The sequence below is a fragment of the Blastomonas sp. AAP53 genome (genome assembly GCF_000331245.1).
Lineage (GTDB): Bacteria > Pseudomonadota > Alphaproteobacteria > Sphingomonadales > Sphingomonadaceae > Blastomonas.
Map to the genome: position 1 here is coordinate 565,280 of NZ_ANFZ01000006.1, position 56,329 is coordinate 621,608.

Annotated in this window: 54 protein-coding genes and 1 tRNA gene (2 of these 55 cut by a window edge); 25 read left to right on the forward strand and 30 right to left on the reverse strand. The window is 63.2% G+C overall.

The window, feature by feature from the left end:
* Together xrtA and D618_RS0105690 are read left to right on the forward strand one after the other, a co-directional pair.
* On the forward strand, positions 1-643 hold the 3' end of the coding sequence (xrtA, locus tag D618_RS17755) for an exosortase A (protein ID WP_017670533.1). It extends 905 nt beyond the left edge of the window; only the last 643 of its 1,548 coding nucleotides appear in the window; its start codon lies off the left edge, out of view; its stop codon occupies positions 641-643.
* Between the two features lie 6 nt (positions 644-649).
* Entirely contained in the window at positions 650-2,539 is a 1,890-nt protein-coding gene (locus tag D618_RS0105690) for an XrtA/PEP-CTERM system amidotransferase (protein WP_017670534.1), read from the forward strand.
* Positions 2,540-2,546: 7 nt separating this feature from the next.
* On the opposite strand, the gene D618_RS0105695 is transcribed toward D618_RS0105690, so the two are convergent.
* Positions 2,547-3,923 carry an alginate export family protein gene (locus tag D618_RS0105695; protein ID WP_026091345.1) on the reverse strand — a complete coding sequence of 459 codons (1,377 nt, stop codon included), beginning with the start codon at positions 3,921-3,923 and terminating at the stop codon, positions 2,547-2,549.
* A gap of 20 nt (positions 3,924-3,943) precedes the next feature.
* Positions 3,944-5,080, reverse strand: a complete 1,137-nt coding sequence (mnmA, locus tag D618_RS0105700; protein ID WP_017670536.1) for a tRNA 2-thiouridine(34) synthase MnmA — start codon at positions 5,078-5,080, stop codon at positions 3,944-3,946.
* A 138-nt stretch (positions 5,081-5,218) separates the two neighbouring features.
* On the opposite strand from mnmA, the gene D618_RS0105705 reads away from it, so the two are divergent.
* Positions 5,219-5,638 (forward strand): hypothetical protein, encoded by a 420-nt coding sequence (locus D618_RS0105705; RefSeq protein WP_152414541.1) that lies wholly within the window; start codon positions 5,219-5,221, stop codon positions 5,636-5,638.
* A gap of 7 nt (positions 5,639-5,645) precedes the next feature.
* A complete protein-coding gene (locus tag D618_RS0105710; RefSeq protein WP_017670538.1) occupies positions 5,646-5,945 on the forward strand; it encodes a DUF1153 domain-containing protein in 300 nt (99 codons plus the stop codon).
* 141 nt (positions 5,946-6,086) lie between these two features.
* Here the strand turns inward: D618_RS0105710 and D618_RS0105715 are convergent, their stop codons facing one another.
* From D618_RS0105715 to hisS, 4 genes are all read right to left on the reverse strand, one after another.
* Positions 6,087-7,019 carry a DUF4167 domain-containing protein gene (locus tag D618_RS0105715; protein WP_026091346.1) on the reverse strand — a complete coding sequence of 311 codons (933 nt, stop codon included), beginning with the start codon at positions 7,017-7,019 and terminating at the stop codon, positions 6,087-6,089.
* Positions 7,020-7,252: 233 nt separating this feature from the next.
* Complete coding sequence (gene prmC, locus D618_RS0105720; RefSeq protein ID WP_017670540.1) at positions 7,253-8,098, reverse strand: peptide chain release factor N(5)-glutamine methyltransferase; 846 nt, start codon at positions 8,096-8,098, stop codon at positions 7,253-7,255.
* A gap of 55 nt (positions 8,099-8,153) precedes the next feature.
* Complete coding sequence (gene prfA, locus D618_RS0105725; protein WP_017670541.1) at positions 8,154-9,242, reverse strand: peptide chain release factor 1; 1,089 nt, start codon at positions 9,240-9,242, stop codon at positions 8,154-8,156.
* A gap of 67 nt (positions 9,243-9,309) precedes the next feature.
* Positions 9,310-10,557: a histidine--tRNA ligase gene (hisS, locus tag D618_RS0105730; RefSeq protein ID WP_017670542.1), complete on the reverse strand. Its 1,248-nt coding sequence runs from the start codon at positions 10,555-10,557 to the stop codon at positions 9,310-9,312.
* Positions 10,558-10,667: 110 nt separating this feature from the next.
* On the opposite strand from hisS, the gene D618_RS0105735 reads away from it, so the two are divergent.
* The 8 genes from D618_RS0105735 to D618_RS18950 all read left to right on the forward strand — a co-directional run bounded on the left by D618_RS0105735 (position 10,668) and on the right by D618_RS18950 (position 18,285).
* A complete protein-coding gene (locus D618_RS0105735) occupies positions 10,668-12,596 on the forward strand; it encodes a PDZ domain-containing protein (RefSeq protein ID WP_040370315.1) in 1,929 nt (642 codons plus the stop codon).
* A 57-nt stretch (positions 12,597-12,653) separates the two neighbouring features.
* The gene (gene ppa / locus D618_RS0105740; protein WP_017670544.1) at positions 12,654-13,196 is read left to right on the forward strand and encodes an inorganic diphosphatase; all 543 of its coding nucleotides are present in this window, start codon (positions 12,654-12,656) and stop codon (positions 13,194-13,196) included.
* Positions 13,196-13,534 carry a hypothetical protein gene (locus tag D618_RS0105745; protein ID WP_017670545.1) on the forward strand — a complete coding sequence of 113 codons (339 nt, stop codon included), beginning with the start codon at positions 13,196-13,198 and terminating at the stop codon, positions 13,532-13,534. The genes ppa and D618_RS0105745 overlap by 1 nt, the downstream gene beginning before the upstream one ends.
* Before the next feature lie 160 nt (positions 13,535-13,694).
* On the forward strand, positions 13,695-14,894 hold the full coding sequence (sucC, locus tag D618_RS0105750) for an ADP-forming succinate--CoA ligase subunit beta (protein WP_026091349.1): 1,200 nt from the start codon (positions 13,695-13,697) through the stop codon (positions 14,892-14,894).
* A 288-nt stretch (positions 14,895-15,182) separates the two neighbouring features.
* Positions 15,183-15,932 (forward strand): electron transfer flavoprotein subunit beta/FixA family protein, encoded by a 750-nt coding sequence (locus tag D618_RS0105755; protein ID WP_017670547.1) that lies wholly within the window; start codon positions 15,183-15,185, stop codon positions 15,930-15,932.
* Entirely contained in the window at positions 15,929-16,858 is a 930-nt protein-coding gene (locus D618_RS0105760; protein WP_017670548.1) for an electron transfer flavoprotein subunit alpha/FixB family protein, read from the forward strand. Before D618_RS0105755 ends, D618_RS0105760 begins: the two co-directional genes overlap by 4 nt.
* A 251-nt stretch (positions 16,859-17,109) precedes the next feature.
* Positions 17,110-17,487, forward strand: coding sequence for a hypothetical protein (locus tag D618_RS17760; RefSeq protein WP_152414542.1), 378 nt, complete (start codon positions 17,110-17,112; stop codon positions 17,485-17,487).
* A gap of 117 nt (positions 17,488-17,604) precedes the next feature.
* Positions 17,605-18,285 carry a hypothetical protein gene (locus D618_RS18950; protein ID WP_017670550.1) on the forward strand — a complete coding sequence of 227 codons (681 nt, stop codon included), beginning with the start codon at positions 17,605-17,607 and terminating at the stop codon, positions 18,283-18,285.
* Between the two features lie 32 nt (positions 18,286-18,317).
* On the opposite strand, the gene D618_RS0105775 is transcribed toward D618_RS18950, so the two are convergent.
* The 8 genes from D618_RS0105775 to mdh all read right to left on the reverse strand — a co-directional run bounded on the left by D618_RS0105775 (position 18,318) and on the right by mdh (position 27,993).
* Positions 18,318-19,034 carry a PepSY domain-containing protein gene (locus D618_RS0105775; RefSeq protein ID WP_040370224.1) on the reverse strand — a complete coding sequence of 239 codons (717 nt, stop codon included), beginning with the start codon at positions 19,032-19,034 and terminating at the stop codon, positions 18,318-18,320.
* Between the two features lie 4 nt (positions 19,035-19,038).
* Positions 19,039-19,686: a trimeric intracellular cation channel family protein gene (locus tag D618_RS0105780; RefSeq protein WP_017670552.1), complete on the reverse strand. Its 648-nt coding sequence runs from the start codon at positions 19,684-19,686 to the stop codon at positions 19,039-19,041.
* 80 nt (positions 19,687-19,766) lie between these two features.
* Positions 19,767-21,179 carry a dihydrolipoyl dehydrogenase gene (gene lpdA, locus D618_RS0105785; protein WP_017670553.1) on the reverse strand — a complete coding sequence of 471 codons (1,413 nt, stop codon included), beginning with the start codon at positions 21,177-21,179 and terminating at the stop codon, positions 19,767-19,769.
* A 40-nt stretch (positions 21,180-21,219) separates the two neighbouring features.
* Complete coding sequence (odhB, locus tag D618_RS0105790) at positions 21,220-22,467, reverse strand: 2-oxoglutarate dehydrogenase complex dihydrolipoyllysine-residue succinyltransferase (RefSeq protein WP_017670554.1); 1,248 nt, start codon at positions 22,465-22,467, stop codon at positions 21,220-21,222.
* Positions 22,468-22,530: 63 nt separating this feature from the next.
* Positions 22,531-25,356 carry a 2-oxoglutarate dehydrogenase E1 component gene (locus tag D618_RS0105795; RefSeq protein ID WP_017670555.1) on the reverse strand — a complete coding sequence of 942 codons (2,826 nt, stop codon included), beginning with the start codon at positions 25,354-25,356 and terminating at the stop codon, positions 22,531-22,533.
* A gap of 182 nt (positions 25,357-25,538) precedes the next feature.
* Entirely contained in the window at positions 25,539-26,426 is an 888-nt protein-coding gene (sucD, locus tag D618_RS0105800) for a succinate--CoA ligase subunit alpha (RefSeq protein ID WP_017670556.1), read from the reverse strand.
* Complete coding sequence (locus D618_RS0105805) at positions 26,423-27,031, reverse strand: hypothetical protein (RefSeq protein WP_017670557.1); 609 nt, start codon at positions 27,029-27,031, stop codon at positions 26,423-26,425. Before D618_RS0105805 ends, sucD begins: the two co-directional genes overlap by 4 nt.
* A complete protein-coding gene (mdh, locus tag D618_RS0105810; RefSeq protein ID WP_017670558.1) occupies positions 27,031-27,993 on the reverse strand; it encodes a malate dehydrogenase in 963 nt (320 codons plus the stop codon). Before mdh ends, D618_RS0105805 begins: the two co-directional genes overlap by 1 nt.
* A gap of 439 nt (positions 27,994-28,432) precedes the next feature.
* Here mdh and D618_RS17770 point away from each other — a divergent pair, with 439 nt between their 5' ends.
* Positions 28,433-29,449, forward strand: a complete 1,017-nt coding sequence (locus D618_RS17770) for a hypothetical protein (RefSeq protein ID WP_017670559.1) — start codon at positions 28,433-28,435, stop codon at positions 29,447-29,449.
* Positions 29,450-29,461: 12 nt separating this feature from the next.
* Here D618_RS17770 and D618_RS0105820 read toward each other — a convergent pair whose 3' ends face one another.
* Positions 29,462-30,376: a GNAT family N-acetyltransferase gene (locus D618_RS0105820; RefSeq protein ID WP_017670560.1), complete on the reverse strand. Its 915-nt coding sequence runs from the start codon at positions 30,374-30,376 to the stop codon at positions 29,462-29,464.
* A gap of 184 nt (positions 30,377-30,560) precedes the next feature.
* Between D618_RS0105820 and D618_RS18955 the strand changes: the two genes are divergently transcribed.
* The gene (locus D618_RS18955) at positions 30,561-31,439 is read left to right on the forward strand and encodes a class I SAM-dependent methyltransferase (RefSeq protein WP_017670561.1); all 879 of its coding nucleotides are present in this window, start codon (positions 30,561-30,563) and stop codon (positions 31,437-31,439) included.
* 3 nt (positions 31,440-31,442) lie between these two features.
* Here the strand turns inward: D618_RS18955 and D618_RS0105830 are convergent, their stop codons facing one another.
* From D618_RS0105830 to infA, 11 genes are all read right to left on the reverse strand, one after another.
* Positions 31,443-32,027, reverse strand: coding sequence for an urea carboxylase-associated family protein (locus D618_RS0105830; protein ID WP_017670562.1), 585 nt, complete (start codon positions 32,025-32,027; stop codon positions 31,443-31,445).
* On the reverse strand, positions 32,017-32,712 hold the full coding sequence (gene gntA / locus D618_RS0105835) for a guanitoxin biosynthesis heme-dependent pre-guanitoxin N-hydroxylase GntA (RefSeq protein ID WP_017670563.1): 696 nt from the start codon (positions 32,710-32,712) through the stop codon (positions 32,017-32,019). The genes D618_RS0105830 and gntA overlap by 11 nt, the downstream gene beginning before the upstream one ends.
* Before the next feature lie 7 nt (positions 32,713-32,719).
* Positions 32,720-34,195 carry a UdgX family uracil-DNA binding protein gene (locus tag D618_RS0105840; protein WP_017670564.1) on the reverse strand — a complete coding sequence of 492 codons (1,476 nt, stop codon included), beginning with the start codon at positions 34,193-34,195 and terminating at the stop codon, positions 32,720-32,722.
* 10 nt (positions 34,196-34,205) lie between these two features.
* Positions 34,206-35,456: a putative DNA modification/repair radical SAM protein gene (locus D618_RS0105845; RefSeq protein WP_026091350.1), complete on the reverse strand. Its 1,251-nt coding sequence runs from the start codon at positions 35,454-35,456 to the stop codon at positions 34,206-34,208.
* Positions 35,457-35,560: 104 nt separating this feature from the next.
* The gene (locus tag D618_RS0105850; RefSeq protein ID WP_017670566.1) at positions 35,561-36,397 is read right to left on the reverse strand and encodes an alpha/beta hydrolase; all 837 of its coding nucleotides are present in this window, start codon (positions 36,395-36,397) and stop codon (positions 35,561-35,563) included.
* A gap of 196 nt (positions 36,398-36,593) precedes the next feature.
* Positions 36,594-37,163, reverse strand: a complete 570-nt coding sequence (locus tag D618_RS0105855; protein ID WP_017670567.1) for a DUF1993 domain-containing protein — start codon at positions 37,161-37,163, stop codon at positions 36,594-36,596.
* A gap of 90 nt (positions 37,164-37,253) precedes the next feature.
* A tRNA-Phe gene (locus D618_RS0105860) sits at positions 37,254-37,329 on the reverse strand.
* A 129-nt stretch (positions 37,330-37,458) separates the two neighbouring features.
* Positions 37,459-37,623: a DNA gyrase inhibitor YacG gene (gene yacG, locus D618_RS0105865; protein WP_017670568.1), complete on the reverse strand. Its 165-nt coding sequence runs from the start codon at positions 37,621-37,623 to the stop codon at positions 37,459-37,461.
* Positions 37,624-37,632: 9 nt separating this feature from the next.
* Positions 37,633-38,613, reverse strand: a complete 981-nt coding sequence (locus D618_RS0105870) for a ribonuclease E/G (RefSeq protein WP_017670569.1) — start codon at positions 38,611-38,613, stop codon at positions 37,633-37,635.
* Entirely contained in the window at positions 38,610-39,191 is a 582-nt protein-coding gene (locus D618_RS0105875; protein WP_017670570.1) for a nucleoside triphosphate pyrophosphatase, read from the reverse strand. Before D618_RS0105875 ends, D618_RS0105870 begins: the two co-directional genes overlap by 4 nt.
* Positions 39,191-39,409: a translation initiation factor IF-1 gene (infA, locus tag D618_RS0105880; protein ID WP_010162480.1), complete on the reverse strand. Its 219-nt coding sequence runs from the start codon at positions 39,407-39,409 to the stop codon at positions 39,191-39,193. The genes D618_RS0105875 and infA overlap by 1 nt, the downstream gene beginning before the upstream one ends.
* A gap of 338 nt (positions 39,410-39,747) precedes the next feature.
* Here infA and D618_RS17780 point away from each other — a divergent pair, with 338 nt between their 5' ends.
* From D618_RS17780 to rmuC, 7 genes are all read left to right on the forward strand, one after another.
* The gene (locus D618_RS17780) at positions 39,748-42,582 is read left to right on the forward strand and encodes a TonB-dependent receptor (protein ID WP_152414544.1); all 2,835 of its coding nucleotides are present in this window, start codon (positions 39,748-39,750) and stop codon (positions 42,580-42,582) included.
* Positions 42,583-42,700: 118 nt separating this feature from the next.
* Entirely contained in the window at positions 42,701-43,468 is a 768-nt protein-coding gene (locus D618_RS17785) for a tetratricopeptide repeat protein (protein WP_017670572.1), read from the forward strand.
* Positions 43,469-43,533: 65 nt separating this feature from the next.
* Positions 43,534-44,862 carry a PQQ-binding-like beta-propeller repeat protein gene (locus D618_RS0105895; RefSeq protein ID WP_017670573.1) on the forward strand — a complete coding sequence of 443 codons (1,329 nt, stop codon included), beginning with the start codon at positions 43,534-43,536 and terminating at the stop codon, positions 44,860-44,862.
* A gap of 68 nt (positions 44,863-44,930) precedes the next feature.
* The gene (der, locus tag D618_RS0105900) at positions 44,931-46,337 is read left to right on the forward strand and encodes a ribosome biogenesis GTPase Der (RefSeq protein WP_017670574.1); all 1,407 of its coding nucleotides are present in this window, start codon (positions 44,931-44,933) and stop codon (positions 46,335-46,337) included.
* A gap of 142 nt (positions 46,338-46,479) precedes the next feature.
* Complete coding sequence (locus D618_RS0105905; RefSeq protein WP_017670575.1) at positions 46,480-46,929, forward strand: Hpt domain-containing protein; 450 nt, start codon at positions 46,480-46,482, stop codon at positions 46,927-46,929.
* A 53-nt stretch (positions 46,930-46,982) separates the two neighbouring features.
* Positions 46,983-47,507 (forward strand): peptide deformylase, encoded by a 525-nt coding sequence (gene def / locus D618_RS0105910; RefSeq protein WP_026091351.1) that lies wholly within the window; start codon positions 46,983-46,985, stop codon positions 47,505-47,507.
* Between the two features lie 221 nt (positions 47,508-47,728).
* Positions 47,729-49,237 (forward strand): DNA recombination protein RmuC, encoded by a 1,509-nt coding sequence (gene rmuC / locus D618_RS0105920; RefSeq protein ID WP_017670577.1) that lies wholly within the window; start codon positions 47,729-47,731, stop codon positions 49,235-49,237.
* Between the two features lie 87 nt (positions 49,238-49,324).
* Here the strand turns inward: rmuC and D618_RS0105925 are convergent, their stop codons facing one another.
* The 4 genes from D618_RS0105925 to D618_RS0105940 all read right to left on the reverse strand — a co-directional run bounded on the left by D618_RS0105925 (position 49,325) and on the right by D618_RS0105940 (position 52,551).
* Positions 49,325-50,020: a hypothetical protein gene (locus D618_RS0105925; RefSeq protein WP_152414545.1), complete on the reverse strand. Its 696-nt coding sequence runs from the start codon at positions 50,018-50,020 to the stop codon at positions 49,325-49,327.
* A gap of 41 nt (positions 50,021-50,061) precedes the next feature.
* Positions 50,062-50,379 carry a hypothetical protein gene (locus D618_RS0105930; RefSeq protein ID WP_017670579.1) on the reverse strand — a complete coding sequence of 106 codons (318 nt, stop codon included), beginning with the start codon at positions 50,377-50,379 and terminating at the stop codon, positions 50,062-50,064.
* 70 nt (positions 50,380-50,449) lie between these two features.
* Complete coding sequence (locus D618_RS0105935) at positions 50,450-50,917, reverse strand: hypothetical protein (RefSeq protein WP_017670580.1); 468 nt, start codon at positions 50,915-50,917, stop codon at positions 50,450-50,452.
* Positions 50,918-50,943: 26 nt separating this feature from the next.
* A complete protein-coding gene (locus D618_RS0105940; protein WP_017670581.1) occupies positions 50,944-52,551 on the reverse strand; it encodes a phosphoenolpyruvate carboxykinase in 1,608 nt (535 codons plus the stop codon).
* 287 nt (positions 52,552-52,838) lie between these two features.
* Between D618_RS0105940 and D618_RS0105945 the strand changes: the two genes are divergently transcribed.
* The 4 genes in view from D618_RS0105945 to rapZ are tightly spaced (at most 49 nt apart) and all read left to right on the forward strand, a layout consistent with a single transcriptional unit that may run on beyond the window.
* Complete coding sequence (locus D618_RS0105945) at positions 52,839-53,546, forward strand: response regulator transcription factor (RefSeq protein WP_017670582.1); 708 nt, start codon at positions 52,839-52,841, stop codon at positions 53,544-53,546.
* Positions 53,515-55,113 (forward strand): stimulus-sensing domain-containing protein, encoded by a 1,599-nt coding sequence (locus tag D618_RS0105950; RefSeq protein WP_026091353.1) that lies wholly within the window; start codon positions 53,515-53,517, stop codon positions 55,111-55,113. Before D618_RS0105945 ends, D618_RS0105950 begins: the two co-directional genes overlap by 32 nt.
* Positions 55,114-55,157: 44 nt before the next feature.
* Positions 55,158-55,592: an HPr kinase/phosphatase C-terminal domain-containing protein gene (locus D618_RS0105955; protein WP_017670584.1), complete on the forward strand. Its 435-nt coding sequence runs from the start codon at positions 55,158-55,160 to the stop codon at positions 55,590-55,592.
* Positions 55,593-55,641: 49 nt separating this feature from the next.
* On the forward strand, positions 55,642-56,329 hold the 5' portion of the coding sequence (rapZ, locus tag D618_RS0105960) for an RNase adapter RapZ (protein ID WP_017670585.1). Its footprint extends 263 nt past the window's final position; 688 of the gene's 951 nt are visible here — the first part of the coding sequence; it begins with the start codon at positions 55,642-55,644; the stop codon falls past the right edge of the window.

The window sequence follows — 56,329 nt, forward strand, 5'->3', positions numbered from 1 at the left end:
CATCGCATCGCGCAACGTTTCCGGCAACGCCCGCGTGGTGATCGCTGCAATGGGTCTGCTGCTTGCCGTCCCCATCGGCTGGGCTTTGCTGGGGTTGCCCGCACCCGCCGCCCTGCCTCAGCGCGATGGCCTGCCACAGATCGCTGGCTGGCAGCGCGAGACCTTTTCTCCCGTCAGCCCCTGGATGCCGCGCGCTGATGGCAGCAACCGTACCATGATCGCCAGCTATGTGCGCGGTGGCCAGCGTGTCGATGTGTATGCCGCACTGTACGATGGCCAGTCCGAAGGGCGCGAAATCACCGCCTACGGCCAGGGCGCGCTGGACCCGCTGGCCGCATGGTCATGGGTCGAGAGTGGACCGTCCGTTGGCGATGGCAAGGCTGACGTCATTACCGGCCCGGGCAGGGCGGTCCGTGATGTCGCCACCTTCTACCGCGTCGGCGATATCGTGACCGGCAGCAATCTGGCGATCCGCCTGGAATCGCTGAAAGCACGGCTGCTGCGCCGCAGCCAGAGCGCGATGATCCTGATCGTCAGTGCCGAGCGGGGCGGGGACGGATCGGCACGCCCGGCCATCGACGCGTTGCTGCGAGACGCAGGCGGGGCGAGGGCGCTGTCCGATACTGTGCTGGCGGGGGGCTGAACGGTCATGTGCGGCATCGCCGGTATCTTCCACCTCGAAACGGCCAAGCCGGTCGATCCTGCGCGCATCCGGCTGATGACCGATGCGATGCTGCATCGCGGACCGGACGGCAACGGCTGCTGGACCGCGCCTGGCGTCGGGCTGGGGCACTTGCGGCTGTCGATCATCGATCTGGAAGGCAGCGCGCAGCCGATGCTGAGCGAGGACGAAGCCTGTGTCCTGACCTTCAACGGCGAGATCTACAATTTCCAGGAGGTCCGCGCCGAGCTCGCCGCACTCGGCCACCGCTTTCGCACCTCGGGCGATACCGAGGTGATCCTGGCCGCGTGGCGGCAATGGGGCGAGCGTTGCCTTGATCGGTTGAACGGCATGTTCGCCTTTGCGCTCTACGACCAGCGTCAGCAAAGGCTGTTCATGGCGCGCGACCGGCTGGGCGTGAAGCCGCTGCATTATGCCAGCCTGCCAGATGGCAGCGTGATCTTTGCCTCGGAACTGAAGGGGCTACTCGCGCACCCGGCGCTGCGCCGCGCGCCCGACCCGCAGGCGGTCGATGACTATCTGGCGTTCGGCTATGTCCCCGATCATCGCTGCTTCGTCGCGGGGGTGAAGAAGCTACCCGCCGGGCACTATCTGATGCTCGAGCGGGGCAAGCCGCTGCCCGAGCCGGTTCAGTACTGGGACGTCGATTTTTCAGCCCGCACGCGTGTGTCGGTCGCCGATCTCCAGGCCGAGCTGCTGCACCATATGCGCGAGGCGGTGGCATCGCGGATGGTCGCCGACGTGCCGTTGGGAGCATTTCTTTCGGGCGGCGTGGACAGCTCGACCGTGGTCGCGCTGATGGCCGAGCGCAGCACCCAGGCGGTCAAGACCTGCAGCATCGGATTCGATGTCGCCGAACTTGACGAGAGCGACTATGCGCGCCGCATCGCCGAGCGCTTCGCGACCGATCATCGCAGCCGCACTGTCTCGCCCGATGACATCGCGATCATCGACCAGGTTGCCGCGCAGTTCGACGAGCCCTTTGCCGACGCCTCGATGCTGCCGACCTTCCGCGTGTGCCAGTTGGCGCGCGAGAGCGTGACCGTGGCCCTTTCGGGAGATGGCGCGGACGAGGCGTTTGCAGGCTATCGCCGTCATGTCTTCCATCACGGCGAAGAGCGGGTGCGGGGCATGCTGCCTCAGGGTTTGCGCGGGCCTCTGTTCGGCGGACTGGGCGCATTGTACCCCAAGGCGGACTGGGCGCCGCGCCCGTTGCGCGCCAAATCGACTTTGCTCTCGCTCGCGCGGACGGGGGCCGAAGGCTATACCGATGCGGTTGGCGTGACCGGCTATGACCAGCGCCAGTCGCTCTATTCGGACAGCCAGCGTTCCGCGCTGGGCGGCTATCGCGGCGAGGATCACATGATCGCGCTGATGGCAGGTGCACCGGCGCGCTCGGGCCTGGATGCTGCGCAATATGCCGACATGAAGCTGTGGTTGCCCGGCGACATCCTGACCAAGGTCGATCGCACCAGCATGGCGGTCAGCCTGGAGGCGCGCGAGCCGCTTCTCGACTACCGGCTGATCGAATTTGCCGCAACGCTGCCCGAGGCGATGCGCGTGCGCGGCGGACAGGGCAAATGGCTGATGAAACGCGCGATGCGCGGCACTCTGCCCGACGATATCCTCTACCGTCCCAAGATGGGTTTCGTCAGCCCGATCGCGCAGTGGTTTCGCGGGCCGCTGGCCGATCAGGCGCGCGCCATCGCAAGCGGATCGGCGCTGGCGCGCAGCGGCTGGTTCAACACCGCGCGACTGAGCGATATCGCAGAGGCGCACATTTCAGGACGCAGCGACAATGCGCGGCTGCTGTGGCAATTGTGGATGCTCGACAAGGCGCTTGACCGGGTGTTCTGACCCGCCGTCAGAAATTCACCGTCATCTGCCCATAGGCATAGCGCGTGTCGCCGAAGCCTGTGGCATTGGGTGCATCGTCGAGCAGACGATCGCCGGTCATGATCGCGGTGCCAGCTTCCAGCCGCAGCCGTTTTTCGATCAACCAGTGGCCCAGCCGGACCTCCAGCAGATGCCCGGCAAAGCGGCCCGATTGTCCTTGCGGATCAACCGGGCCCGCGTTGCCGAAACGGTCGCGGCGATCGTGGACCCATGCGGGCCGCCACAAGGCCATCGCATCCCAGCGCGGGGCGGGGCGAACTTCGGCGCGCACCCCGGGCGATATGATGTTGGTCCGCGCGAGGGCACCGAAGAGTCCGCTGGGGCCGAACTCCCATCGGCGCGCGCCGAACAGCGTATCGAACCGGGTAAAGCTGGCGCTGCGCGGATCATCGCCACTGGCGATATCGAACAGCACGGACAGGCGCGGCTTGCCCGGCAGGTCGGGGCTGTAGCCGAGTTCGGCATGGCCGAAAAACGCCCGGACATCCTGACGTGCTGCACCTGGCGCGACGGACTGCCGAATGGTGCCTGTCTGCACCGCGCCCTCCATGTCGATATCCCAGCGTCCGAGTGCTGGCGCGCGATGGAGCCTGGCACCCCAGGTGATCAGGCGCCGGTTGCGGGTCGGACCGTTGTCGCCATCGCGCTCGTTCAGCCCGAACACATTGGTCTGCAGCGTGATGCCGTCGAACAGATCGGGCCGCGTGTAATGCGCGCCCCAGAACGTCAGGTCGAAGCTTTCACGATCCCAGCGCACGCGGTTGTCGACAAGATCGGCACGCGCGCTGGGAAGCCGGGTGTGCGGCAGGACATAGAACGCTGTGAGCGTGTCTTCGGCTTGACCATGCCAGTCGACCCTGACCCCGGTGAAGCTGTTGATGGTGTTGCGAAACGCATTGCGCGCCGCCAGCCGGCGCGAGCCGAGATTGAGATGCAGCCGTCCGGCGGTCAGTTCGAAAGGGCCATGGCGGTAGCTTATCGACGCACGGCTGAGCTCGAACGCATTGACCTCGCCGGTGCTTGCTGCGCCTGGCGCATCGATCAGGTAACCGCGCGCATCGACGAGCTCGGCCGACAAATGCCACGGACCACTGCGATAATCCGCGACGATCAAAGTCTGCAGGGTGATCGCGTCGTCGCGCGGTGGCAGGCCGGGGCGGTACTGGGCTTCCAGCATTTCATAACGCAGCCGATAGCTCCCGGAGAGTGTGAGACCGTTATCCGCTTCGGACTGCGCGTGCGCTGGCGCTGGCGCTGCAATCAGCGCCGCTGCTGTTGCCATTCCGCTTAACGCTGCTGTGCGCACGAACATTCCCCCGAAGATCATGCGGCGGGAAGCGACCATGGGACCGAAGCGCCGACAGATCAGGCCGCGAGTGCAGGCTCGACCGGTTCGGTGCTGGCGATCCATCCGCCGCCCAGCACCCGGCTACCGGCGTACAGAACGGCGGCCTGTCCGGGCGCGACGCCATATTCGGGCTGAAGGAAAACCAGACGGCGGTTTGCACCGGTGCCCTCGATCCGCGCCGCGGCGGGCTTGGCCAGCGACCGGACCTTGACCTCCATCGGGCCTTCATAGTCATCGCCGATCCAGTTCATGTCGACAATCTCGGCTGCACCGATGGCCAGTGCGGCGCGGGGTCCGACGATCACACGGCGCGTGGCAGCATCGATCTTCACGACATACAGCGGCTCAGGCTGGCCGCCGATCTCCAGCCCCTTGCGCTGGCCGATGGTGAAATGGATCAGGCCCTTGTGCTCACCCAGCGTGCGGCCATCGACATGCACGATGGCCCCGCCGGTATCGGCATCAGGGCGTACCTTGCGCACCACGGCGGCATAGTCGCCATCGGGGACGAAGCAGATATCCTGGCTATCGGGTTTCGCCGCGACCACCAGGCCCATTTCCTGCGCCAGCGCGCGGACTTGCGGCTTGGGGAGGTCGCCCAGCGGAAAGCGCAGGAAATCCATCTGGTCGTCGGTGGTGGCGAACAGGAAATAGCTCTGGTCGCGCGCAGGGTCATGCGCGCGGTGGAGTTCTGCCCGGCCCGTGCTGCCGATCATGCGGCGGACGTAATGACCGGTGGCCAGGCAATCGGCCCCCAGATCGCGCGCCATCTGCAGCAGATCGGTGAACTTCACGCCCATGTTGCACTGGATGCAGGGAATGGGGGTGCGTCCGGCCATATATTCGTCGGCGAAACGATCGACCACGGACTCGCGGAACCGGCTTTCGTGGTCGAAGACATAATGCGCGATGCCAAGGCGATCGGCGACCGCGCGAGCATCGCGAATGTCCTGCCCGGCACAGCACGAGCCCGCGCGTTTGACCGCTGCGCCATGATCGTAAAGCTGCAGCGTGATGCCGATCGTCTCGGCACCCGTTGCGGCGGCAAGCCCGGCAACGACAGACGAGTCGACACCGCCCGACATGGCCACGACGATTCGTCGCGTCTTCATGTCGCCATCGAGTTGAAAACCGGAGAAGGGCTGTGCCTGCATGGCGTGCATGTAGCGCTGGCGGCACCTTTCTGCCAGCCCGATGCGGCAATTTTTTGCAGCAGCCCAAAGCCGCAAAACACCCGAAATCCTTGGGTTTAGACCGCAGTGTTATCAGCAATTAACCAAGTCTAATCAGCGATGAAGGGCACTTTTACCTGCTCTTACGGTTTGGCTGGTACACCGTTGGCCATGGATATGAACTTTCCTCATGACGCGGTCGGTCAGGCTCGCAGCGGCGCGGCAAGGCTGCGCACGCTCGATATGGATATCCTGCGTGCGCTGGCCTCTACGCCCATGATGGCGTGCATGGGGCGCAGACCCCTGGTGGTCGAATCGCTCGATCCGGATCAGGCGATGACCAGCTGGATGGCGGGGCTGGCGCGCGCCGATGGCGTGACGCCGGGAAGCTTCAACAGGCACTTTGTCGATGCCCTGAACCAGCTCGCCCCAGCGGAACAGATTTGTGAAAGTGGTGTTTACCATTGTGCTTCAGGCAATCGAAAAGCGGCCGGGTTAGACAGTCCCCACGCGCATTTGTGCACGAACCAGGCCTTTTGAGGACGTGATGATCGAAAATCAGAAAATCAAACCGGCACAGGTCATTGGTCCGCTAGGCGAACCCTTGACGCTGGATAACCTGCCGGCGCCGGGCACCAAGCGGTGGGTGGTACGCCGCAAGGCGGAAGTGGTGGCGGCCGTCAATGGCGGTCTGCTGACCATCGACGAAGTTTGCGAACGCTATGACCTCACGCTCGAGGAGTTCGCTTCGTGGCAGCGCGCCGTTGACCGATCGGGCATGCCCGGTCTGCGCGTCACGCGCATCCAGCATTATCGCGACCTCTACGAACGCCAGCAGCGATATTGAACGACCCGCTTCGGCGAACGAAAAAGGGGTGCGATCCGGTTGTGGATCGCACCCCTTTTTCGTTTGGGTGGTCAGTCGAGCGCCAGAACGGCGCTGCAGCTGGTTTCTTCTCCCGCGCAACCTGCACGGGAGAAGCGGAATTCATTCAGCGGCGGCAGCCTCGACGTCGCCCGATTCTGCGGCCTTGCGACGCGGAGCGGCCCGGCGCTTGGGCTTGGGAGCCTCCGCATCGGTCTTGTCTTCGGCAGGCACGCCAATTGCCGGCGGCAGGATCATCGGATCAAGGCCATTGCTGGCTTCAGCCTCGACCGCACGGGGCGGACGTCCGCGGCCGCGCAAGATGCGGCGGGGCGCGCCAGACTGATCCTCGGTTTCTGTTGCAGGCGTTGCAGCGGGGGCCGGGCTGGGGGCAGGGGCCGGAGCAGCGGCACGCGGTGCCTGCTCCTGGCGATCGCTGCGCGGACGGCCCTGGCGTTCCTGGCCCTGGCGTTCCTGGTTCTGGCGATCCTGACCCTGACGTTCCTGGCCCTGGCGTTCCTGATTGTCTTCGCGGGGACGACGCTCGCGCCGTCCTTCATTCTGACGACCCTCGCTCTGGCGACCTTCGTTGCGCTGGTTGCCGTTGCCGCGATTGCCGCGGTTGTCGTCCTGATCGTCGCCGTCATCGTCCTGGCCGCTGCGGGCCGAAGCTTCGTCCGACTGATCCTGCGAATAATTGCGCGGGCTGGGGCTCGAGTTGAAGCCCATATCGTCATCGTCATCGGCATAATCGCTGCCATTGTCGCGATTCTGCTCTTCACGCGGACGACGGTATTCGTCCTGACGGGCACGGTTGTCGGCGAGCACGCGGAAATAATGATCGGCAAATTGCAGATAATATTCGGTGGCCACACGGTCACCGTTCATCTGCGCATCGTGCGCCATTTTCTTGTATTTCTCGAGCATCTGCGTCGCATTGCCACGCGCGCGGCTATCGATCCGGTTGCCCTGATCCATGCCGCCGCTGCGGCCACTGGGCTGCGGACGATTATTGCCACGGCCGCGACGACGGCTCGTTCCACGATTGTTGTTCAACGTTGACGCTTCCTTATCAGTCGCAAGTTGCCTGCGTGTCCTCTGCGCGTCCGTGCGGCCCGTCGCCAAAAGGCGCGCCGCGCGTCCCAAGCCTTTCATCCGCTTTGAGTGGCTGTGATAAGCTGCCCGAAATAGATGATTGGGGTCAGCAAGCGTGATGGGCCTAGTGCCTAGCATCACCTCTCCTGCTTCTGCGGTGGTAGCGGCTCGCCAAGGGCTTGCCAAGCGAAATATCAGGCAGCGCGCTGCGGGCGCAATATCAATGCGCGATCGTGTCCGGCGAGATCCTTGCAGCATTGTGCATCAAAGCCCGATGCCTCTGCCAGCGCGACAACGGCGGCGGACTGGGTCGATCCGATCTCGAACACCGCCACGCCGCCCGGCGCCAACAAGCCGGGCAGGGCAGGGATGAGGATGCGATAATCGTCCAGCCCGTCTGGCCCGGCGAACAGTGCGCTGTGCGGTTCGTGCTGCGCGACCTGCGGCGCCAGCGCCGCGTGGGTCTCGACATAGGGTGGATTGGCAAGGATCAGGTCGAACGGCGCCTGCAGCGCTTCGATCCAGCCTGTGGTACGCCAGTCCGCCAGTTGCAGCTGTGCGCGGTCGGCCAGACCGGTGGCGACCGCATTGCTGCTGGCGATCGCAAGCGCTGCTGCACTCGCGTCAATTCCGGTGCCGCGTGCCAGTGGCCAGTGCGAAAGTGCCGCCAGCAGCAGCGCGCCAGAGCCAGTGCCCAGGTCGAGGATCCGGGCAGGCGGATGGTCCTGAAACGCTGCGATCGCCGCCTCGATCAGCGTTTCGCTATCCGCGCGCGGGATCAGCACGCCGGGCGATACGGCCAGCGTCAAAGTCCAGAAATCCTGCCGCCCCAGAATGTAGGCGACCGGTTCATGGCCGAGGCGGCGTTGCAGGAGCGCATCGAAATGCGGCGGTGCATCATCGCGCATCCGCCCCAGCAGCATCGCGCTGCGGGTGATGCCGAGTGCCTCGGACATCAGCAGTTCCGCATCCAGCCTTGGGGTGTCGGACACCGCCGCCAACGCCTCTGCGGCCTGGCGCAGCGCCTCGTTGACGATCATCGCTGCAGATGCGGGGATCCCGCGGTCGTTGTATCTCGCCTAACGTGCGTTGGGTTCACCCCAATGTTTCCATATTCGCAAGGCGGTCCGCCTGATCCTGCGCGGTCAGCGCATCGATCAGTTCATAAAGCCCTTCCCCTGCCAAAATCTCGTCCAGCCGGTGCAGCGTGAGGTTGATGCGGTGATCAGTCACTCGACCTTGCGGGAAATTGTAGGTGCGGATGCGTTCCGACCGGTCGCCGGAGCCGACCATCGACTTGCGCGCGTCTGCCTCGGTCGCTGCGACCTTGCTGCGTTCCAGTTCATACAGCCGCGCGCCCAGAACCTTGAGCGCCTTGGCCTTGTTCTTGTGCTGGGACTTTTCGTCCTGCTGCGTCACCACGAGACCCGAGGGCAGGTGGGTGATGCGCACCGCGCTGTCGGTGGTGTTGACATGCTGCCCACCCGATCCCGACGCGCGGTAGACATCGATGCGCAGATCGTTGTCGTTGATCTGGATGTCGACCGCCTCGGGTTCGGGCAGCACGGCCACGGTGGCGGCAGAGGTGTGGATCCGTCCGCCGCTCTCGGTTTCGGGAACGCGCTGGACGCGGTGCACGCCGCTTTCGTACTTCAGCTTGGCGAACACGCCCGCGCCGTTGACCGACGCGATCACTTCCTTGAAACCACCGACATCGGACGGGCTGGCAGAAATGATCTCGATCTTCCAGCCGCGATCTTCGGCGAAACGGCTGTACATCCGCAGCAGGTCACCTGCGAACAGCGCGGCTTCGTCGCCGCCGGTGCCGGCGCGGATTTCGAGCATGGCGGGCCGCATGTCGGCGCTGTCACGCGGCAGGAGCTTGAGCGCCAGAGTCTGCTCGGCAACGGGAAGCCGCTCGCGAATACCGACCGATTCGCCTGCCGCCAACGCCACGATGTCGGGGTCGGACGCGGTATCCGCGATCAGGCCTTCGAGCACCTCAAGCTCGGCGCGCAGGCGGCGCACCTCGGCGGCAGCCCGTGCGACCGGCTCGAGTTCGGCATAGTCCTTGGCCATCTGCACGAATTCTTCGCCATCCAGCGTGCCGGACGACATCCGCGCCTGGATCTTGCCGAATCGTGCCTCGATCTGCGCAATGCGTTCACCGGAAATCCGGGTCATTATTGTTCTCCCCCCAACCTGCTGCACGGTGAGGGCGAGCAGGCGACTTTCGGCGTTCTCAATGGCATCATTTGGTTGCAGAAACGTTCAGCACGTCTGCAACTTTGGCATGCAGGTCGCTTTCCGGAGCAGACCGGATATTGGCCTTGGCCAGTTCACCATCATGCTGGAAGGAAATCAAGACTTTGGCGTTGCTCTTGGCGGCCTTGTCGTAACGTTTGCGGGGGGAACCGGTGGCGATCATGTCGCACGAGATGCCGCTGTTGCGCAGGCTTGCCTGTGCAGCCGTTGCCTCAGCCAATGCCCGATCGTCCTCCAGCGCGATGATCACATCCAGACCGCCGCCGAGCGCCGCGTCATCGCACAGCATGGCCAGCCGCTCGATCCCCGCTGCCCAGCCGACTGCAGGTGTCGAAGGCCCACCCAGGCTTTCTATCAGCCCGTCATAGCGCCCGCCGGCCAGCACCGTGCCCTGCGCACCCAGCCGGTCGGTGACGAATTCGAACGCGGTGTGGCGGTAATAGTCCAGCCCCCGCACCAGCCGGGCATTGCGGGTCCAGGCGACGCCTGCCGCGTCGAGGCCGCCAGTCACGCTGTCAAAGAACGCGCGCGCCTCATCGGTGAGAAAGGCGTCGATGTCGGGGGCGGAGTCCGCCACCGGACGATCCTGCGCCTCCTTGCTGTCGAGGATCCGCAACGGATTGCGCTCCAGGCGGTCCTGCGAATCCTTGGACAGTTGGTCCTTGTGCGCCTGAAAATGCTCGATCAATGCCGCGCGCCAGGCGTCCCGGCTGGCGGCATCGCCCAAGGTGTTGAGTTGCAGCGTCACGCCTTCGGTGATTCCCAGTTCGCGCAGGACATGATCGGCCATCACCAGCAGTTCGACATCGGCCTGCGGGTCGCCCGATCCGATCATTTCGGCATCGATCTGGTGGAATTGGCGGTAGCGCCCCTTTTGCGGGCGTTCATAGCGGAACAGCGGCCCGTGCGTGGCGATCTTGAGCGGAGCATATTGCTGCCAGCCGTTGGTGAGATACGCGCGCGCCAGCCCGGCGGTGAATTCTGGCCGAAGGGTCAGCGAGTCGCCGCTGCGGTCCTCGAACGAGTACATCTCCTTCGACACCACATCGGTGGTCTCGCCCAGCGAGCGGGCGAATACCGCCGTGGCTTCGAACACCGGCATTTCGACGCGGCGAAAGTTGTACAGACGGCGCACCCGATCGAACGTGTCGACGACATGGCCGAACCGCTCCTGATCTTGCCCAAAGATGTCCTGCGTTCCGCGGATCGCGCCCGGTGTTGTAATCTTGCCCATATTCCGCCGCCATTAGCGAGTTTTTGAGCGGACGCCAAACAGGCGGGTGCTTTTTTTTGCGGTCGGCGTTTATGATGTTCGACCACGCGAATTCAAAAGGGTCTGAAACTTTGCGCCACCTGATCTCCACCGCCTGCCTTGCCATCGCTCTTGCGGCGTTTCCGGCCACCGCTCAGAACAGCGAACCCCAGCCTCAGCCGGTGGTCGACATCGTGCCGCCAGCGCGCGATATCGAATTTCCCGGCGTGATGACGCTGGAGGTTGACGCAACCGATGTCGGGCGGGCGATCTTCGCGATGAAGCAGACGATCCCGGTGCCCGAAGATGCGCGCGCCAATGGGCGGTTCACGGTGCTGTATCCGCAATGGCTGCCGGGCAATCACGCCCCGCGCGGGGAGATCGAAAAGCTGGTAGGGCTGACCTTCAGCGCGGCAGGCAAAGCGCTTGCCTGGCAACGTGATTCGCTCGACATCAACGCCTTCCATATCACCGTTCCGCAGGGCGTGCGCGAGGTCGTGGCGAATTTCCAGTTCGTCAGCCCGACCGCCTCGAATCAGGGGCGCGTCGTCGTCGCACCCAGCATGATGAACCTGCGCTGGAACAACGTTGCGCTGTATCCGGCAGGTTATTTCGCTCGCAACATCGCGGTAGACGCCACGGTCACCTGGCCGACCGGCTGGCAGGCGGGCAGCGCGATGCGGGCGAAGCGCACGACCGGCAGCAAGGTCGCTTACGAGCGCGTCGACTTCGACACTCTGGTCGACAGCCCGATGTTCGCCGGCGCGCATTTCAGGAGCTGGCCGCTGTCTGACAAGGTGACGCTCAACGTCGTTGCCGACGAGGCCGAATTCCTGGCCGCCACGCCCGAGCAGATCGATGCGCACAAGAAGCTGGTGGCCGAGGCCGAGCACCTGTTTGGCGTGCGCCATTACGATCGCTACGACTTTCTGCTGGCATTGTCGGACGAGATGACCGGCATCGGCATCGAGCATCATCGCAGCAGCGAAAACGGCGTCGGCACCGGCTATTTCACCGATTGGGCCAAGGGGCCGGGCTCGCGCAACCTGCTGCCGCACGAGATGACGCACAGCTGGAATGGCAAGCATCGCCGTCCGCAAGGCATCTGGGCGCCCGATTTCCGCGTGCCCAGTCGCGATGACCTGCTGTGGGTGTACGAGGGCCAGACCCAGTTCTGGGGCTATGTGCTGGGCGCACGTTCTGGATTGTTCACCTATCAGGAAACGCTGGATGCCTTTGCCAATATCGCTGCCGGGCTGGATGCGCGCGCCGGACGCAACTGGCGGCCGCTGATCGATACCGCGCACGATCCCATCATCTCCGCGCGCCGGCCCAAGGCGTGGGCGAGCTATCAGCGCAGCGAGGACTATTATAACGAGGGCATGCTGGTGTGGCTGGAGGCCGACCAGATCATTCGCCGCGAATCGGGCAACACGAAATCCCTGCAGGACTTTGCCCGCAGCTTCTTCGGTGGGCGCGATGGCGACTGGGGTGTGGTGACCTATGAGCTGCCCGATGTCGTGGCCGCGCTGAACGCGGTGCTGCCCTATGACTGGCAGGGCTTTTTGCAGCGCCGGGTGTACGAGATCAACGTCGAGGCACCCAAGCAGGGCTTTGCGCTGGGCGGCTATGAACTGGTCTATGCCGCCGAACCCAGCGCCTTCATCAAATCGGGAGAGGCAGCGTCCGGGACCACGGATCTGAGCCATTCCGTCGGACTGATCGTCGCCAAGGATGGCAAGGTCAGCCAGGTGATGTGGGGCAGTCCTGCCTTCGAGGCCGGCATGACCGTGGGCGACCAGATCACCGGCGTCGATGGACGCGATTATTCCGGCGAAGCGCTGAAGACGGCTGTCGCTGCCACGACCGCCACCGGCAAGGTTGGACTGCTGGTCAAGCGCGGCAAAAGATACCGTGAAACCGCACTTTCCTATAAGGGCGGGTTGCGCTATCCGGCGCTCCGCAAGACGGGGCAGGGCGAAACCGGCCTTGACCGGCTGCTTGCGCCGCAAACCCGCTGAACGCTGAAGAACGGGCAGGCCGTTCGGCGGCAAACCATAACAAGGGCCTTCTTCCTTATGCTTATCAAAGAGATTTCGATCGGCAAGAATCCGCCGAACAACGTGAACGTCATCATCGAAGTGCCCACTGGCGGTGAACCGGTGAAGTACGAGTTCGACAAGGCCTCAGGTGCACTGTTCGTCGATCGCATCCTGCACACGCCGATGCGCTATCCTGCCAATTACGGCTTCATCCCGCACACGCTGTCGCCCGATGGCGATCCGCTCGATGCACTGGTGATCGCGCGTTCGCCGTTCATGCCCGGCTCTGTCGTGCGCGTCCGCCCGATTGCGGTGCTGAACCTGGAAGACGAGCATGGCGGTGATGAAAAGGTCATCTGCGTGCCCGACACTGCGACCTTCCCCTATTACACCGACGTGCGCGAAAAGGCGGACATGCCCGACATCGTGTTTGCGCAGATCGAGCATTTCTTTACCCACTACAAGGACCTGGAAGCTGAAAAGTGGGTCCGCGTCGGCAAGTGGGGCGATGCTGCCGAAGCACGGCAGATCATCATCGAGGCGATCGAGCGGGCGCAGGCCGACAAGGCTGAAGACTGATGACACGCGTGACCGCAGCGCTGGCAGCATGGCGGCGCTCTGCTGCGCTGATGCTGGCCGGCGCTGTGGTCGCCGCTGTGTCGGGCTGTGCAACTCCAGAGGCGCGGACCCGCGCTGCGCTTGAAAAGACCGGGCTCAGTCGGCCCGTATCCGCCTGCATGGCCGAACGCATGGTAGACCGCCTGTCGCTGGCGCAATTGCAGCGGCTCGGGCGTATCGGGCAGTTGCAGCAGGCGAACGATTTCGACGAATTTCTGCGCCGGACGCGCGCGTTGCGCGATCCTGAAATCCTCGCAGTGGTCAGTTCTTCCGGACTGGTTTGCGTGGTGCGCAACTAAGTTGCGAAAAAGCGTGGTGCCCTGCGCGATTGCAGGGTTTCATTTGCACCGCGTCTATGCTTTAGCGCCCCTCACAACCGTTCATCGACCGCTTAATGGCCTGGTGTCGACCGCTTGTGAGTCGCACGCCCGGCCCGCTCAGAAAGGCATGGGATCCTTCATGAACATCCACGAATATCAGGCCAAGGAACTGCTCGCGAAATACGGTATCGGCATCCCGACCGGACACGCCGCGCTGACCGTCGAAGAGGCCGTTGCAGGCGCTGAAAAGCTCCCCGGACCGCTCTATGTCGTCAAGGCGCAGATCCACGCCGGTGGACGCGGCAAGGGCAAGTTCAAGGAACTGGGCGCTGAAGCCAAGGGCGGTGTCCGTCTCGCCAAGTCGATCGACGACGTTCGCAATGATGCAGGCGAAATGCTGGGCAACACGCTCGTCACCGTGCAGACCGGCGATGCCGGCAAGCAGGTCAACCGCCTGTACGTGACCGATGGCGTCGATATCGCTGCCGAATATTACCTCTCGATGCTGGTCGATCGCAAGACCGGCCGCGTCGCGATGATCGTGTCGACCGAAGGCGGCATGGACATCGAAACCGTGGCGCATGACACGCCCGAGCGCATCACCACGATCACCATCGACCCCGCGCAGGGCTTCATGCCGCACCATGGCCGCGCCGTGGCGTTTGCGCTCAAGCTGACCGGTGATCTCAACAAGCAGGCCGCCAAGCTGGCGAGCCAGCTCTACACCGCGTTCATGGATCTCGACTGCGCGATGCTCGAGATCAACCCGCTGGTCGAAACCAAGGATGGCAAGCTGCTGGTGCTCGACACCAAGATGAGCTTCGATTCGAACGCGCTCTATCGTCATCCCGATGTCGAAAAGCTGCGCGACGAGACCGAAGAAGACCCGATGGAAGTCGAAGCCTCCAAGTATGACCTCGCCTATATCAAGCTCGACGGCGACATCGGCTGCATGGTCAACGGCGCGGGCCTTGCCATGGCGACGATGGACATCATCAAGCTGAACGGCATGTTCCCTGCCAACTTCCTCGACGTCGGCGGCGGCGCGAGCAAGGAAAAGGTGACCGCAGCGTTCAAGATCATCCTGTCCGATCCGGCGGTGAAGGGCATCCTGGTCAACATCTTCGGCGGCATCATGAAGTGCGACATCATTGCCGAGGGCATTGTCGCAGCCGCCAAGGAAGTGAACCTCTCGGTTCCTCTGGTCGTGCGCCTGGAAGGCACCAACGTGCAGCAGGGCAAGGACATCCTGGCCAATAGCGGCCTGCCGATCGTCAGCGCCGACAATCTGGGCGATGCGGCTGAAAAGATCGTCGCGCAGGTCAAGCAGGCGGCTTGATGCGCTTTACCCCTCTCCCTTGACGGGAGAGGGTTGCGAAGACTTGGCGCTACAAGCGCCTAGTCGAAGCTGGGAGAGGGTGACGCAGCGGTGGCTTTGTGTCGCAACCGCAGGCCCTCTCCAATTCCGACTAGGCAGTCCTTCGACAAGCTCAGGACTGCCGAGTCTCCATATCCTCTCCCGTAAAGGGAGAGGAGGGGAGCAACGCCTAAGGTCGGCGACTGCACCACTTGACGTTTACGTGAACGGAAACTAAATAGCGTTCACGATCATTAGGAAGGAAGCGCCATGAAGATCCTTGTGCCCGTAAAACGGGTCATCGACTATAACGTGAAGCCGCGCGTCAAGGCGGATGGCACCGGGGTTGACCTGGCCAACGTCAAGATGAGCATGAACCCGTTCGACGAGATCGCAGTGGAAGAAGCGCTGCGGATCAAGGAAGCGGGCAAGGCTGAAGAAGTCATCGCCGTTTCGGTTGGACCTGCAAAGGCCCAGGAAACGCTGCGCACCGCGCTCGCCATGGGTGCCGATCGCGCGATCCTCATCGAAACCGACGAAACCGTCGAGCCGCTGGCCGTCGCCAAGCTGCTTGCCAAGGTGGCAGCCGAGGAAAACCCCGGCCTGATCCTGCTGGGCAAGCAGGCGATCGACGACGACAGCAACCAGACCGGCCAGATGCTCGCAGCTTTGCTCGGCTGGGGCCAGGCCACGTTCGCCAACACCGTGACCGTCGAAGCCGACAGCATCACCGTTGCTCGCGATGTCGATGGCGGTCTGCAGACGGTCAAGCTCAACACGCCTGCGATCGTCACCACCGACCTTCGCCTCAACGAGCCGCGTTATGCTTCGCTGCCCAACATCATGAAGGCGAAGAAGAAGCCGCTCGATGTGAAGACCCCGGGTGATTACGGCGTGGACATCACGCCGCGCCTGACCACGCTCAAGGTCGCTGAACCGCCGGTGCGCAGCGCCGGAATCAAGGTGGCAGATGTCGACGCACTGGTCGGCAAGCTCAAGGAAATGGGAGTTGGCGCATGAAGACGCTCGTATGGGTTGAACATGACAATGCTGTCATGAAGGATGCGACGCTGGCGGTGGTCACCGCTGCCGGCAAGCTGGGTGAAGTGCACGCATTGGTCGCGGGCAAGGGTTGCGCGGCTGTTGCCGATCAGGTCGCCAAGGTTGCCGGTGTCGCCACCGTGCACCTCGCCGACGATGCCTCGCTTGAGAACGGCCTCGCTGAAAACGTCGCGCCGCTCGTCGCGAGCCTCATGGCCAGCCATGACGCGTTCCTCGCGCCTGCTACCACCACCGGCAAGAACATCGCGCCGCGCGTTGCTGCTCTGCTCGACGTGATGCAGATTTCGGACATTCTCTCGGTCGAAGGCCCCAAGACCTTCACCCGTCCGATCTATGCCGGCAACGCGATTGCCACCGTCGAATCGTCGGACGCCAAGCTGGTGATCACCGTGCGGGGCACCGCGTTCGAAAAGGCCGCCACCGAAGGTGGTTCGGGCACCGTCGAAGCCGTCGGCGGCGCATCGGATTCGGGCCTGTCGAGCTTTGTCAGTGCCGAAATCGCCAAGAGCGAGCGGCCTGAACTGACCAGCGCCAAGATCATCGTATCGGGTGGTCGCGCGCTGGGTTCGGGCGAGAAGTTCGAGGAAGTCATCACCCCGCTGGCGGACAAGCTCGGCGCTGGCATCGGCGCGTCGCGCGCTGCTGTCGACGCAGGCTATGTTCCCAACGACTATCAGGTCGGCCAGACCGGCAAGATCGTCGCTCCGGAAGTCTACCTTGCGGTCGGCATCTCGGGCGCGATCCAGCACCTTGCAGGCATGAAGGACTCCAAGACCATCATCGCCATCAACAAGGACGAGGACGCCCCGATCTTCCAGGTCGCCGACATCGGTTTGGTCGCGGACCTGTTCACGGCTGTTCCGGAACTGACCGGCAAGCTGTAAGGGGCTGATTGCCTTTTGAATGATTGAAAACCCCGGCAGGCGACTGCCGGGGTTTTCTTTTGCGCGGCCTCCGCTTGCTGAGCGGGTAATGATGCTTCCACGTGTTGAAAGGCACCCGGTACCCTGTTCATGTAAAATGCGCTTTACCTGAACAATTCCTGTCACCTCAGTTCAGCCTCGCCACATCGCCGAATCGCTAGATCGTTTTTTGACCCCGCAGGAACGGGGTGACCGGAAGAAGGAACAGGACGATGGCAAAGACTGGCGGTGTGGTTGGGGGTGTTTTCGGCGCGGCGCTGCTCGGTGCTGCTGCCATGGTTTCAGCGGCTGTCCCGGCGGCAGCGCAGTGGCACGGCGGAGGTCCCGGCTGGGGCGGGCGCGGTGATCGCGCGGTCAAACAGTGCGTCCGTGCTGCCGAGTTCGAAGCGCGCCGTTTTGGCCGGTTCGCTCAGGTCACCGACATCCGGGACATTGATCGCACCCGTTATGGCCTGCGCGTGCAGGGTCGCATCGTCGTGGAAGACGGCGGACGCTGGCGCAGCGGTGTCGATCGCGGTCGCTTCACCTGCTTTGTGGATCGGGGCAGGGTGCGTGACCTGCGTCTGAACGGACTCGGCAATTTCCGTTAAGACAAGGGCATTCACCCATGGTCCGGGGCGGTTCAGCCTGGCGACAGGCTGAACCGCCTAAATCAGACACCATCAGGCTGAAGCGCTTCCGCGCTGCCTGGCACGAAAGGCAAGAACATGCTGAAATCACTGACAGGTCTGGGTGCCGCTGGCGCGATGCTCGTCACCGGTTTTGCGCCTGCGATGGCAGCTCCGGTGACTGCTGGTACAGTTGGCAGCGGCGATTATTCCACGCTGGGCGATCTGGGCTGGGATCAGGGCGACGAGCAGGCCGAGCAATGGCGCGGCGGCTGGGGCAACCGGCGCTGGCGTGGCCGTAACCGTGGCATCGATGGCGGAGACATTCTGGCCGGCGCGCTGATCATCGGCGGGATTGCCGCGATCGCCAGCGCGGCCAGCAACAGCAGCCGCAACCGCAACGGTCCCAACGATCGCTATAGCTATAATGATGATGTCCGCTCTGCTTCCACGCAATGCGGCGCGGCGGCTGCGGCGCAGTCCGGCTTCGGTGCGCGGGTCGAACGGATCGACAATGTGGTGCGCGATGGCAATGGCTGGCGCGTCGAAGGACTGGTCGGATCACGCAACAACGGCGTCGACAGCTTTACCTGCGGGATGAGCTATGGACGGATCGATTATGTCCGCTTCAATCGCGCCAATGGCGCATGGGGTGCGGGCGATGTCGGTGTGAACGGCCAGGTGTTCGGCGATGGCAGTGACCCATCCTATGTGCCGCCCCAGCCGGGCGATGATGATTTTGCCTATCGGAATGATGCGGACCCGTATCTGCCTGAATAAGCAAACCTTTTACCGGGCGATCAGGGCTGAACTCAGCCCTTGTTTCCCGGCTTCAACCCCTGCGGCGCGCTTCGCCCCTTCGTGCGCCGCAGGGGTAACAGCATGATCCCGATCAGGATCGAGACGACCGCTAGCGCGGCAAAGCCGATCAGGATTGGGTGGTTGGTATCCTCGCGCGTCTGCAGATCCATGATGTGCAGCCCCCACATGAAATCGAACACGCGCCACAATGCGCTGCGCGTGGCGAGAACCGCGCCGGTTTCCGCATCGACATAGAGGTGCGTTCCGTCATCAAATCGCGCCTGCCAGCTGGGGCGCGGGCGGCGCAGTTCGAGCGGCGCGGCGTCGGCCGAGAAGCGTGTCACGCCTATGAGCCTGGCATCGCCGGCAAAGGCGGAGCGCGCTATGCCGCCAGCCTCGCGGGCGCTAACCATCGGCAACAATCTTCCGCTGCGGGCGTCGGCTCTGCTTTTGCCGCCATCGGCATAATCGATCAGCCAGACAGGCTGGCCCGCCTGTTGCGCCAGGGTGAGCGTCTGCACCGCGCGACCCTGCAGCATCGGTGCGACGGGTCGGATCGCTGGCAGGGCGAGTGTTTCGGCCTTCAGATGCTCCCCGCGAATGGTGTCGATAGGGAAGCTTGCCATGAACAGGCCCGATGCCGTCCACAGCAACAACGGCACGCCGATCAGCCAGCCGAGCCACACATGCCAGCGCATCACCATCCGTCGCCGCAGCCTGAATGCCATGCGCCTAATCCTCCGTATTCCCGCCGCCGCGATAGGCCGGCAGCGCGATATTGTAGCGGATGGCAAGTCCTCGTAGCACGAAGCCTGCGATCGCGCCGATGACGGCGGCGACCGGGCGATCGACCTCGATCAGCCGCAGCCCGACATACAGTCCCGAGGCCAAGGCAGCAGCGGTCACATACAATTCGGGGCGCAGGATGATCGATGGTTCACCCGCGAGAACATCGCGGATGATGCCGCCAACGCACGCGGTGATCACGCCCATCATCACGGCGGGCAGCGGATCGACGCCAAACTGCATGGCCTTGGCCGCACCGAACACGCCGTAAGCGCCGAGACCTGCTGCATCGAACCAGTCGAGCATCTTGCCCTGCCACCAGCGTTGCGGGGTGACCCAGAGCAGTCCCGACACGGCGAGCACCACCACCAAAACGCTCGAGTTGACGATCCAGAACACCGGCGCGCCGATCAGCAGATCGCGCACCGTCCCGCCGCCGACGCCGGTGACCAGCGCAAAGAAGGTAAAGGTGACAAACGTCTGACGCTTCGCCGCCGCCGCAAGCGCGCCCGAGGCGGCGAACACTGCGATCCCGAACATATCGAGCGTGCCGAGAATGGTGCCGAAGTCGAATGCGGGGAGCGGCGTGGTCATTGCGCGGCCTTAGAGGAACGGCCGCGCGATTTCACGTATCATCTGCTCTCTCCCCTTAAGGGGAGAGAGCGATGTCTGCTTCAGATGTGGATCGGCTTGCCCTGCACCGCCATGGCGGCTTCCTTGAGCGCCTCGCTGTGCGTCGGGTGGGCGTGGCAGGTGTAGGCGATGTCCTCGCTCGTGCCGCCGAATTCCATCGCCTGGGCTGCCTGCGCAATCATCGTCCCGCCGAGCGACGCGATGATCCACACGCCCAGGATGCGGTCGGTCTTGGCGTCGGCAATCACCTTGACCATGCCGTCGCCCTCGTGATTGGTCTTGGCGCGCGAGTTGGCCATCATCGGGAACTTGCCGACCTTGATCGAGCCCCCCGTCTTTTCAAGGCGTTCCTTGGCCTGCTCTTCGGTCAGACCCACGCCCGCGATCTCGGGCATGGTGTAGACCACGCTCGGGATGATGTCGTGGTTCACGATGCCGGTGAGGCCCGCGATATTCTCGGCCACCGCGATGCCTTCGTCCTCAGCCTTGTGCGCGAGCATCGGGCCGGGAACGACATCGCCGATCGCCCAGATGCCGGGAACCGAGGTGCTGAAGTCGTGGTCGATCTCGACCTGACCGCGACCATTGACGGCCAGCCCTGCCTTGTCGAGCGCGAGGCCATCGGTGTTGGGACGACGGCCGATCGACACCAGCACGACGTCGGCTTCGATCGTTTCGGCATCGCCGCCCGCCGAAGGCTCGACGGTGAGTTCAGCCTTGCTGCCGTTCACCGTTGCGCCGATGACCTTGGTCGAGAGCTTGAACTCGATGCCCTGCTTCTTGAACACCTTGAGCGATTCCTTGCGGATTTCGCCGTCCATGCCGGGCAGGATCATGTCGAGATATTCGACCACGGTGACCTTGGCGCCCAGGCGCTTCCAGACCGAGCCGAGCTCGAGGCCGATCACGCCGCCGCCGATGACGACCATGTGACCCGGCACCTTGGCAAGCTCGAGCGCGCCGGTGGAATCGACGATAATCTGCTGCTCGTTATCGACCGTGATGCCGGGAAGCGGTGTGACCGACGATCCGGTGGCGATGACGATGTTCTTGGCGCGATAGGTCTTGCCGCCGACATCGACGGTATCGGTGCCGGTGAACGCGGCGCGGCCCTTGAGCCATTCGACCTTGTTCTTCTTGAACAGATATTCGATGCCGCCGGTCAGGCCCTTCACCGCATCGCGCCGCTGCGCGTGCATGGTTTCCAGATCGAGCGTGACCGATCCCTTGATGCCGAGCTTGGCGAGCTTGCCGCTGGCGGCCTCCTCGAACAGTTCGGACGCGTGCAGCATCGCCTTCGAAGGAATGCAGCCGACGTTGAGGCAGGTGCCGCCCAAGGTCTCGCGGCTCTCGGCGCACGCGGTCTTGAGCCCCAGCTGCGCTGCGCGGATCGCGGCCACATAGCCGCCGGGTCCGGCACCGATCACCAGAACGTCGAAATCATAGTCAGCCATTTTCAAACTCCATCGTGCGCCAGTTTGGGGCGCACCAAAATTACAGGTCGATCAGCAAACGCGTCGGATCCTCGATCGCTTCCTTGATACGCACCAGGAACGTAACCGCCTCACGGCCATCGATCAGGCGGTGATCATAGCTGAGCGCCAGATACATCATCGGGCGTGCCGCGATCGAGCCATCGGGCATCACGACCGGGCGCTGGTCGATGCGGTGGAGGCCGAGGACCGCGCTCTGCGGGGGGTTGATGATCGGGGTCGACATCAGCGATCCGAACACGCCGCCGTTCGAGATGGTGAACGTGCCGCCCATCATCTCGTCCATCTTGAGCGTGCCGTCCTTGGCGCGCTTGCCGAAGTCGGCGATGGTCTTTTCGATGCCGGCAAACGACAGCGTCTCCGCGTTGCGGATGACGGGAACGACCAGGCCGTTGGGCGCGCTGACCGCCACCGAGATATCGGCGTAATTGTGGTAGACGATCTCATCGCCCTCGATCTGTGCGTTGACCGACGGAACGTCCTTCAATGCCAGGCACGCAGCCTTGGCGAAGAAGCCCATGAAGCCCAGGCGGATGCCATGCTTCTTCTCGAACAGGTCCTTGTACTTGGCGCGCGCCTCGATCACCGCGGTCATGTCGACATCGTTGAACGTGGTCAGCATCGCCGCGGTGTCCTGCGCGGACTTGAGGCGCTTGGCGATGGTCTGGCGGATGCGGGTCATGCGCACGCGCTCGGTCTCGCGACCGGCAACGGCATTAGCGGCGGGCGCGGCGGCAGGGGCGGCAGCAGGCGCGGGCGCAGCCTTGGCGGTTTCAGCCGCAGCCAGCACGTCTTCCTTGGTCAGGCGGCCATCCTTGCCGGTGCCCTTGATGCTGGTGGGATCGAGCCCGTGCTCGAGCACCAGACGGCGCACGGCGGGCGACAGGCTGACGGGTTCGCCCGAGCTCACGGCGGCGGTGGGCGCCGGGTCAGCCTTGGCGGCAGCAGGTGCGGGGGTCGGCGCGGGCGCCGGAGCCGGCGTGGCGGGCGGGGACGCGGCAGCCGCGCTGCCGGCAGCTTCGATCATCGCCAGCAGCGCGCCGACCTGAACGGTATCGCCTGCGGCATACATCTGCTGGCCCATCACGCCGGCAGATGGAGCAGGCACTTCGACCGCGACCTTGTCGGTTTCCAGGCTGGCAATCGGCTCGTCGGCGGCAACCGCTTCACCGGGCTTCTTCAGCCACTCGCCGATGGTGGCTTCGCTGATGGACTCGCCCAGAACGGGCACTTTCACTTCGATGCTCATGGTTCACAAACCTTCGTCACTGTCCGCTTCAATTCGCGGATATCATTGTATGTTAGGCGGGGGTCAGCTGCCGCGCTGACGCCGGATTTCGTCGCGGACATCATGGCCCAGAGCGTCTGCAATGAGCGCGCCCTGTTCGGCCTGGTGGCGCTTGGCAAGACCGGTGGCGGGCGATGCCGCCGCGATCCGGCCCGCGTAACGCGCCCGCTTGGGGGCAACGCCGGCATCGGCCAGGCATTCCTCGATGAAGGGCTCGACGAAGAACCAGCTGCCGTTGTTGCGGGCTTCTTCCTGCGCCCAGACGACCTCTTCCAGATTGACCATGCGCTTGAGGCGGATGGTCAGCGGCTCGCCGGGGAAGGGGTAGAGCTGCTCGAGGCGGATGATAGCGGTGTGCTTGTCGCCCGCCGCGTCGCGCGCTTCCATCAGGTCGAACGCCACCTTGCCCGAACACAGCACCAGACGCTTGATGTCCTTGTCCTCCGGCTGAGCCGGGTCGGACAGGATGCGCATGAAATGGCTGTTGCCGCAGAAATCCTGCGTCTTCGAGACCGCCATCTTGTGCCGCAGCAGCGACTTGGGCGTCATGATGATCAGCGGCTTGCGGAACGGACGGTGCATCTGCCGGCGCAGTACATGGAAGTAGTTGGCCGGCGTGGTGATGTTGCACACCTGCATGTTGTCGCCCGCGCACAGCTGCAGGAAGCGTTCGAGACGCGCCGAGCTGTGTTCCGGACCCTGGCCTTCCATGCCATGCGGCAGCAGCATCACCAGACCGTTGGCGCGCAGCCACTTGGCCTCGCCGCTGGCGATGAACTGGTCGATCATGATCTGCGCGCCATTGGCGAAATCGCCGAACTGCGCTTCCCACAGCACCAGGGTCTTCGGGTCGGCCATGGCGTAGCCATATTCGAAGCCCAGCACGCCGTATTCGGACAAGGGGCTGTCGAGCACTTCGAACCGGCCATGCGGCACCTGCTCGAGCGGCAGATAACGGCCGCCGGTGTTCTGGTCGATCCACACCGCATGGCGGTGGCTGAACGTTCCGCGTCCGGAGTCCTGACCCGAGAGACGGACGGCATAGCCTTCCGACACCAGCGAGCCGAACGCCAGCGCTTCGCCGGTCGCCCAGTCGAAGCCTTCGCCCTTTTCGAACATTTCGCGCTTGGCATCGATGACGCGGCGCAGGGTCTTGTGGACCTCATGCCCTTCGGGGATGTTGGTCAACGTGCGGCCGAGGCTTTCGAGCAGCTTCTTGTCGATGCCGGTCTCGACATTGCGACGCGCGTACTCGGGGTCGGCAGGCGCGTGCAGGCCCGACCAGCGTCCGGCAAACCAGTCTGCCTGATTGGCCTTGTAGGTCTTGCCGGCCTCGAATTCGAGCTCGAGATTGTCCGAGAACGCAGTCGCAGTGCCGTCGATCCAGTCCTGCGACACCACGCCCTGTTCGATCAGCCGGTCGCCGTAGATCTTGCTGACACGCGGGTGCTGGCGGATCTTGGCGTACATCTGCGGCTGGGTGAAGCTGGGCTCGTCGCCCTCGTTGTGGCCGAAGCGGCGATAGCACCACATGTCGATGACGACGTCGCGATGGAACTGCTGGCGGAAATCGATCGCCATCTTGCAGGCAAAGGTCACCGCTTCCGGGTCATCGCCGTTGACGTGCAGGATCGGCGCCTGAACGCCCTTGGCGACATCCGACGGATAGGGCGAGGAGCGCGCAAACTGCGGGCTCGTCGTGAAACCGATCTGGTTGTTGACGATGAAGTGGATGCAACCACCGGTATTGTATCCGCGGATGCCCGAGAAACCGAGGCATTCCCACACGATGCCCTGACCGGCAAAGGCGGCATCGCCGTGCAGCAGCACCGGCAGCACCTGGCTGTGATCGGTCAGGTCGTCGCGGTTGACCTGCTGCGCGCGGACCTTGCCGAGCACAACGGGGTCGACCGCTTCAAGGTGCGAAGGATTGGGGACCAGCGACATATGGACACTGATGCCGTCGAACTCGCGGTCGGTGCTGGTGCCGAGGTGATATTTCACATCGCCGGAGCCTGCGACGTCATCAGGGTTGGACGAGCCGCCCGAGAATTCGTGGAAGATCACGCGATAGGGCTTGGCCATCACGTTGGCGAGCACGTTCAGGCGGCCACGATGCGGCATGCCATAGACGATTTCCTTGAGGCCGAGCTGGCCGCCGTACTTGATCACCGCTTCGAGCGCGGGGATCATCGATTCACCGCCATCGAGGCCGAAGCGCTTGGTGCCGACGTACTTCTTGCCGAGGAAGTTCTCGAACGTCTCGGCCTCGATCACCTTGGAGAGGATCGCCTTCTTGCCGTTTTCGGTAAACTCGATGACCTTGTCGACGCCTTCCATCCGGTCCTGGAAGAAGCGGCGCTCCTCCACGTCCGAGATATGCATGTATTCCAGGCCCACCTTGCCGCAGTAATTGGCGCGCAGGGTATCGATCAGCTGGCGTACGGTGGCGCTTTCAAAGCCCATCGTGCCGCCCAGGAACACCTTTTCGTCCATCTCGGCAGCGGTGAAGCCGTGATATTCTGGCGTAAGGTCGGCGGGCAGTTCCTGCTGCGACAGGCCCAGAGGATCCAGATCGGCTGCGAGATGGCCGCGCACCCGGTAGGTGCGGATCAGCATCATCGCGCGGATCGAACGATCCGCCGCGCGCGCGACCGCCGCTTCATCCACCGGCTGGCCAGCGGCTGCCGATGCGTTGCGCACCGCCGCTTTCACGGCTGCCTGCATCTGCATCGGGTCGAGCGCTGCCGTCAGGTCGTCGCCATCGCCCAGCGGCCAGTTGCTGCGCTGCCAGGTCGGCCCTGCCTGGGGGCCTTCTGCCGGATCGAAATCATATGCGTCGTAGGTCATAAACTACCGTCCCTATATCCCCTCTCCCCACCGAGGGAGAGGGTTGCGCAGACTTGGGCACGCCTGGCCCCAGTCGAAGCTGGGAGAGGGGGCAGCGACGCTACCGGTCGTGCTCCCAGCCCTCTCCCTCGCATCGCTGTGCGATGCTTCCCCTCTCCCCTCAGGGGAGAGGGTCATTATCGTCACACCGTCTCAAGCAACTCAGCAAGGGTCGTGCCAAGCAGCGAGGGCGAGGGGGAGACGCGGATGCCCGCTTCTTCCATCGCCGCGATCTTTTCTTCCGCGCCGCCTTCGCCGCCCGAAACGATTGCCCCTGCATGGCCCATGCGGCGTCCCGGAGGCGCCGTGCGGCCCGCGATGAAGCCGACCATCGGCTTCTTGCGACCACGCTTGGCCTCGTCCTTGATGAACTGCGCGGCTTCTTCTTCCGCACTGCCGCCGATTTCACCGATCATGATGATCGAGGTGGTCTCGTCATCGGCGAGGAACAGTTCGAGCACGTCGATGAAGTTGGTGCCGTTGACCGGATCGCCGCCGATGCCCACAGCCGTGGTCTGGCCGAGGCCCACTGCGGTGGTCTGGTGCACGGCTTCATAAGTCAGCGTGCCCGAGCGCGAGACGACGCCGACCGAGCCCTTCTTGAAGATGCTGCCGGGCATGATGCCGATCTTGCATTCATCAGGCGTCAGCACGCCGGGGCAGTTCGGGCCGATCAGGCGCGAGCCGCTGCCGACGAGCGCGCGCTTGACGCGGACCATGTCGAGCACGGGAATTCCTTCGGTGATCGCCACGATCAGTTCCATCTTGGCGTCGATCGCTTCGAGGATCGAGTCCGCTGCGAACGGTGGCGGAACGTAGATGCAGGTCGCGGTCGCGCCGGTGGCGGCCTTCGCTTCTGCCACGGTGTTGTAGTTGGGCAGGCCGATGTGCGTGGTGCCGCCCTTGCCGGGAGTCACGCCGCCGACCATCTGCGTGCCATAGGCCAGCGCCTGTTCGGTGTGGAATGTACCGGTCGCACCGGTCATCCCTTGCGTGATCACCTTGGTATGCTTGTTGACGAGAATGCTCATGGTTTCAGAAACTCCATTGCAGTGGCCGTAAAGACGAGGCCGGATAACGGGATATTGGCGGCGGCGAGCGCGCCTTGCGGAACGAAACTGACTTCCATTTCGATGTGGCCGGGTTTCAGGCCCGGGCTCCATACGTGCTTGATCATGCCGCCTTCGGGCGTCTGGGTGTCGTTGGGCTTGCGAACGGCCCACTCTTCAAGATCTTCGGACGAAATGGGGATGGCGGCGGTGAAATCATAGACCCGGCAGCCATGCGACCGCAGCGTTTCCAGGTCGACGCCCGAAAGCACCACGCCCAGCTCGCGGCCCGCGACGGTCATGCGGTATTCGCCGCCGTCGATCAGTTTCATGTCGGGATCGCTCTCGGCGAGCTTGGCCTTGCCGAACGCGACCAGCTTCATCAGCGCGCCAGTGTCATCGGCAGGAACCGGCTGCCAGCCTGCGGCGAGCACGCTGGCCTTGGCGACGGCCATGTTCTCGATACCCGAACAAGCGGTCGCAAACGCGGAGAGCACCTCACGCGCAGGGTAGGGGTTTTCGGCTGGCGGCGCGTCTTGCATCGCCGCCAGCGCGAAAAGTCCGATCAGAAGACCGGAAGCAGGCATCAGGCGAGGCTCGGGTCCAGCGTCTTGCACGCATCGAGCAGTTCCTTGACTGCGTCGACCGAGACCTGGAGGTTGCCCTTGGCTTCGTCGTCGAGGTCGATCTCGACGATCTGCTCGACGCCGCCGGCACCGATGATCACCGGAACGCCGACATACAGGCCGTCAAGACCGTACTTGCCTTCGACATAGGCCGCGCAGGGCAGCAGGCGCTTCTGGTCCGACAGATAGGCTTCGGCCATCGCGATGCCGCTGGTGGCGGGCGCGTAATAAGCCGAGCCGGTCTTGAGCAAAGCGACGATCTCGCCGCCGCCGCCACGGGTGCGCTTGACGATCTCGTCGATGCGCTCCTTGGTCGAACGGCCCTGCTTGATCAGGTCGGGCACGGGGATGCCGGCAACGGTCGAATACTGGACAACGGGGACCATGGTATCGCCATGACCGCCAAGCACGAAGGTGTTCACGTCGCGCACCGAGACCTGGAACTCGTCGGCGATGAAGTGGCTGAAGCGTGCGCTGTCGAGCACGCCTGCCATGCCGACGACCATGTGGTGCGGCAGGCCGGAGAATTCGCGCAGCGCCCAGACCATGGCATCGAGCGGGTTGGTGATGCAGATGACGAACGCGTTCGGCGCGTTGGCCTTGATGCCTTCGCCGACGGCCTTCATGACCTTGAGGTTGATGCCGATGAGGTCATCGCGGCTCATGCCGGGCTTGCGGGCAACGCCTGCGGTGACGATGATGACATCGGCGCCTGCAATATCGGCATAATCGTTAGTGCCGGTGATCTTCGCGTCAAAGCCTTCGACCGGGCCGCACTGCGAGAGGTCGAGCGCCTTGCCCTGCGGCACGCCTTCCACCACGTCGAACAGAACGACGTCGCCCAGTTCCTTGAGCGCCGCGAGGTGCGCGAGCGTGCCGCCGATATTGCCTGCGCCGATCAGCGCGATCTTCTTGCGTGCCATGGTCAATCCTTTCCGAAAATTAAAAGTCCCGGCCGAAACTGTCTGTCAGGAAAAGCGGGAAAGTGCCTGGTGCGTGTGCGTTCCCTGAACAGAAATCCGGCAATATGCTTGTCCGTTTCACGACCTGAAAGAGGCGCGCCCCGGCTTACCCGGGCTGAATGATCGCGCTCGGGGGTCTGACTAGGCCGCTTGAACGGGCATTTCAACCATCAAAAGACGCTACGGATCAATTATTTGTGCAAATGAAAACTGTTAGCAATAAGGCCTCGATCGGTCGCACCCCAGGCCCGTCGCGGCTCTGAATCGCCCGCGATATCGGCTCAAAGCGATACAGTCTCCAGCCAGCACTGGATGGACATATATCCCTGCATTCTATAACCGGTGTGCACCTGCGACCTTGGTAAGTGGGTTTTAACCCGCACTGCATAAGGTTTGGACGATGGCTACCAAAGTGCAATATACAGTCGATACCGAGTTGTCGCTCAAGCTGTTTCAGGATGGCGCCAGCGCGCAGGAGAATTTCGACAGCTCGATCACGGGCAAATGCCGCGACGGTGAGTTCGGAATTTTCTACCAGATGGACCGGCTCGAAGCCTATGGTCTGACTGGCGTGTTTTTCGTCGATCCCATGCCCGCGCTTGTCTACGGACCGGGCGTCGTGGCCCGGATCGTGGAACCGATCCTGAAGCGCGGACACGAGGTTCAGCTGCACATCCACACCGAATGGCTGGAATTTGCGCGCGATCATGAACTGAGCCATCTGCGCGGACGCAATATCGCCGATTTTTCGCTGGAAGATCAGATCCGCCTGCTGGATCAGGCGCGCGCGCTGCTCATGCTCGCAGGCGCGCCCCAGCCCACGGCCTTCCGAGCCGGCAATTTTGGTGCAAACGACGACACGCTCAGAGCCTTGAATGCGCTGGACGTCCAGTATGACAGCAGCTTCAACCCGGCGTTCCTCGAAGGCGAATGCGCGATCCGCCTCCCACCCGGTACGCCGCCGTTTGCTGAGCATCTTGGTGTCGATATCATCCCGGTCAGCGTCATCGAGGACCGGCCAGGCAATATCCGTGCGGTCCAATTGTGCGCATTGTCGGCATGGGAAATGCGTGATGCGCTCACCCATGCAGCGCAACATGAATGGCCCTGTTTCACGATCGTCAGTCACAGCTTCGAACTGCTCAGCCGCGACCGCACGCGCGTGAACGCCATCGTCAAGCAGCGCTTCGAAGCCATGTGCCTGAACATTGCAGAGCAGTCCAAGCTTGAGCATGCGGGGTTCAATGCCCTGCTGCCAAAGCGCAAGGGTTCGCTGATTGCGGTGCCCGCCAATCTGGTGCGCACGGCGATGCGCTATGGCGAGCAGGCAATCAGCCGCCTGCGATACGAGGTGGGCATTGCGTCCACCTTTTTCCTGAACGAATTTGCAATGGCGGAGTCGCTCGTAGCGCTCTGACGTTGCGGTCTGTCAGCCGCGCAGCAGCTTGCGGATACGGGCCTTGGCGCCGATGCGATCGAGCCACGCGCCAGAGCCTTCGACGGTGGCGTTGAACCTGTGATGGGCCGTGAGCAAGGCCCGGTTGGTGAGCGTCGGCTTCATCAGAAACACCGTTGCGCATTCGACCTGATCGGTGCCGAACAGGGCCTTGTGCGCGCCATCGCCCTCGGTAAAATCAAAGTAACGGAAGCGCGCTTCCGCAAACAGTTGCTCGAGAGCATGCATCTGAAGCACTGTGCCGGGTGATAACGACGCCGTGGCCTGATCATAGCCCAGATAGGCATAGATCAGGATATCGCCGACCACTGGCAGATAGAGATAGGCAATCGCGCGCTCATCGAGAAACAGGATATACGCGCGCAGGTTGTCGGCCTCGGCCAGCCGATGCGCTTCCTGGCGGAACGTATCGTATCCAGGCAATCCGGCATCGAGCAGCCGCGCCTGATAGGTCTGGCTGGAGAGCGGCAGCGCCGTATCAAAAAACGCGTCGATCAACTCGGGGCGATGATAGCTGCGAATGTCAAGCGAGCCGCCGCCTGCGTCAGCGAGCTTGCGCATCTTGCGCTTCAAGGTGGCGCGCGTCTTTGACGAGAACTGCGCCATATAGCCATCATGGCCCAGCGCCATGTCGATATAGTGGCGGGCGTAGATCTGGGGTTGCGAGGCAACGAGGCCGGGAAAATCCGTCGACAGGCGAGCAAGCATCGCGACCGGGGCCGATTGCAGCCGATATCCGTCCGCGTCGACCGGCAATGGTGCAGGGGACAGTGTCTTTGCACCCAGGATCGCATCAAGACCGTAAGGCAATGGCACCAGCATCCGCCGCGCACGTGCAACGCAGCGATCTCCCAGCAGGAAGCGGATGTCGGAGGGAACAGGCTGCATCGGTACGATCCGGTGGTATGAAGTGCGGGTGTCGGTGACAGGACTTACGGGATTACGGTTAAGATCGCTTGAACCAGCGCGGCACCAAGCGGCCTGATTTACCGGATTTTCACGACAGCCCATTAGCAACTCAAGCTCGAGCTGCGACCTCGAGATCATCATTGGTAACCGACGGGACAGGACCATGACGCAGCTCATGCCGCATGCGGCTTGCAATCATTGCGGATCGCGCGACGCGCGTCTGGCTGCGCGGGTGGATGGCTATACGCTGGTGCGGTGCGTTGCTTGTGACCTGGCATTTGTGGCCGACCCGCCATCGCCCGAGCGGCTTTCAGCGCTGTACCAAGCCAGCAACGAATATCACAGGACGCTGCACGACCCTGCCAGCGGCGATTATGCGCGGATGGCCAAAGTCGCGTGCGAGCATCTGGCCTTTGTGCGCCGCTGGGCATCGGGCGGCAGGCTTGTCGATGTGGGCTGTTCAACAGGGCTGTTCCTCAACGAGGCGCTGCGCGTGGGCTTTGATGTGTCCGGCGTCGAATTTTCCGCCACATCCGCACAGTTCGCCCGTGATCAATTCGGTATTCGTGTGATTGATGGCGATATCCACGCGCTGGACCCCGCACCCGAAAGCCTGGATATCCTGACGATGTTCGACGTCATCGAGCATGTCCGCGACCCTGCAAGCGATATCGCGGCAGCGTACCGCATGCTCAAGCCTGGCGGATTGTTCATCGTCTCCACGCCGAACATCGACGGGCTTTTCCCCAGGGCGTCCGAACCCCTGGCCGGGTTGCTTGGACACTGGCCGCATCCCGAACCGCCCTGGCATCTCTACCAGTTCTCGGTCCGCACCCTATCCAATATGCTGAAAAAGCAGGGATTTGCGCCATTGGGTACGCAGCACACCGCCATCGATCTTGCCTATAGCTTTGGAACGCTGCGCGACCTGCGGCGCAGCCCCAAAAGGCTGGCCTATGCACTTGCCTTCGCCCCGCTCGCCTGGGCCGGCCCTAAGATCGGCATGGGCGACTGGTTCTATCTGGCCGCGCGCAAAACCTGATGCTCAGCCGCTGATTTCATAGGCGATCGGCTTGAACGATCCGTTGTTCGATTGCAGGGCGGAGCAAGCGGTCAGACCGATGATCAGATCCATGTGCGCCACGAATCGGATGCTGTCGCCCGCCTTGCTCAGCGGAGGATCCACGCGCAGCTCGCCGGTCGTGCCATCGACGGGCACGTTCATGAAGCAGTTGAACGCCACCGGAATCATGTCCGGCGTGACGCCATAGGGCTCCAGCGCCGCGACCAGATTGCCGAAACACCCCCGGTGCGGGTCGGTATCGCCATAGATGATGCGGAACGTGTCTTTGGAGCAGGGTGTCAACAGGAAGTCATGCCGTCCGACATCATCGGCGACGATCTCCAGCATCACCTCCGAGCGGTTGGAATAGAGCGTATCGCCGGTGCTCAGATAGATGCGGCTGGCATAATCGAGCGTCCGCCCGGACGAGATCACCTCGCCGATGTCATGCGCATTGAACGCGAGCAGATCAGCGACCTGTTCTCCCCGAACATCGGTGACCGTCAGCGTCTGCCCTTTGGCCAGCATGAATGCCGTGCCGGAACGCGGCGGAATTTCACAGGGCATATTCGACGCTCTTTCTGGGCTTGAGGGGACACTGCCATCGTTCATCGACAACGCGTCCGCTGTACTGCCTGGCTTCGGATAGTGTGCCGTGCTTGGCCAGCATGGGGTTGATGTTCCCCGCCAGCGCAATATCGCGGTCGAGGATCGTGCCACGCATCTTGTCATACACGCCCGACGCGCGCAGTTGCTCGAACTGGTCGTGCAGATTGAACACGATCACGGGCCGATCAAACCGGCGTGCCGGACGGCTGGCACCAGGGTGCAGCCCGACCACGAAAAAGGCCTCGCCGCCGAAGCTGAGCGAAAAATGCGGATCGTTGGGATCGGAGCTGACACGCGGATCGACCGGCTGGCCGAGCCAGTCGTCCTTGTCGCTCAATGACTGCAGCCGTTCCCAGAGATGCCGCTCGAATGTTGCCTCGTCCAGGCCGGCATCTTCCTCGAACACCACTGCCAGCGACTGGAATGGCGTCGGATCGACCGCATAATCCTGCGCGATGTCGAGCAGGGCGGGGTGGATGCGCAGATCATCCCAGGCCGACCGCAGATCGCGTCCCACGATGATGCGCATGTTGCCCTTGGCCAGCGCGGATTTGGCGCCGACACAGGGAAAATTGCGGTCCTGAATGAATTCGCGAAACCGCTTTGCCAGCGGGTTGTCGTGGGTCGTTTTCGATGTCGTCATGGCAGGGTTACGCAAATCCGGCGTTGGGGTTGCCGTGCGTGTTCGGCAAACTTTCGGCCATCGCTTTGGCGCGTGCCAGATCGGCAATGAAAGCGCGCCGTTCGATTGCCGCACGCTCCTGGTCGGGCAGCCGCAACAGGTAGGACGGATGCACCGTCGCGATCAGCTGCGCGCCGCCTTCGAGCGCGTGGACCTTGCCCCGCATCGAACTGATGCTGGGGCTTTTGCCGGTGATACCACGCAGCGCGCTGCCCCCCAGCGAGACGATGATGTCGGGCTGCACAAGCGCGCGCTCCTGGTCGAGCCACCAGCGGCAGATGTCGATCTCGCCGGTGTTGGGGTTCTGGTGGAGGCGGCGCTTGCCGCGCGGTTCGAACTTGAAATGCTTCACCGCATTGGTGACGTACAGCGTCGCACGGTCGAGCCCCGCTTCGGCCAGGGCCTCGTCGAGCAGCTGGCCTGCGGGGCCCACAAACGGGCGTCCTTCCAGATCCTCGCGATCACCGGGCTGTTCGCCCACCAGCATGATACGCGCATCCGCGCGGCCTTCGCCCGGCACCGGCTGGGTTGCATGGCAATGCAGCGGGCAGCGGGTGCAGCCCTTCAGCGCTGCCGAGATATCCTCGAGCGAACGGATTGCATCGCCGGGCTCCGCATCCTGGGCCACGCCGCGAACGCGCCATTTGTCGCTGCGGGGATTGGCGAGCGAAACTGCGGTTTCGCGCATCTTGTCCACCCGCGCCGCGGCGCCTGCCAGCAACGGCGCGATGTCCTGCGCCTCGGGCAGATTGTGCCAGTATTTCTTGGGCATTTCCGCGCGCATGGCGGCAATCTTGACCCGCGCGGGGTTGAAGATCGCGCCGTAATAGGTGCGCCATTGATCCTCGACGATATCCCGGTCGGGAACCTCGTCGCGTGTCCCGGCAGGACCGAAGCTCAATTCTTCCGACTGCCAGATCGCGCGCGCATCTGGAGTCAGGATCGCCCAGTCCATGCCGTAGAACCGCTTGCGAAAGAACGGCGCGGCGAGGCGCAATATGCGGTGCTCGGGCTCGAACCAGGCCACATAGGATTCGCGATCCGCCTCGCTGCCGCCCAGGCGGCGGAAGCGGACAAAGGCGTGCATCTTGTGCAGGTCGCGCCGGATCGCCTTGTCCATCTTGGCGAGCCAGTCGACATCCGGATCGGTGCGCCGCTCGAGCAGCCGTCGGTCATCGAGCGCGCGCCAGACGACGCGATAAAGCCTCGACGGTACGGCAGGATCACGATGGCAGATGACCCGGTCGGCGATCGTCACCAGTTCGCGGGGAAGGGTGATAGTGCGTTTGGGGTCAAGATTGGCGCTATCCGCAAACAAGGACCCGCTTTCCCCCGCGTGCCGCCACAGCACCTCTTGCGGCGGCACGCCGGCTGCCAGCAGCGGTCGCGCCGCGCTGCGCCATTCGGTAAAATCGCCGGGATTGTGAAGCGTAACCTCGCGCATGATCGCCGCCCTAGAACGCCAGGCTCATCTGCTCGGGTGGCGGGGCGAAGCGCGCGCGCAGGTTGGCGCTGTCGGTCAGCCCGCCGGGCCGCCAGTCGGGCGTCGTGACGAAGGGCAGTACCTTCTTCACCGACGCGGTCAGCTTGGCCAGATCGCCGATGCGCACCGCGCCCAGCCGCCGTGCCGATAGGATCCGCTCGACCGCCTTCGTGCCCAGCCCGGGCACCCGCAAGAGCATCTCGCGCGGTGCCCGGTTGATATCGACCGGAAAGGATTCGCGTCGCTGCAACGCCCAGGCAAGCTTGGGGTCGATCGTCAGATCGAGCATCCCGTCCTGCGCGCCGATCATGATTTCCTCGCGCGCAAACCCATAAAAACGCAGCAGCCAGTCAGCCTGGTACAATCGGTGTTCGCGCATCAGCGGCGGACGCACCGGGGGCAGATCGCTGCTGGCATCGGGAATAGGGCTATAGGCCGAATAATAGACCCGGCGCAGGCGATAGCCCGAATACAGGCTGGTGGCCGATTGCAGGATATCGTTGTCGCGTGCGCTGTCTGCCCCCACGATCATCTGTGTCGACTGACCTGCGGGCGCGAAACGCGGGGGTTTGGCCTTGCGGAGCAGGCGACCCTTGCGTGCATCGGCGGCATCGTCCAGCCCGACGCGAACCCCCGCCATCGTCTTGCGGATGGTCGCGGAGGTCTTTTCGGGCGCGAAGCTCTTGAGCCCTTCCTCGGTCGGCAGTTCGACATTGGTGGACAGCCGGTCAGCATACAGGCCCGCGCGGGCAATCAGTTCGGGTGAGGCGCCCGCGATCGTCTTGAGGTGGATATAGCCCTGAAAGCGATGCTCTTCGCGCAACAGTCGCGCGACTTCGATCAACTGCTCCATCGTGTAATCCTCTGACCGGATGATGCCCGATGAGAGGAACAGCCCTTCGATATAATTGCGCTTGTAGAAATCCAGCGTCAGGCGGACCACCTCTGCCGGGTTGAACCGCGCGCGCGGCACGTTGCTCGAGGCGCGATTGATGCAAAAACGGCAGTCGTAGATGCAGAAGTTGGTGAGCAGGATCTTGAGCAGCGATATGCAGCGGCCATCGGGCGCATAGCTGTGGCAGATGCCCATGCCGCCCGTCGATCCGATCCCCTTGGTGCCGGTCGAATCGCGTTTGATCGTGCCCGACGACGCGCAGGATGCATCATATTTCGCCGCATCGGCGAGCACGGCCAGTTTTTCCAGAATCGGTTTTTCGCTCATGAACCCGATATAGGCCATGGAACAAAGAAAGAACAGAGGCTTATGCCGCCTCGGCGCTCCATCCACCCCGGATCGGCCGGGAGGACGGGGTGCGGCCTAGAGCCCTATTTGCGGATGAACGCCAGAATATCGGCGTTGACGGTATCGGCATTCACCGTGAGCATGCCGTGCGACAGGCCTTCATAGATCTTCAGCTCGCAATCCGGGAGCAGGTCGGCCTGCAGCAGCGCTGCGTTCTGGTAGGGCACCACCTGGTCGTCATCGCCGTGCAGCACCAGCGTGGGCACCGTCATCGCCTTCAAATCTTCGGTCTGGTCGGTTTCGGAAAAGGCCTTGATGCCTTCGTAATGCGCCTTGGCGCTGCCTATCATCCCCTGCCGCCACCAGTTTTCGACCACCGCTTCATCAGGTTCCGAATCTTCGCGGTTGAAGCCGTAGAACGGGCCCGAGGCGACATCGCGGAAAAATGTGGCGCGGTTGGCGGCCAGCGCGCTGCGGAAGCCATCGAACACATTCATGTCGAGCCCGCCCGGATAGCGATCTGTCTTCACCATGATCGGCGGCACGGCAGCGACCAGCACCGCCTTGGCGACGCGCCCCTGCGGAATGCCATGCTGGGCGACATAGCGTGCAGCCTCGCCGCCGCCGGTCGAATGGCCAATATGCACCGCATACTTGAGGTCGAGATGCGCCGCGACGGCTGCCGCATCGGCAGCATAATGATCCATGTCATGACCTTCGCTGACCTGCTCCGACCGACCATGGCCGCGTCGGTCATGCGCGACGACGCGAAAGCCGTGCTGCAGAAAGAACAGCATCTGCGCGTCCCAATCGTCGGACGACAGGGGCCAACCGTGATGGAACACGATCGGCTGGGCATCCTTGGGGCCCCAGTCCTTGAAGAAGATCTGCGTTCCATCGAATGAAGTGACATAGGCCATGGCGATCTCCTGTGCGTCGGGGCAGTGTTAGCGAAAGTCTGCGACAGATGCGTGACGCCGATGGGCGCCATAACAGAACGACGAACACCGTCTCAGACGATCAGTTCCACGGTCAAGTACAGAAGGTATTCGGTGCGAAGCCTGTAAAAGTCTACCCGGAGGTTCGCGGGACTGCAAAACCGCATGGCGGAGCGATTCAGCCCGGTTTCGGCATCGTACCGGGACGCAGGAAAGCGAACATGTGCGCGACATAATCCGCCTTGCCCAGGTTTACGCCCTGCGCACGCAAGATCGCATAAGCGGCCATCACATGAAAATAGAGCTGCGGTATGGCCCAGTCGCGGACATATTGCGCGGCGGTCAGATCGAAGACCATGCCATTGGGCAACCGGTGCGCGATGGGGGCTTCGGGCGCGAGGTCGGCCATGTCGGCTGCCGCTGCTTCGATGATGCGGATGGTTTCGGCGATCCGCGCCTGCGCATCGGCGATCGACCGGGGTGCGTCTTCTGCATTGCGTCCATCGGCCAGTAGCGTGGCGACCGAGCGGGGCAGGTCGTCCTGCCGCAGCCGGAAAATGCCCTCCTGCGCCTGCACGCAGGCAAAGCAGATCTGGGTAAACAGCGGGAACATGTCATCCGCGAGGCGCGCATGCATGATCGATGCGGCCGTGTCTGGAGCCAATTGCTGCGATGCCTTGTCGAGCCAGACGGAGAGCGCCTTCAGCATCTGCAGGTAGGTAGGGGCCAGTATATCGTCGAGCTTCATGCCATGTTCCTCTCGTTGGCGAGGGTCATAGCTGGCACGCAAAGCTGCGGAAATGACAAAGGGCGTAGGCAGCAGGTAAAAGTGGGAAAGTGGTGCCCGGGGACGGGGTCGAACCGCCGACACTGCGATTTTCAATCGCATGCTCTACCAACTGAGCTACCCGGGCATCGGGTTTCACCACATCTGCAAGCAGACCGGTGAGCCGTTCATCGCCAGACCGGCGATTTGGAGCGCCGCCTATAGGCAGGCTTGGTGGGGCTTGTCCATAGCAAAATCGCCAAGCCCCGAACGCATGTCATTCATACTCCTCGTCGGGCTGGTCCGCAGGCGGTCCAGGCACGCGATAGCCTTCGCCCAGCCACTGCAGAAGGTCGCGATCCTTGCAGGCCTTGCTGCAAAAGGGCGTGAATTCGGCGCGCGCAGGCTTGGCGCACAGGGGGCAGGGGCGAGGGTTGGCCATGGCGCGTATCTAGGCAGTAGCCGGTTGAACCGCAACCGCGCGACCTGTCCGGCGCTGCAGTGCATCGAGCCATGCCGGCTCGCGCGCCAGTAGCTGCGATTCGGCAGCGCTGAGGTCGAGCGCCAGCACGCCTGTGCCGCCATCGCGTTCGGCGCTGCGCAGGGCGGCCATGACATGCCAGCGGACCGGATCTGCGGCGAACAGTTCCATCAGTGAGGCGCGGGTGCGCTTGAGCACGATCTGCATCAGCCCATAGCCGTTAATGGCGGTGCGCTCGCAGGGGAGCGGCATGGCCGCGTCATAATAGTTCGCCACCGCGTTGCGGTCCGCCTTGTCGGCCAGGGTCGGGAAATCTACGACCACGCTGCCGCCGATCCCATGGCGACGGATTGCGTGCGCGATCTGAGTCGCCGCCGCCAGTCCCAGCGCGCGCGGCGCGATATCTCCATCGACGTCGATCACCGTCATCGCAGGCGTGGGCGAGAGCGTCAGCGATCCGCCGGTAAAGGCGATCTGGCCGGTTTCGGCCTCGGCCAGCACATCGTGCCAGCCCGATTCGGCCAGCACATCGGGGCCGTGTGCAGACACGCGGATGATGTCATGGCCATCGGCGGTAATGCGATCGAGCAGACTTGGAGCCTCCCGAAGCGGCGTGTCCGCCGCCACGGCGCGCAGCCGCGCCGGTTTGTGGCGCGTGGTTGCAGGCGAGAGGCCGGGTTCGACCAGTGCCTCGCGCACCACTTCGGCGCGCACGGTCTTGCCCTCGCTCAGGTCCTTGGGCACCGGCTGCAGCATGGCTTCGCTGCCATCGCTCAGCAGGATTCGGGCACGGTGACCGCCAGCGCTTTTGGCCAGCAACCGCCCCGCGACGATTGCGCCGCAGCCCCCCGTCTGATCGCTGCGCTGGATACGTGCTTCAACGATGCGGCCATGTTCGATCAACGCTGCGCGTTCCTCGCCGATGCCGTCTTCATACAACCAATGTGTCATGAAGCAGGGTTCCACAGGCCAGCGGTGATCAGCATGCTGCGTGTTTCATACAAGGGCAGGCCCATGATACCGCTGTAGCTGCCGGCGATGGACCTGATCAGCGCCTCTGCGCTGCCCTGGATGGCATATCCGCCAGCCTTGCCCTGCCACTCGCCGCTGGCGATATAGGCGGCAATCTCGTCTTCATGCAGCCGCTTGAAGGTCACGGTGCTTTCGCTAAGCCGGTGCAGGCTGCGGCCGCCGGGTAGCGATAATGTGACGGCGGAAAGGACCAGATGCCGTCTTCCCGAGATGAGGTCGAGGCAATGACGGGCATCGGCTTCGCTCTCAGCCTTGGGCAGAATGCGGCGCCCGACCGCGACCACGGTATCGCCTGAAAGCACCGCGCTGTCCGGATGAAGCGCGGCGACGACAGCGGCCTTTTCTGCCGCCATGCGCTGCGCATAGACGCGCGGAAGCTCTGACTTCAGCGGGGTTTCATCGATATCGGCGGGGACAATCGCGTCCGCAGTTATGCCGATCCGCGCCAGCAATTGCTGGCGGCGCGGACTGGCCGATGCAAGGATCAGCGGTGGCATTACTTAAAGCGGTAGGTAATCCGGCCCTTGGTCAGATCATAAGGGGTCAGTTCCACCAGAACTTCATCGCCAACCAGAACGCGGATGCGGTTCTTGCGCATCTTGCCGGCGGTGTGGCCAAGGATTTCGTGGTCGTTTTCCAGCTTCACGCGGAACATGGCGTTGGGCAGCAGTTCGACCACCTGGCCGCGCATTTCGAGAAGTTCTTCTTTTGCCATTCGGCCCCTGCAATTTGGTTCTGGTGTTGACGCAGCGACCGTTCGCTCCGCCGGGTGCGCGCGCCCTTGAAAATCATGGGCCTGCGCAAAGTTCAGCGCGCCTTACAGACAAAGCGTGCAAAAGAAAAGACGGGAGTTTGCGCGGTTTGCCGCAACCGTCCCGATTATCAGCGCCGCTGCGCGATCCGAAGCGTTTGGGCAACACTCGGTAACAATGCCAAAATTTGTTACAATTCAGCACTGGCTAAGGCGACGGGCCGCATCATATTGCGCTGCAACAGATAAAGTCCCCCATGCGCTTCCCCGGCGCCGCCCAAGAACAAGAGAACGCCTTTCCCATGATGCTCAAGCTGCGACCCCGCATTTCGGCCTTAGCGCCTTCGCGCCCGGCGATTACGCTGTCCTTTGCCTCGGCCTTGCTGGTCGCCACCAGCCCCGGAGCACTCGCTGTATCGCTGGAGGACGACACCGCTCTCAAGGCAGACGCTGCCAGTGCCGCCCAGGCCCAGATCCAGACGCCCGCCGCACCCGATACCGAGCCTGACGATGACGGCGATACCATCGTGGTGGTCGCCGAGCGCCTGCGCGGATCAATCCAGACCGATGTGCCGCCAGTGGCGGAGCTCAATGCAGCGGATGTCGCGATTTATGGAGCATCGTCGCTCGCTGAACTGCTGCAGCAGATTGCGCCGCAGACCGGCAGCGCGCGGGGCAGGGGGGGCGATGGCCCGGTCGTGCTGCTGAATGGACAGCGTGTTTCCGGTTTCCGCGCGATCCGCGACATTCCGCCCGAAGCGATCCAGAAGGTCGAGGTGTTCCCCGAAGAGCTGGCGCTGAAATACGGCTTCCGTCCCGATCAGCGCGTCATCAATTTCATTCTCGTCGAGAACTATCAGAGCCTTGCAGCCGAGGTCGACCAGAGCCTGGCGACCCAGGGCGGCTATGGCACCACCGAGTTCGAGGGAACCTTCACCAAGCTGGGCAAGAACACCCGGCTGATCGTCGATGTCGAGTATGAAATGGCATCCTCGCTGCTCGAAAGCGAGCGTGGCATCCTTCAACCCGACAGCAGCGCTCCCTTTGCGCTGGGCGGCAATGTCGGCGCATCGCCATTTGGCACAGGTTCCGCAATCGATCCGGCGCTCAGCGCGCTTGCAGGTCGGCCGCTGACGCTGGTGGGCATCCCTCAGGGTATCAGCGGCGCGCCTGCTCTCTCCGCTTTCACCGGCGCTGCAAACACGACCGACCTGGGTCAGTTCCGGACACTGGTTCCCAATTCCGACCGGATTCAGGCTAACGCGACTTATATCTACAACCTCAGCCCCGACACAAATGTGCAGGTCAATGGAACCTACACCAACAATTATGCGACATCGCTGCTCGGGCTCAACACCGCGACGCTGCTCATTCCTGCAACCAACCCCTTTTCCCCATTCAGCAATGATGTCAGCTTGCTGACCGCCTTCGGCGATCCGCGTGCGATCACCCGGACGGTCGATACCGACACCTATTCGCTGGGCTTCAACGCCAACGGCGTCTTGCCAGCGAACTGGAAATGGGCGCTGACCGGAGACTACACCCGCGTCGATACGCTGACCATCATCGACCAGTCGGTCGATGTGAGCGGGCTTCAATCCGCGATTTCCAGTACCACCAATCCGATCAATCCGTTCACCGGAACGCTGGGAACGCTGCTGCCCGGACTGGTGAGCGATTCTGCGCAGAGCCGCAACCAGCTGTTCAACAGCCAGCTCACCGCCAATGGCAAGCTGGCAGACCTGCCCGCCGGGCCGGTCAACATGACGCTGGTCGGAGGGTTCGCTCGCCGCCTGCAGGATTCGGTCGATAGCCGCCGGGCAGGGCAGGGCAGCAATTCGCTGGCCCGCAGCGAGGCCAATGTTTCTGCCAATATCGATGTGCCACTGGTCGATGACTACATGAGCGACTGGTTCGGCAAGCTCTCGGTCAACGGCAATCTGGGCTATCGCGAGTTGAGCGATGCAGGTGGCCTGCTGAGCTTTGGCTATGGCCTCAACTGGTCACCGACCGACACGGTGACCATCCAGGCTTCGTTGATCGCCGAAGAAGCGGCCCCGGGCATCAGCCAGTTGGGCGATCCGCAGATCGTCACGCCCAATGTCAGCACGTTCGATCTGGCGCGCAACCAGACCGTGCTTGCAACCGTCATTTCTGGCGGCAATCCATTGTTGACGCCCGAGGAGCGGCGCGACGTCAAGGTATCGCTCAACTATCGCCCGCCGTTTATCGAAGGGCTCGATTTCCTGGCGGAATACATCCGCAACCGCAGCTATGGCACGACATCCTCGTTCCCCATTCTGACCCCGGAGATCGAGGCGGCTTTCCCCGATCGCATCATCCGCGATACCGATGGCACATTGCTCGCGATCGACCAGCGCGCGATCAACTATGACCGGGTGACGAGCGATCGGCTGCGCTACGGCATCAACTTTTCGCGGCGGATTGCCGGGGATGAGCGCGCCGCCGGACCCGGTGGGGCACGCGGCGGCCCCGGCGCGGGCGGTCCTCCACCTGGCGCTGGACCGCGTGGGCCAGGCGCAGGAGCGGGCGGTACGCCCCCGGCAGGAGGTCCTCGCGGTGAACGGGCCCGCGCGGGCGGACCACCGCGCGGGCCGAGCGGCGGCTTCGGCCCGGGTGCAGGCGGCCGCGGCGGCCGCTGGAACATCTCGATCTATCACACCGTGCGCTTTGCCGAGACGATCCGCATTCGCCCCGGTCTGCCGGAGCTGGACCTTCTGGGTGGATCGGCGGTTGGATCGAATGGCGGCGTGCCCCGGCATGGCGTGGAGATGGAGGGCGGGCTCTTCCTCAACGGCGTGGGCCTGCGCTTTACCGGCAATTACCAGAGCGGATCGCGGGTCGACGGCGGCGGCCTTCCAGGCGCGACCGATCTGCGGTTCAACGATATCGCGACATTCGGCATGCGGGCTTTTGTCAATCTCGACAACAAGCCGAAGCTGACCGATGCGCTGCCGTTCCTCAAAGGGTCACGGCTGCGGCTGGGCGTGGACAACATCTTCAACGCCCAGCAGCGCGTAACCACCGATGCCGGCGATGTTCCGCTGCGCTATCAGGCCGGCTTCATCGATCCGCAGGGGCGCGTCGTCTCGCTGAGTTTCAGAAAACGGTTCTGAACGGGGCAAAAGCCGTGGCAAATTTGCCATGGCTTTTGCCGAAGGCGACCGTTAAAGACGCTGACCTTGAGCCGGAGCGCAAGCTTTTCGGCAACGCTGGTTATGCAAGGAGCCCCAATTGGCGCTGACACCTAACAAGGACGCAGATGCCGCGCGTGACAACATGTTCCTGCGCGAGGTGGATGACGCCCTGCGCCAGGACCAGATGGCCGGCATCGTTCAGAACTATGGCAAGCTCATCCTGATCGGGATCGTTGTCCTGCTGCTCGCGCTGGGCGGCTGGTTTTGGTATCAACATTCCAAGAGCGAAGCGGCGGGGCTGCGCGGCGAAGAGATGACCAATGCGCTCGATGCGGTGCGCAGCGGCAATCTTCCTGGCGCGGCCAATGCCCTCAAGGCGCTCGAAACGGCCGATCAGCCGGGTTATCGTGCGATGTCTCAAATCCTGGCTGCCGGCATCAAGCAGGAACAGAACGATCCCAAGGCCGCTGCAGCTGCCTTTGCCAAGGTTGCTGCCGATGAAAGCCTGCCGCAGCCGCTGCGCGATCTGGCGCTGGTCCGTCAAACGGCCGCGGAATATGACAGCCTCCAGCCGGCAGAGGTGATAGCGCGGCTGAAGACCCTCGCCGTACCGGGCAACCCCTGGTTCGGCAGCGCAGGCGAAATGGTCGCGATCGCGCACATGCGGATGGACAAGCCCGATTTGGCCGGGCCGTTGTTCCAGAAGCTGGCCGACGACAAGGATGTGCCGGAAACGATCCGTTCACGTGCGCGTCAGTTGGCCGGTGTCATGGGCGTCGATGCGGTGGTTGATCCCAGCAAGGCACAAGGCGTTGGCACGCCGGCTGCCGTATCGGGAATGGCTGCACCGGCGGGTGCGCAATGATAGTAATTTTGCGGGTCGCTACCGTTGATGATGCAGTTTTGATGTTTCGGGGAGCTTGACTGGCAATGCAAAAGACCAAATGGGCGATGTTGCTCGCGCTGTCGGCAACGCTGGCAGGATGCGGTGTCCTGGGCGGTGGTGACAAACCCAAGGTGACACCGACGGTGGGCAATCGCACATCGATTCTCACCCGCGCCGAAAGCGGTGCAAACGTCGACAAGGATCTGGCTGGTGTTGCGGTGATCCTGCCGCCGGCCACGGTCAACGCCAACTGGGGCCAGCCTGGTGGCAGCGCCACAAAGGCCGTCGGCCACCTTGCCATTGGCGAGACGATCAGCCGCGCCTGGAGCACCCGGATTCCCGGGTCGAGCCTGCGCGTCCGGCTGGCTGCCGCGCCCGTCGTCTACGGGGGCAGGCTGTATGCGGTTGATACCGATGGCATGGTCCATTGCTATGATACGGCGACCGGATCGCAGGTCTGGTCCGTCAAGCTGGAAGCGGCTGGTGATGGTTCCTCATCGGTATTCGGCGGCGGAGTCAGTGTCGATGCGACGCGCGTCTATGCCACCAATGGCGTGGGCGAAGTCGCTGCGCTCAACCCCGTTGACGGATCGCAGATCTGGCGTGTGAAGCCCGCAGGTCCGCTGCGCGGCGCTCCGACCCTCGCGTTCGGGTCGCTGTACGTGATGACGCAGGACAACCAGCTGATCGCGCTCAATCAGGCCGATGGCACGATCATCTGGAACCAGAGTGGATCGCTGGGCCAGGCGGGCGTGTTCGGCGTGGCTGCTCCGGCAGCCGGCCAGGGCACCGTGGTCGCTGGCTTCTCCAGCGGCGAGCTGATCGCCTATCGCTATGAAAACGGACGTAACCTGTGGTCGGACGCGCTGGCACGCACCAGTATCTCGACCTCGGTGTCGACACTCACCGACATTGATGCCGACCCGATCATTGATCGCGGCCGCGTCTATGCAGTGGGTGAAGGCGGCCGCATGGCTGCCTATGAACTGGTGACTGGCCAGCGGATCTGGGAACTCAATATCGCGGGCATCTCCACCCCGGTGATCGCGGGTGAATGGCTTTTCGTGCTGACCGATGATGCGCGCATCCTGTGCATCGCGCGCGCCACCGGCAAGGTGCGCTGGTCGACCCAGTTGCAGCAGTATCGCAAGGAAAAGAAGAAAGAGGGCCAGATCTACTGGAACGGCCCGGTTCTCGCCGGTGGTCGCCTGTTCACCGCGAACACCAATGGCGAGGTCGGCTCGATCAACCCTTCAGACGGCACGTTCACCTTGCTGTTCGACGTGAAGGAAAAGGTCTCTCTGCCGCCGATCGTGGCGGACAACACGCTCTACATCCTGGATGATGGCGGGACGATTACCGCTTACCGCTGACACGCCGGATCGCATGCATCTGATCGCGGGGGGAGACAAAAGCTCTTTCCCGCGATACAGGCGCAGTCATGTTACCCGAAATCGTCATCATCGGCCGACCCAATGTCGGCAAATCCACCATGTTCAACCGTCTGGTTGGCAAGAAGCTCGCGCTGGTCGACGACCAGCCCGGCGTGACGCGCGACCGGCGGCTGGGCAAGGCAGAGCTGCTGGGCCTGCACTTCCAGATCGTCGATACGGCAGGCTATGAGGACGAAGACCCTGAGACCCTGCCTGGCCGCATGCGCCGGCAGACCGAACAGGCCGTTGCGACCGCGCGCGCTGCGCTGTTCGTGTTCGATGCCCGCGCCGGAATCACGCCGCTGGACGAGGAAATCGCCCGGTGGCTGCGCACGACCAAGACGCCGATCATCCTCATGGGCAACAAGGCCGAAGGTCGCGCGGCCGATGCCGGCCTGATGGAATCCTATGCGCTGGGCCTGGGCGAACCGATCGCCTTCAGCGCCGAGCATGGCGTGGGAATGGCCGAGCTGTTCGATGCCCTGCGCCCGCTGATCGAGGATTGGGACGAGGGCAATGAAGACGACACGCAACTGCCTGCGATCAATGTCGATGCTGATACCGTCGATGAAAACGCGGTGGAAGCCGCGCCGCTGCAGCTGGCCATCGTCGGACGCCCCAACGCCGGCAAATCGACGCTGATCAACAAGATACTGGACGAGGACCGGCTGATCACTGGTCCGGAAGCCGGCATCACGCGCGATTCGATCGCCATCGACTGGGTCTGGCATCCGGCGGACGATTCGCCGTCGCGTCCGGTTCGGCTGATCGACACCGCCGGCATGCGCAAGAAAGCCAAGGTGGTCGACAAGCTGGAAAAGCTCTCGGTTGCCGATGCGCGCCGGGCGATCGATTATGCCGAAGTCGTCGTTCTGCTGCTGGATGCAACCCGCGGCTTGGAGCTGCAGGAACTCAAGATCGCCGACAGCGTGATCCAGGAGGGCCGAGCGCTGATCATCGCGATCAACAAATGGGACGTGGCGCAGGACGCCTCCAGCCTGTTCAACGGCATCAAGGCAGCGCTCGACGATGGCCTGGCGCAGCTGCGCGGGGTGCCGGTGCTGACCATCTCGGGGATCACCGGCAAAGGCATCGACACGCTGATCAAGGTCGCGTTCGAAACGCGCACGGCATGGTCGCGCCGCGTGTCTACAGGGCAGCTCAACCGCTGGTTCGAAATGGCGGTGGAAACCAACCCGCCGCCGGCCCCCGGCGGCAAGCGCATCAAGCTGCGCTATATCACCCAGGCCAAGGTGCGCCCGCCGGGCTTTGTCATCTTCGGAACGCGTGTTGACGAATTGCCCGAAAGCTATTCGCGCTATCTGATCAACGGCTTACGCCGGGAGCTGGGCTTCGGCGCGGTTCCGGTTCGGATAACCTATCGTGCGCCGAAAAATCCTTTCTCCAAGGATTGAAGCAGTTAGCTGCAATTTGATGGTAATGAATTGTCGATTGTTGATCCGCTTTGCGGTTACTTCTTTGCGGCAAGGATTCATTTACCACTCCTGATGTATTTTCCAGTCCTAAGTGCTTTCAAGCACGACTGGAGGTTGCATCATGTCCTATCAAGAAGGGCCGTTGATTAACTGGTCGACCTACGCTCAGTCGAGAGCGACTCTGGGCGGCGATTTCGTCCGCATCCTCGGCTATTTCCGGGAAGACGGCGTCAAGTCGGTGGAAGCGATCGAGACGGCCATGCGCGAGGCCAGCGCGGCTCGGCTGGTGCTGCCGGCGCACACGCTCAAAAGCGAGGCGCTGCAGTTCGGAGCAGAGCAGCTGGGGATGCTGGCCGAGAAGATCGAGATGACCGCGCGGCATTGTGTCGAGATCCAGGAATCGCCGGACGAATTGCTGCAGGACATCGTCGGCCTGCGCGAACTCTTCCGCGTCTCGCTGGCTGCGCTCGAGAAAGAGGCCAATCCGCTGGTCGAACGCCGCACCTTCGGACGTCGTCCGCCGATGGCAGGCGCGGCGATGGGCGCCCAGCGCACCTTTGGCCGCAGCTGACTGTCTGTCCCGCATGGCTTGACCATCGGGGCTTGCAGTCATATCTGGGCGACATGGCTATCCGTCCCATCCTTGAAGTGCCCGATCCGCGGTTGAAGACCGTCTCCACCCCTGTCGAGGCGTTCGACGACGATCTGCGCACTCTGGTCGCCGACATGTTCGAGACCATGTACGACGCGCCCGGCATCGGCCTGGCGGCGATCCAGGTGGGCGTGCCCTTGCGCGTTCTGGTGATCGACCTGCAGTCCGAAGAGGACGAGGAAGGCAAGCCGATCCGTGCGCCGCGCGTGTTCATCAATCCCGAAATCCTCGATCCTTCGGCTGACTATACGCTGTATAACGAGGGCTGCCTGTCGGTCCCCGATCAGTATGCCGACGTCGAACGCCCCTCGTCGATCCGTGCCCGCTGGCAGGATCTGGACGGCAAGGTGCACGAAGAGGCGATGGACGGCCTGATGGCCACCTGCCTGCAGCACGAGATGGACCATCTCGAAGGCATCCTGTTCATCGACCACCTCTCGCGGCTCAAGCGGCAGATGGTGCTGAAAAAGCTCGAGAAGATGCGCAAGGCGGCCTGAGCGCGACACATCGCTGCAACATCGGGCTCCGCCGGCGAAGGCAGGAGCCCAGCTCCTACGTTCACTGCCAGACGCACGGTCCGGAGATGGACCCCCGCCTTGGCGGGGGAGCATTGTAGGGGCATCAGTTGTCCCCAGCGCGTAGGCGTTGCCCCATTGCCAAGCCACCGCCCGCGCTCTAGGTTCGCTTTTCGTTCCAATTTCATGCGCGGGAAGTTTCCATGGACCTGTGGGTCGCAGTTCTCATCATTGTTGCCCTGATCGCAGGGCTCGCCATCGGCTGGTTCATCGGTGGCAAGCCCGTCACTGATGCACGCGCTGAGCGCGAAGAGGCGCAAACCGCGCTCAAGGCGCTGCAGGAGCAGTTCAACGCCGCGATCCGCGATCTGGCAGGCACAAGCGAACGCGCGAAGCTGGCCGATGATCTGTCCTTGCGGCTGGAGGCGGTTCGCACGGACCATGCCGCGCTCTCGGGTCAGTTGGCTGCCGCTGCCGAACGTGCACGCCAGGCCGATGATCTGGCCGCCCGGCTCGACACGCTGCGCGCAGAGCATGCCGCGTCCGCGCGCGAACTGGCGACGATGAAGGCGGATGCGGCCAATCACGAAAAGCAGGTGCGGCTGCTGGTGGAAGCGCGCGAACAGCTTTCGCAGCAGTTCGGCGAGGTCGGCAACAAGCTGTTGGGTGAGGCGCAGGAGGCGTTTTTGCGCCGCGCCAACGAGCGGTTCGCTCAGTCCGAGGAAAAGAACGAGGAGAAGATCCGCACGCTGCTTGCCCCGGTGGGAGAGCGGCTCAAGACCTATGAGGAGCAGGTCCAGAAGATCGAGGCGACCCGCAGCGAGGCCTATGGCACGCTGACCGGGCTGATCGAGCAGATGCGCGCCGGGCAGGACCGGGTGCAGGCCGAGGCCGCGCGGCTGGTCAACAGCTTGCGCAATGCTCCCAAGGCGCGCGGACGCTGGGGCGAGCAGCAGCTGCGCAACGTGCTCGAAAGCTGCGGGCTTGCCGAACGCACCGATTTCGCGATGGAGGTCAGCCTGGATACCGAAGACGGGCGGCTGCGCCCCGATGCGGTGGTCAAGGTGCCCGGCGGGCGGTCGCTGGTGATCGATGCCAAGGTGTCGCTGAACGCCTATCAGGACGCATTCGGCGCGGATGACGATGGCGCGCGCAAGATCGCGCTCGCGGCGCACTGCGCTTCGATGAAGGCGCATATCGATGGCTTGTCGCGCAAAGCCTATTGGGACCAGTTTTCCGACGCGCCTGACTACGTGATCATGTTCGTCCCCGGCGAGCATTTCCTCTCGGCCGCGCTCGAGCATGACCCGTCGCTGTGGGACCATGCGTTCGACAAGAAGGTACTGCTGGCAACGCCGACCAACCTCGTTGCCATCGCGCGTACGGTGGCGAGCGTCTGGCGGCAGGAAGGGCTGGCGGCAGAGGCCAAGCAGATCGGCCAGCTGGGCAAGGAGCTCTACGACCGGCTCGCGGTCTCCGCCGAGCATTTGAAGCGCGTGGGATCAGGCCTGTCGAGCGCGGTCGGCCATTACAACAAGTTCGTCGGCAGCTTCGAACGCAACGTGCTCTCCACCGGTCGCAAGTTCGCCGCGCTCAACATCGAGACCGGCAAGCGCGAACTGGAAACGATCGACGAGATCGAAGCGCTGCCGCGCTATGGCGACGCCGCGCTGATAGAGGCGGGAGAGGAAGTGAAGGACGCGGCGGAGTGACCTAGGCCCTGTCAGATACAAGCTCTGCGAAGATTTTAGGCCGAGCCAATACGGCAAGATGTTATCGCTTGCGAAATTGGCCGATGGTCAGGTGAACGAGCACTTGTAATACTCGCCCCATAAAGGGCGACATTCAACAAGATCACCGCCGAAAAGTTTTGTCACCCTATCGGGGGCATAGAACTTGCCTGTTTCCTGGTTAAACCCCTCAGCCAGCATCACATCACCGCTAGGGTCAAACACTATCGCAGACCAGTTATCCAGAAAGCCAGCGGGGTTGAAGGCCACGCGGATCGGGGGGCCGAGATCTATGGAATAGATAACGCCTTCGTTCTCGGCATACCATTCCGCTTTCTTAGAGATACGGGCCATATTGACGATGTCTCGGTAATGGCTTTCGTTGACTGCCAATCGAGATAAATCTCCAAGATATTCCCCGGCCCAGAGGACAGGTAGGGCAGTCACTAGCCAAAGAGCAAGCAAGCCCGGGGCCAAAGTCACTGCCAGAGCCTGCTCGCCAAGGTTTTGGCCATACCCAACAACACGGATTCCGCCCCAAAGTTTGAAGCAAGTAACGACGAGCATTACAAATGCTGTTGGGATGCCAACAAAAACAAAAAGGACAAAGCCTAAGCCTACACTCCATGCTCCGATAATTCCTAGAATGAACGGAACGATGGCTGTCAGCAGGAACAAGTGAACCGTATTGCCGGTATAACGGCCTAAAGGTTCGCTCGCCAGAAAGGCAATGATACGGGCTTTTGATGCACTGGGCGAGAACATGGGACTATCCCTAGCTCAGCTGCAGTCGGCGTGAAACCCCGTTACTTCCCCGTGAACTTCTTTGCGAAGCCCATGATGTCGTTGATCGGATTGCCATCGCCGTCCTGATCCAGAAAACCGGTAACCTTCTTCAGCGCATCTTCGCCGCCGACTTGCGCGAGCAGATCGTTGAGCTTGTCCATTGGCAGGCCGGTGGACTGCGCTGCAGAAGCAACCGTGTCGCCGGGTTGAGGTGCGGCCTTGCCCAGGGCGGCCATCGCCGACTGCACCTGCTCTTCGCTCAGGCCCACCTGCTTGGCGAGGCCTGCGATCTTGTCGACGCCGCCCAATTGGCCGACGATGTTGTTGAGAAATTCCATGATTGCGCTCCCCCGGAGTAATGATCGGATGCCCGATGTTATCATGCGGGCTTTGCGCCTGCCATCGCCTTCACGTGGGAAGGGGCGTGAGATCAGGTAAAATCACTGCACGCCGCGCCTCGATCGAGAACAGCCGGTCGCGCGAATAGAAATGCAGCTGCCAGTCGCGTGCGCCTTCGGGGGCATCGAGCAGCATGTTGACCTTGGCCGCCAGTTCCAGTGCGGGATCGACGCGCGTCAGGAACGTTGCGACGCCCACCACATAGCAATGCGTGATCGTCGCGTGGAATCCACTGCTGTCAGTATTGGGCGTGCCGACACTGTCATTGTGCCGCCGGATGATGGTGGGGAAGTCGCGCGCCGCGTCAAGATCGGGCCGCTCGGCGATCAGCCACAGGCACGCGGCGACATGCGCCTCGTGGGTCCATTCGTCGCGCGGCAGGCAAGACGCAATCAGCCGCTCGCCCAGAAGGCGAACGGCTGATGACGATTCAAAAGTGCGTACAGTGTATCCGGTCACGATCGGGCTTTCGTTCAAGAACGCCCGATCTGATCCGGGCAGTATCAGGCGGCAACCGCCTGACGTTGGGGCGCAGCGGCGCGGACCGCTTCGTCGACATGGTCTTCGAACTGCGCGAAATTGTCGATGAACTGGCCGACCAGCTTCTGGGCGGTGGCATCGTATTCCGCCTTGTCCGCCCAGGTGCCGCGCGGATTGAGGATGGCGCTGTCGACACCCGGAACGCTGACCGGAACCTCGAAACCGAAGTTGGGATCGATCTCGAACTGGGTGTTGTTCAGGCTTCCATCGAGCGCAGCATTGAGCAGCGCGCGCGTTGCCTTGATCGGCATGCGGTTGCCGACGCCGTACTTGCCGCCGGTCCAGCCGGTGTTGACCAGCCAGCAGGTAACATTGCCCTTGGCGATGCGTTCCTTGAGCAGGTTGCCATACACAGACGGGTGACGCGGCATGAACGGTGCGCCGAAGCAGGTGGAGAAGGTTGCCGAAGGCTCGGTCACGCCGATTTCGGTGCCGGCGACGCGTGCGGTATAGCCCGACAGGAAGTGGTACATCGCCTGCTCCGCCGTCAGCCGTGCGATCGGAGGCAGCACGCCATAGGCGTCGGCGGTGAGGAAGATGATGTTCTTCGGCACCGGCCCAAGGTTATCTGCCGAGGTGTTGGGGATGAAGTCGATCGGGTACGATCCGCGGCTGTTTTCCGCCAGCGTGTTGTCGGCGAAATCGAGCGTGCGGGTTTCGGGATCCATCACCACGTTTTCGAGCACCGTGCCGAAACGCTGCGTTGTGGCGTAGATTTCCGGCTCGGCCTCGGGCGAAAGGTTGATCATCTTGGCATAGCAGCCGCCTTCGAAGTTGAACACGGCCGTGTCCGACCAGCCATGCTCGTCATCGCCGATCAGCGTGCGGCTGGCATCAGCCGACAGCGTGGTCTTGCCGGTACCCGACAGGCCGAAAAACACTGCGGTGTCGCCTTCGGGGCCGATATTGGCCGAACAGTGCATCGGCATCACGCCCTGGGTGGGCAGCAGATAGTTGAGGATGCCGAAAACCGACTTCTTCATCTCGCCGGCATAGGCGGTGCCACCGATCAGGATCAGCTTTTCGCTGAGGTTCACCGCAACCACGGTTTCGCTGCGGGTGCCGTGGCGGGCCGGATCGGCGCGGAAGCTGGGGAGATCGATGATCGTATATTCGGGCGCAAAGTCGGCCAGCTGGTCGGCGGTCGGGCGGACCAGCAGCGTGCGGATGAACTGGCTGTGCCAGGCGAACTCGTTGATCACGCGGACGTTGACGCGATATTCGGGCTGCGAACCACCGAACAGGTCCTGCACGTACAGCTTCTGCTTTTCGCCGAGGAAGGCGAGGAAATCGGCCTTGAGCGTCGCAAAGTTTTCCGGGGTCATCGACACGTTGGTCTTGCCCCACCAGACGGTGTTTTCGGTCTCTCCATCGCGCACGATGAACTTGTCGCTGGCGCTGCGTCCGGTGTGCTTGCCGGTGGCTACAACCAGGGCGCCGCCCTTGGCCAGCGATCCTTCGCCGTTGCGCAGGGCCTCTTCGACCAGAGCCTCGGTGCCCAGGTTCCAGTGCTGATTTTCGGTTGCGGTAAAGCCTTGATCGGAAAGCGAAACTTTGGATTTGATAGCCACTGCTGAAATACTCCCAATTTGCTGCCGCTCTTGGCTGACCTCGCGCCCAACCTTCAGCCCGCGATTATGTGCGGCGACTCACGCAGCTCAACCCCCGTGATACCAAGCTCCAAGACCACTGGCCGATGATCTGTCAATAGCTGCTACCGGTGTCATAACATGGGTAGTGCAGAGTTATCGTTCACACCCCCAAATGCTGCGGTGCGGCATGCGCCACAAAGCTGTTTACGCTGGCGCTGCGATATGCGACCGGCACCAGGAGTTGATCGAGGAGGATTGAGCCACTCATGGCGGCAGTGATTGCGCTGGTCGACGACGACCGCAACATTCTGACTTCGGTTTCGATTGCACTCCAGGCGGAGGGCTTTGTCACGCGGCTGTACTCTGACGGAGAGGCGGCGCTGAAGGCGATCATCGAAACACCGCCCGATCTGTGCCTGTTCGATATCAAGATGCCGCGCATGGACGGGCTGGAGCTGCTGCGCCGGGTCCGCGAAAGCAGTGCGGTGCCGGTCATCTTCCTGACGTCCAAGGATGAAGAGCTGGACGAGGCACTGGGCCTCGCTATGGGCGCAGACGATTATATCACCAAACCGTTCTCGCAGCGGCTGCTGATTGCGCGGATCAAGGCCATATTGCGCCGCGCAGAGCTGATGCGCGCGCCCGACGCACCCTGCGACCAGCCGGTGGCGGAGCCGATCGTGCGGGGCAGGCTGGAGATGGACCCGGCGCGCCACATGGTCAGCTGGGATGGCTTGAAGGTGACACTGACGGTCACCGAATTCCTGATCCTCGAGGCGCTGGCGGCGCGGCCCGGGGTGGTCAAGAGCCGCAACCAGCTGATGGACGCGGCCTATCAGGACGATGTCTATGTCGATGACCGCACCATCGACAGCCATATCAAGCGCCTGCGCCGGAAATTCCGCGAGGTCGACACCGAATTTTCCGCTATCGATACGCTGTATGGCGCCGGCTACCGTTTCTCAGGAGAATAATCCTCCGGCGCTGCGATTGCGCTGGACCCGCCGGGTGTCGCTGACCTGGCGGATCCTGGCGGTGAACGTGTTCGCTATCGCCATGCTGGGCGGCGGTCTGCTGTATCTCGACAGCTATCGCGAACAGATCATCCAGGAGCGGCTCGAACAGGAGCAGCAGAGCATCTGGCTGCTGGGCCATGCGCTGGAACGGCTGGAGCAGCCCGAGCGGATTGCCATGCTGCGGTCCGTCAGCGATCGGTATGACTCGCGCATCCGGCTGTATGACACGCAAGGCAGGCTGCAGCTGGACAGCTTCACATTGACGCCGCCAACCTATGTCCTGCGCGACCCCGCACAGGAGCCGTGGCAGCGCCATGCCGCGCGCTTGCTCGACCAGGGCTTTGACTGGCTGGTGGATGCGCAGCGCGTGGAGCGGTTTGTCGAGCGCACGCCCGACCGCCTGCAGAACTGGCCTGAGGCCGTGGCGGCGCAGAAGGACCGGTCGGCGCATGCGATGATGCGCTATGCCCCCGACCGCACGCCGATGATCAGCGCGGCGATCGCGCTGCCACGCGGCGATGGCGTGCTGTTCACCAGCGACAATGCGCGCGATATCACGCGCATCGTCCGAGCCGAACGGTTCAACCTGGCGATGATCGTGCTGGGCACCGCTTTGGTCTCGGTGTTGTTCTCTCTGTTCCTGGCGCGGACCATCGTCCAGCCGCTGCGACGACTGGCCTCGGCAGCGGTGCGGGTGCGGCTGGGCCGGGCGCGCGAAGTCGTGGTGCCGCGCTTGCCGTCGCGTGGCGACGAAATCGGCCTGCTCGCCCGCTCGCTATCGGACATGAGCATGGCGCTGCGGCAGAAGATCGATGCAACCGAGGCGTTTGCCGCCGATGTCAGCCATGAGCTCAAGAACCCGCTCGCCTCGTTGCGGTCTGCACTGGAAGGGCTGGCGAGCGTCAAGGACGAGGGGTTGCGCGCGCAATTGTTCGACATAGCATGCAGCGATGTCCGCCGCCTCGACAGGTTGATCACCGACATATCCGAAGCATCGCGCGTCGATGCGCAGCTGACCCGCACCCGGTTCGAGCCCATCGATCTGGGCGAGATGATCGAGAACCTGCTCGAGGTGCGGCAGGTGCGCGGGTTGAACGAGGGGCGCGAAACCGCTTTCGCGCGGCCCCGGCGCGGCGTGGCCGTGGTGATGGGCGAGGGCACAAGGCTGGAGCGGGTCATCTCGAACTTGCTAGACAATGCCGTCTCCTTCTCTCCCCCCGGCGGGTTGGTCCGGATCGAGGCGACGCAGCTGCGTGGCCGTGTGCTGGTGCGCGTGATCGACGAGGGGCCCGGCGTTCAACCCAGCGAACGCGAAGAGATTTTCCGCCGCTTCCACAGTGCCCGGCCAGACGGCGAGGCTTTCGGTCAGCATAGCGGCCTGGGACTGGCCATTGCCCGCACCATCGTGGAAGGGCATCACGGAACCATCACGGTCGAGGATCGCGATGATGGGGCGACGGGCGCGGTGTTCGAGATATGCCTGCCCGCGATGAATCATCAGGAACTGCCCATTTCCCCTGCCTGAAACCGGGGGTAACATGGCACGAGACACAATGCGGGGAGGGCAGGATGAGCCAGGCCGATCACAGCACTTATCCGGCCAGTTGCGTCAGCATCAACGGGCTTGCCATATTGATCAGCGGTGAATCGGGAATCGGCAAGTCCGAACTGGCGCTGGCGCTGATCGATCGCGGAGCGCGGCTGATCAGCGATGATCATACTGCGTTGCGGCCCGAAGGCGGGCGCCTGATCGCATCGCCGGCGCAGAACATCGGCGGGCTGCTCGAGGTCCGCAATCTGGGGCTGCTGCCGATCGCGCCCGGTCCGGACTGCCCGGTGGGCTTGCTGATAGAGCTCAACCGCGCCGCGCCCCGCTGGATCGAGCGGACCCAGCAGCGCACGATCATGGGCATCGGAATTCCTGAAATCCTGCTCGCTCCCGACAGCCATGTGCTGCCGATCAAGGCGGAAATGGCGTTGCAAGCCTATGGGATGAAAGGCTAGGGCAGCGTCATGCGCCGCGCCGTTTTGTGCGCTACGCCAGGGGTGGCAGATGAGCGAATCGAACACAGAGCTGTCAGCGCCTGAACAGCCTGAGCGGCATCGGGTCATGCTGGTGACGGGCCTGTCGGGTGCCGGCAAGACGACGGCGCTCAAGACCCTGGAAGATCTGGGGTGGGAGGCGATCGACAACTTTCCCATCCGGCTGCTGACACGCTTGATGAGCACCCCCCAGGCGATCCGTCAAACGGGGCAGGAGCGGCCGCTGGCGATCGGGTTCGACACCCGTACGAGAGGGTTCGATCCTGGATCAATCGTGCGCCAGGTGCGTGATCTGGAGCGGCGTCCCGATTATGCCATCAGCACGCTGTTTCTGGATTGCGCCGGGCGCGAACTGCAGCGGCGCTATGCCGAAACACGGCGGCGTCATCCGCTGGCGCAGGATCGCTCGGCAGAGGCGGGGATTGCCGAAGAGCGCGAATGGCTGCAGCCGCTGCGGCGCTGGGCGGAAAACGTCATCGATACCACCAGCATGCCAGCCTCGGACCTGCAGCAGGAGATCCGCCGCCGGTTTGCGCTGGAACGGTCACCCACCAGCATCATCATCACCAGCTTCGGCTTTGCGCGCGGCATGCCGCCCAGCGCCGATCTGGTGTTCGACATGCGGTTTCTGCGCAATCCCTATTGGGACCGGTCGCTGCGGGACATGACCGGACTGGATGCGCCGGTGGGAGAGTTCG

What these genes read in the sequence shown, in the direction of transcription:
- D618_RS0105795 (WP_017670555.1), bottom strand. Translation starts at nt 25,356, where the DNA reads ATGACCTACGACGCATATGATTTCGATCCGGCAGAAGGCCCCCAGGCA.
- D618_RS0105945 (WP_017670582.1), top strand. Translation starts at nt 52,839, where the DNA reads ATGGCGGCAGTGATTGCGCTGGTCGACGACGACCGCAACATTCTGACT.
- D618_RS0105830 (WP_017670562.1), bottom strand. Translation starts at nt 32,027, where the DNA reads ATGCCCTGTGAAATTCCGCCGCGTTCCGGCACGGCATTCATGCTGGCC.
- prmC (WP_017670540.1), bottom strand. Translation starts at nt 8,098, where the DNA reads ATGATCGTCAACGAGGCGCTGCGCCAGGCCGCAGAGGCGTTGGCGGCG.
- mnmA (WP_017670536.1), bottom strand. Translation starts at nt 5,080, where the DNA reads ATGCAGGCACAGCCCTTCTCCGGTTTTCAACTCGATGGCGACATGAAG.
- yacG (WP_017670568.1), bottom strand. Translation starts at nt 37,623, where the DNA reads ATGGCCAACCCTCGCCCCTGCCCCCTGTGCGCCAAGCCTGCGCGCGCC.
- D618_RS0105760 (WP_017670548.1), top strand. Translation starts at nt 15,929, where the DNA reads ATGAAGACGCTCGTATGGGTTGAACATGACAATGCTGTCATGAAGGAT.
- D618_RS0105855 (WP_017670567.1), bottom strand. Translation starts at nt 37,163, where the DNA reads ATGAAGCTCGACGATATACTGGCCCCTACCTACCTGCAGATGCTGAAG.
- der (WP_017670574.1), top strand. Translation starts at nt 44,931, where the DNA reads ATGTTACCCGAAATCGTCATCATCGGCCGACCCAATGTCGGCAAATCC.
- D618_RS17780 (WP_152414544.1), top strand. Translation starts at nt 39,748, where the DNA reads ATGATGCTCAAGCTGCGACCCCGCATTTCGGCCTTAGCGCCTTCGCGC.
- sucC (WP_026091349.1), top strand. Translation starts at nt 13,695, where the DNA reads ATGAACATCCACGAATATCAGGCCAAGGAACTGCTCGCGAAATACGGT.
- D618_RS18950 (WP_017670550.1), top strand. Translation starts at nt 17,605, where the DNA reads ATGCTGAAATCACTGACAGGTCTGGGTGCCGCTGGCGCGATGCTCGTC.
- D618_RS0105875 (WP_017670570.1), bottom strand. Translation starts at nt 39,191, where the DNA reads ATGCCACCGCTGATCCTTGCATCGGCCAGTCCGCGCCGCCAGCAATTG.
- def (WP_026091351.1), top strand. Translation starts at nt 46,983, where the DNA reads ATGGCTATCCGTCCCATCCTTGAAGTGCCCGATCCGCGGTTGAAGACC.
- D618_RS0105755 (WP_017670547.1), top strand. Translation starts at nt 15,183, where the DNA reads ATGAAGATCCTTGTGCCCGTAAAACGGGTCATCGACTATAACGTGAAG.
- mdh (WP_017670558.1), bottom strand. Translation starts at nt 27,993, where the DNA reads ATGGCACGCAAGAAGATCGCGCTGATCGGCGCAGGCAATATCGGCGGC.
- odhB (WP_017670554.1), bottom strand. Translation starts at nt 22,467, where the DNA reads ATGAGCATCGAAGTGAAAGTGCCCGTTCTGGGCGAGTCCATCAGCGAA.
- lpdA (WP_017670553.1), bottom strand. Translation starts at nt 21,179, where the DNA reads ATGGCTGACTATGATTTCGACGTTCTGGTGATCGGTGCCGGACCCGGC.
- gntA (WP_017670563.1), bottom strand. Translation starts at nt 32,712, where the DNA reads ATGACGACATCGAAAACGACCCACGACAACCCGCTGGCAAAGCGGTTT.
- D618_RS0105780 (WP_017670552.1), bottom strand. Translation starts at nt 19,686, where the DNA reads ATGACCACGCCGCTCCCCGCATTCGACTTCGGCACCATTCTCGGCACG.
- hisS (WP_017670542.1), bottom strand. Translation starts at nt 10,557, where the DNA reads ATGGGCAAGATTACAACACCGGGCGCGATCCGCGGAACGCAGGACATC.
- D618_RS0105710 (WP_017670538.1), top strand. Translation starts at nt 5,646, where the DNA reads ATGATCGAAAATCAGAAAATCAAACCGGCACAGGTCATTGGTCCGCTA.
- D618_RS0105905 (WP_017670575.1), top strand. Translation starts at nt 46,480, where the DNA reads ATGTCCTATCAAGAAGGGCCGTTGATTAACTGGTCGACCTACGCTCAG.
- rmuC (WP_017670577.1), top strand. Translation starts at nt 47,729, where the DNA reads ATGGACCTGTGGGTCGCAGTTCTCATCATTGTTGCCCTGATCGCAGGG.
- D618_RS17760 (WP_152414542.1), top strand. Translation starts at nt 17,110, where the DNA reads ATGGCAAAGACTGGCGGTGTGGTTGGGGGTGTTTTCGGCGCGGCGCTG.
- D618_RS0105695 (WP_026091345.1), bottom strand. Translation starts at nt 3,923, where the DNA reads ATGGTCGCTTCCCGCCGCATGATCTTCGGGGGAATGTTCGTGCGCACA.
- D618_RS17770 (WP_017670559.1), top strand. Translation starts at nt 28,433, where the DNA reads ATGGCTACCAAAGTGCAATATACAGTCGATACCGAGTTGTCGCTCAAG.
- D618_RS0105925 (WP_152414545.1), bottom strand. Translation starts at nt 50,020, where the DNA reads ATGTTCTCGCCCAGTGCATCAAAAGCCCGTATCATTGCCTTTCTGGCG.
- D618_RS0105745 (WP_017670545.1), top strand. Translation starts at nt 13,196, where the DNA reads ATGACACGCGTGACCGCAGCGCTGGCAGCATGGCGGCGCTCTGCTGCG.
- D618_RS0105895 (WP_017670573.1), top strand. Translation starts at nt 43,534, where the DNA reads ATGCAAAAGACCAAATGGGCGATGTTGCTCGCGCTGTCGGCAACGCTG.
- D618_RS0105840 (WP_017670564.1), bottom strand. Translation starts at nt 34,195, where the DNA reads ATGCGCGAGGTTACGCTTCACAATCCCGGCGATTTTACCGAATGGCGC.
- D618_RS0105870 (WP_017670569.1), bottom strand. Translation starts at nt 38,613, where the DNA reads ATGACACATTGGTTGTATGAAGACGGCATCGGCGAGGAACGCGCAGCG.
- sucD (WP_017670556.1), bottom strand. Translation starts at nt 26,426, where the DNA reads ATGAGCATTCTCGTCAACAAGCATACCAAGGTGATCACGCAAGGGATG.
- D618_RS0105930 (WP_017670579.1), bottom strand. Translation starts at nt 50,379, where the DNA reads ATGGAATTTCTCAACAACATCGTCGGCCAATTGGGCGGCGTCGACAAG.
- D618_RS0105805 (WP_017670557.1), bottom strand. Translation starts at nt 27,031, where the DNA reads ATGCCTGCTTCCGGTCTTCTGATCGGACTTTTCGCGCTGGCGGCGATG.
- D618_RS0105775 (WP_040370224.1), bottom strand. Translation starts at nt 19,034, where the DNA reads ATGGCATTCAGGCTGCGGCGACGGATGGTGATGCGCTGGCATGTGTGG.
- ppa (WP_017670544.1), top strand. Translation starts at nt 12,654, where the DNA reads ATGCTTATCAAAGAGATTTCGATCGGCAAGAATCCGCCGAACAACGTG.
- D618_RS0105690 (WP_017670534.1), top strand. Translation starts at nt 650, where the DNA reads ATGTGCGGCATCGCCGGTATCTTCCACCTCGAAACGGCCAAGCCGGTC.
- D618_RS0105850 (WP_017670566.1), bottom strand. Translation starts at nt 36,397, where the DNA reads ATGGCCTATGTCACTTCATTCGATGGAACGCAGATCTTCTTCAAGGAC.
- D618_RS0105820 (WP_017670560.1), bottom strand. Translation starts at nt 30,376, where the DNA reads ATGCAGCCTGTTCCCTCCGACATCCGCTTCCTGCTGGGAGATCGCTGC.
- D618_RS0105950 (WP_026091353.1), top strand. Translation starts at nt 53,515, where the DNA reads ATGGCGCCGGCTACCGTTTCTCAGGAGAATAATCCTCCGGCGCTGCGA.
- D618_RS0105705 (WP_152414541.1), top strand. Translation starts at nt 5,219, where the DNA reads ATGAAGGGCACTTTTACCTGCTCTTACGGTTTGGCTGGTACACCGTTG.
- prfA (WP_017670541.1), bottom strand. Translation starts at nt 9,242, where the DNA reads ATGACCCGGATTTCCGGTGAACGCATTGCGCAGATCGAGGCACGATTC.
- D618_RS0105955 (WP_017670584.1), top strand. Translation starts at nt 55,158, where the DNA reads ATGAGCCAGGCCGATCACAGCACTTATCCGGCCAGTTGCGTCAGCATC.
- D618_RS0105845 (WP_026091350.1), bottom strand. Translation starts at nt 35,456, where the DNA reads ATGAGCGAAAAACCGATTCTGGAAAAACTGGCCGTGCTCGCCGATGCG.
- infA (WP_010162480.1), bottom strand. Translation starts at nt 39,409, where the DNA reads ATGGCAAAAGAAGAACTTCTCGAAATGCGCGGCCAGGTGGTCGAACTG.
- D618_RS18955 (WP_017670561.1), top strand. Translation starts at nt 30,561, where the DNA reads ATGACGCAGCTCATGCCGCATGCGGCTTGCAATCATTGCGGATCGCGC.